Genomic DNA, 43,053 nt, shown 5'->3' on the forward strand with positions numbered 1-43,053 from the left:
AGTTTAGTGTTGACAAACCAGACCTTGAACCTTCAAAGGTTGAGGAACTGGCTAAATCACATTACCGAACAACAGTTAAATTTCTAGGTGACGTTTGTGAGCAAACTCCAGACAGTCGTCGATGGAAAAACACAATCATTGCTGACGGAACAGCTAAACAAGCTTTTACACGAGGAGGAAAACTAATATGAAAAACAAAGTTGAAATCAAAGACGACATGTAAACAGAGCTGGGATCATAAAAAGGAGCTGCCTCAAGTAATTTGAGATAGCTCTTTTTTAACGTTCGTATAATTCGTCAACTTTACAGTTTAGCAATTCAGCAAGTTTATAAGCTTTGTCTAATGGAGGATAAGATCTTCCAGCAATCCAATTAGACAGTTGAGTTGGAGTGACACCGACCTCTTTTGCAATGTATTTCTTCAGATAACCACTTTGTTCTATGAGTTCGTTCAACCTACTTTTCATTATTAACACCTCGATTAAATATTCTCTTTCATATGGACAAATCCTCTCAAAATTTAATTTTGATTACACTCAAAAAATATTTAAAGGACAACTTCTAACAGACAAGTTCCAACAAATAGACTTTATAAAGTACCACATTGAACACCAACTCTCCAGCTTGTTCTGGAATGTACCAGATTAAGTCACAGCAAGGGAAGGACATCTTATTTTGAAATTCTCTTATCCCACAAGTCTTTCCAGAGGAAAGAACAAGGAGTGTGGCTTTTGTTGAAAGGAGGAAGCTAATGATTTTCGAGATTGTCACTACAACAATTTTTGGTGGTCTTGCTCTCAAGGCTCATTTATCAAAAACAGGAGGGACGAACGACTCACAGAAATTGAACAAAATATTCTCTCTTGCTGGTCTGAATGTAAAAGATGGAAAGCAGACCATTACAACACAGCTGCTCAAGAGGAAGGTTCAGGACGGTTACACGGAATACAAATACCGAATACCACTTGGACGTTCATTTGACGATTACAAAACAAAATTCAGAGCTATTGAAGATGGACTCAACAACAAGCGTCAACGAATTAAGTTCAAAGACCTCAAGGAACTAAAATTTGATAAGACACTAATGAACCAATTTAAGGAGCTTCACAAGAAGAAGCTGTCAGCTCGGAAGGAAGTCGAACTATCTTTTGACGGACTTCTTATTGTCCGTGTGTACAACGAACCACTTCCAAAAGAATTTCCGTTTGAGGTTGGTTCTGGTTGGAAAGTTGTTGCTGGTCAAACTCGTGAGAAGAACACACAAGCATTTCTCGACTTTGAAAAATTCCCTCATTTGGCTCTAGGTGGATCAACTCGATACGGAAAGAGTAATTTCCTCAATGCAATCATTGTGAGCTTACTTGAGACTAATCCAGAACACGTTCGTTTTCACTTAATTGACTTGAAGGGCGGAGTGGAACTTTGTGACTATGAGAGATTAAACCAGACTGTTTCCATTGCTTACGAACCAGAAGAAGCTCTTGAAGTTCTCAAGGAAGCTTATGGACAAATGAGGGAGGTTCAACGACAACTCAAGAAACTTGGAAAGAAGAAGGTTCAAGACGCTGGAATAAAGACCAGACATTTCATTGTCGTTGACGAGGTTGGGGAGTTAAATCCTGAGGAAGCTGTAGGAAAAGAAGACTGGAAGCTCAAAGAAGAATGTCAAATGTACATGTCCAAAATTGCACGTCTTGGAGCAGGCTTAGGTTTCCGTCAGATACTAGCAACCCAATATCCAACAGGTGACGTTATTCCTCGTCAATGTAAGCAGAACTCGGACGCTAAAATTTGTTTTCGTGTTCAGAATGGAACAGCTTCAAGAGTTGTACTTGACAGTGACGGTGCGGAACAGCTCCCACAAATAAAAGGGAGAGCAATATTCCAGACAGCTGACAAACGAACTATCATTCAGACTCCAGTCATTACCTCTGAACAAATGACAAGAGTTACCTCTCTACACGACAGCGGAACAAGTAAGAGAAAGGAAGTGTTAGTTGGTGAAAACAAACAAACCACTCAACAAGAGACAAGAACAAATTCTGCTTTCATTAGCAAAACTCGATTTTCTTAACCGTGAGCAACTTCAGAAGCTTCATAGACTTGGTAAGGTTCGCAATGCAAATAAAGTGTTAGCAGAGCTTTATCCTTATCTCTGCAAGTATCGTGAGGAATACTCAACCATTTATTACTTGAACCGACTCGGTAGGGACGTTGTTAATTGTGACAAGGTTCGGAAGAAGGGAAACAAGGTCAACCATGTACTTGCTCGAAATGATTTTTACCTTTTCGCTGGTTGTCCGTCAAATTGGGAGAATGAAATGATAATTGGAGACAGTGTTGGTTATTGTGTTTGTGACTCTTTGTTTAGTTCTAAAGGGAAACATTACGCTTTAGAAGTTGACCTTCAACAGAGCTTGAGCGAGAACAAACTGAAAGCTCAAAAATATCAAGGTCTATTTGAACGGAAAGTATTTGAGAAGCAATATGGTTATTTTCCAACAGTCATTTGGCTCACTCACTCGGAACTCCGTCGAAGGCAACTGAAGGAAATTTCAAAAGGTTTTCCAAGTCTGGTATACACGCTTAGTGACATTAAATAAAGGGAGTTGGTCAGCATGAGAAAGCAAACAATCAAATTCAATGAGTTTGTTTCTGGAGAGTATAAGGTGAAAGAAAAGTCTCGTAAACAGAGAATTGTCCGAAACACTTTGAGAGTCGGTTCTTCTGCAATTCTTCCTCTCGTGACTGGAGGAGCTGTTGGCACTCTTGGTCTAGTCCTTACAACTGGTCAAGTGTTGGCATGTGGAACTTCAACAACTGGAACTCAAGCTGTAACTGTTGGAGCTTCAGCTGTTGTTGGAGAAACAGCTACAAGAACACTTGCTCATGCTCTTGACCCACTAATTGATATTCTCGTTGCTATTTCGCTTCCAGTTGCTTCAGTGGTCATGGTTGGAGGTTGTTTCTTCTTTATGCTTGGTAACAGTGAGAAAGCTTGGAGCATGATTCAGAACGCTGGTTTGGGTTATGTCCTTATTCAACTGTCTCCACTGTTCATTAAAATGCTTGAGCAAGTTGGAAAAGCAATGTAATGAAGAAAAAAGAAAACGACCAGTCCAAAATGGAAAGGTCGTCTTTTCGTTATCTCTTTCGTAACCTCGTAACTGGGCTGTAAAGAGCGTGTTGGTTTTTAATTGTCTCGTCGTCCATTTGGATATATTTCCTCGTTGTCGATATTTCAGAATGACCTACTATTCTTTGAAGCGTAAACACGTCTCCTCCGTTCAAGATATAATTTCGGCAAAACATATGTCTGAACACGTGAGGAGACACTCTTTTCTCGATACCAGCTTTCTTACCATACATTCGGAGTCGCTTTCTGAATGAATTAGGATTGTATTTGGTTCCGCAGTTGGAAAGGAAGACAAATTCATTATCAAAATAGGTCTTGTTTTCTGTCAATAATTCCATGAGTAAACGGACTACTTGGTTCGATAAAGGTAAGATTCTTGGTTTGCGGTTTTTGTTCTTTACAGCTGGTAGAATAATGGACTTTGTTTTGAAATCAATCTCTTTGGTCTCAAGGTCACATACTTCAGAGATTCTCATTCCAGTATCTAACATGAGGAACATAATCACATGGTCACGAAATTGAGCGTACTCCGAAACGTCTGGTATTGATAGGATTCTTTCAATCTCGTCGTCGGTAAGCGGTTCATTGTTATCGTCGTCTACTCTCATGAGCTGAATGTTTTCAACAGGATTCTTATTGATTATTTGCTCTTTGTATAACGCATTAAAGAAAGCTTTGAGAAACCTTATTCTAACGTTAACAGTGAAAGGAGATAGACCATAGACCTGTTTCTTTTCGTTGAAATGGTCTTCTTTTAAATAGACGATATATTCACGAATAATACCAGTTGTAATGTCTTCAACGTTGGTCAGCTCTGGATATTCGCTCGATAACCAATCACGAAACCAATTCATGATAATTCCATACTCATTAAATGTCCGTTCCCTAACTCCTAATGACTTCTTCAATGCAAGGAAATGTTCAAATGCTTGGTTAATGGTATAAGTCAATAATGAAGGTTCTTGGACGACAGCTTTTCCTCTTTTCTTGATAATTGGCTTTCCTTTTCGAGTTTCAGACATAATAAAAATCCCTCTCGTTATTATCTGATACGGATAATGAACGAAAGGGGCTTACAGTCTAGTCTGTTTTCTTGGTTGAAACTGTTGGACTCGACTATGGTCAAAACCTTGATTTAATGCAGTTACGTCCCAAAGAGGATTCGAACCTCCGACCTACAGTTTAGGAAACTGTTGCTCTATCCTGCTGAGCTATTGGGACACTTAAATGACACTTAAATTGGGAACGTTATTTATTATAAATAGTAAATTGCAAAAGGTCAATAATTAAATCGCCTTATTGCATTGGTAAGTCTTTTACTGCCTTTGATTTCTCTCCGGCCTTTTCACGGAATATCAGCCAAACGATTAGACTAAGTGAGATCAGTAACCCCTCCAAAGAAAGAATATAGAAAGGATATGGACCTAAAACGTCTAATAAACTGGCACCATCGGGTTTATGGCTTAAGAACATATAGTTTCCGCCTGTCAGTTTATTAATCAGCATTATAATCGGCATTAATATATTCAAGAAAACAAACAGCTTCACAACAGACCAAATAGTCGGGCGGTATCCCTTTGCCCAAGTGAAATACAAAGGAACCCAAATCTCCATTAAATGAGTATAAAAGAAATGAAAAAAACGAAAATGCGGGAAATCGTAATTTAATAATGGGGTGAAAATTGCCTGGGTGGCACCTAATAATGCCGTAAATAATAAAATCTCATAGATTAATTTTTTTCGAGTCAGCAATAAAATGACCGTTAGGATCATGCTGATGCTGCATAATTCCAATGGGAATGCATGACTTACATCCCAGCTTCCATTCACAGCCATCCAAATATGATAGGTTACTTCTATTGTAATTAATGAAACAGCAATTCCAATTTCAACCCCGCGCCATTTCTCATCCTTCAGTTTATATCTGTAGAGAAAAATTAAAATTGCACCTAGAAATAAGATGCTCATAATAACAAAGTGACTAACTGAAAACATATCAAAATCATAATTTTTATTACTTCGGCCAAACCACTCCATAATTTCACCACCCTTTTTTTCGATTATTATATAAAATTATATGCATCATATCTTCTTTAATAATTCTATACAAACTAAAATATCCCTTTTAATTGGAAGATAATCGCCAAGTGCCTGCTCCACGCAGAATATGATATAATAGTTTGTCGAAGATACTCGAAAGATTAAAACAGTGGAGGTCATTATGGCTGGTTATACGCCGATGATACAGCAATACTTAACCGTTAAGGCAGATTATCAAGATGCCTTTTTATTTTTTCGCTTAGGCGATTTTTATGAAATGTTTTTTGAGGATGCAATTAAAGCATCACAAGAATTAGAGATAACCTTAACAAGCCGCGAAGGTGGTTCAGAAGACAGGATCCCGATGTGCGGTGTTCCCTACCATTCAGCCCCTGGATATATCGAGCAGCTCGTATCAAAAGGGTACAAAGTAGCGATTTGTGAGCAAATGGAAGACGCCAAACTAACAAAAGGCATGGTAAAGCGTGAAGTGGTACAATTGATCACTCCAGGAACGCTCATGGAAGGCAAAGGCTTATCAGATAAAGAGAATAACTATATTGCATCCGTTACATCCTTTGATGACCAAACTTACGGATTTGCCTATAACGATATTTCCACAGGTGAAAGCAGAGTAACCTTGTTATCCAATAACTTTGATGAAGTTTTGAATGAATTGGCCGTATTAGGTGCAAAGGAAGTGGTCGTTGCCAGTAATTTTGATGGCGACCTGCAAAAGAAAATGCGTGAACGCGATGTCCTTGCGATATCGTTTGAAGATAATAGTTCAGTAGATTTAAATTTTGCTCAATTGCTTGAAGGGTTAAATCAGGACAAGCTCAAGCAAACAGTGGCTCGACTGTTTAACTATTTATACCGTTCGCAAAAAAGAAGCCTTGATCATCTCCAGCCGGTAACAACCTATCAAATACATCAATTTATGAAAATTGATTATTTCTCAAAACGGAACCTGGAATTAACGGAAACGATTCGCTCAAAAGGGAAAAAAGGCTCGCTGTTATGGCTGCTGGATGAAACAATGACCGCAATGGGCGGCCGGATGTTAAAGCACTGGATTGATCGTCCATTGATTGTCCAAGACGAGATTGAATACCGCCATAAATTAGTGGAAGTCCTAATGAACCATTATTTTGAGCGTCAGGAACTTCGTGAAAAATTAAAAGAAGTGTACGATTTAGAACGTTTAGCAGGCCGTGTTGCGTTTGGAAATGTGAACGCGCGCGACTTGGTTCAATTAAAACGTTCCTTAATTCAGGTACCTTTTTTAAAACAAATCTTAAACAGCATGCAGAATGAAGAAGTGAATAAAATCGCCGGTCTTCTGGACCCTTGTGAAGAAGTGACCGATTTATTGGAACAGGCAATTGTAGAGAACCCGCCGCTTTCCTTAAAAGAAGGAAATATGATTCGTGACGGCTACAATGGCCAGTTAGATCAGTATCGCGATGCCAGCCGGAACGGGAAAACATGGATTGCTCAGCTTGAGCGTGAGGAGCGCGAGAAAACCGGGATCAAATCGTTGAAGGTAGGGTATAACCGGGTATTTGGCTATTATATTGAAGTGACCCGTGCCAACCTTCATCTCTTAACGGAAGGTCAGTATGAGCGTAAACAAACCCTAACAAATGCGGAACGTTTTATTACGCCTGAATTAAAGGAAAAAGAAGCATTAATTTTACAAGCGGAAGAAAAATGCGGTGAACTCGAGTATGAGTTATTCACGGAAATTCGTGAAATCGTGAAAGAACAAATTCCACGCCTGCAAGCACTGGCGAAAACCGTCAGCGAGCTCGATGTACTCCAGTGCTTCGCCCAAGTGAGTGAAGAGCGCCGCTATGTGAAACCGCAATTTTCAACTGAGCGCCGTGTGGTAATTAAAGATGGTCGTCACCCGGTTGTTGAGAAGGTATTAAACGCCCAGGAATATGTTCCAAATGATTGCTTTATGGACAGCGACCGGGAAGTTCTGTTGATCACGGGGCCAAACATGTCCGGTAAGAGCACGTATATGCGCCAGATTGCTTTGACGGCTATTTTAGCGCAAATCGGATGTTATGTTCCGGCTGATGAAGCGGTACTGCCGATTTTTGACCAAGTGTTTACCCGAATTGGGGCTGCCGATGATTTGATTTCAGGCCAAAGTACCTTTATGGTCGAAATGTTGGAAGCGAAAAATGCGATTGCTAATGCGACGCAAAACAGCTTAATTTTATTTGATGAGATTGGACGCGGAACATCGACGTATGACGGGATGGCCCTTGCACAGGCTATCATTGAATATATTCATAACCGGATTGGGGCGAAGACACTGTTTTCAACCCACTATCATGAATTGACCGTATTGGAAGAAGAACTATTGAAGTTAAAAAACATCCACGTCAGTGCAATTGAGCACAATGGCAAGGTTGTTTTCCTTCATAAAATAAAGGAAGGCCCTGCTGATAAAAGTTACGGAATTCATGTCGCTCAGCTGGCAGAATTGCCTGCTGAATTAATTGAACGGGCCAATGAAATTTTAACAGCACTTGAACAGCCTGATGAGGTTCAGAGCGTTCCAGCAATTGTGGAAGCTAAAGTGGTAGAAAAGCCTGCGCAGTTATCCTTTTTCGATGAACCTCAGGAACCAAAAAGGCCAGAACTATCTTCTAAGGAGAAAAAGGTTTTGGATAAAATTAAAGAATTGGATTTATTAGATGTAACACCGCTTCAAGCGATTAACATGTTGTATGAGCTCCAGAAAAAGCTAAAGTAGGAGGCGAGCGCGGATGGGCAAGATTATCCAGTTAGATGACGCCTTATCAAACAAAATAGCGGCAGGGGAGGTAGTTGAACGTCCTGCCTCTGTCGTGAAGGAATTAGTGGAAAATGCCATTGATGCCGGCAGTACGGTCATCGAAATTGAGGTAGAAGAAGCAGGGCTCGCGAAGATTCGCATTACTGATAATGGGAACGGGATTGAAGAGGATGATGTGCTGATTGCTTTTCAGCGGCATGCCACTTCCAAAATCAAAAATGAAAATGATTTATTCCGGATTCGCACTCTTGGATTTCGCGGCGAAGCCCTGCCAAGTATCGCTTCTGTTTCCAGGCTTGAAATGAAGACCTCGACCGGTGAGGGTGCTGGAAATCTGGTCGTCATTGAAGGCGGCAAGGTAGAAACCTTTGAAAAAGCATCCAGCAGACGCGGCACGGATATTATGATTACCGATTTATTTTTCAATACGCCTGCCCGTTTGAAGTATATGAAAACCATTCACACAGAGCTTGGAAATATCACGGATGTGGTGAACCGGCTGGCTCTATCGCATCCGGAGGTAGCATTTCGCCTGATTCATAATGAGCGGAAGCTGCTGCAGACAAACGGTAACGGCGATGTGCGTCAGGTGTTAGCAGCGATTTACGGAATGAGTATTGCCAAGCAGCTCGTGCCCATTTCCGGTCAGTCGCTTGATTATAAAATTACTGGATTTGCCTCAATGCCAGAAGTGACAAGAGCATCGAGAAACTATATTTCAACCATGATCAATGGCCGGTTTATTAAAAACTATCCATTGGCAAAAGCGATTCAGGAAGGGTATCATACCTTGCTTCCTATTGGCCGGTTCCCGATTGTTCTTCTGAATATCGAAATGGATCCCTTGCTGGTGGATGTGAATGTTCATCCATCGAAAATGGAAGTCCGCATCAGTAAGGAAGCAGAATTGAATGAACTCGTAACTTCTATTATTAGAGAGGCTTTCAAATCGAAGGTATTGATTCCGACTTCCTATACGCCTGTGAAAAAAGAAATGCCAAAATCGGAACAAACTTCGTTGGTTTTGGATGAGGGTACCCCGCTATCGAATACATCATTTGTGAAGAAGGATCCGTTCGTTTATAAAGCGCCTGAAGTAACGGTTGAACGACCTTATTCTTTCGAACAAAAAGAACCGATTCCTGAACCAAAAACCTGGGAGTCAATTAATCCTTTTGGTAATCTACCTGCGGATACGTATGAGGATGTGGATGATTCTAGTTCTGGAACGATTGAAACAAGGATGGAATCACGAGTTGAGCCACAAATTGAGCCCGAGCCTGTTGAAGACGAAAGCAGGGTCCCTCGGTTGTATCCAATCGGACAAATGCATGGAACATATATTTTTGCGCAGAATGAAAACGGGCTGTATATCGTCGATCAGCATGCTGCTCAGGAACGCCTTAAATACGAATACTTCCGCGAAAAAGTAGGGCAGGTACAGTCCGAGCTCCAGGAAATGCTCGTCCCATTAACGTTTGAATATTCAACAGACGAATACCTGAAGATAAATGAATACTCAAGTGAGCTTGAAAAGGTTGGTGTTTTTCTTGAGGGGTTTGGCATGAATAGCTTCATTGTCCGCTCCCACCCGCAATGGTTTCCTAAGGGAGAAGAAAAACAAATCATTGAAGAGATGATTGAACAGTTACTTTTGATGAAAAAAGTGGATATTAAGAAGCTTCGTGAGGAAGCGGCCATTATGATGAGCTGTAAAGCATCAATTAAAGCAAACCGCCATTTACGCAACGATGAGATCCAAGCGCTGCTGGATGATTTACGAAAAGCATCTGATCCGTTTACATGTCCGCATGGAAGACCGATAATTGTTCATTACTCGGTTTATGAAATGGAGAAGATGTTTAAACGGGTAATGTAAATAATGGCTATCTACACTGAAACACAGTAAAGGCACGTAGGGATGAGCTACGTGCCTTTGCTGTGTTGCGGAATTAATCGTTCATTTACCGGTGGAGCCATTTATTTAATGAATGGGGCAATGAATCTATGTTTCATTTACCGGGTAAGCCAGTTTTTGAAGGATTGGGTAAATGAAATGCTGTTTCATTTACCGAGCAAGGAAGTTTTGAAATAAAGCGGGCAATGAAATCCCCTTTCATTTACCGCAAAAGCCTTCATCTGAATCAATCGGGTAATGAACTGTCATTCATATAAAAAAACCGACCTTTTTGCATTTAAAAGGTCGGTTTTTAAAGTTCGTTCAATTATTTGGCTAAAGAGATTCCATTAACGATTCGAGTCAAAGCCTCATTAATTGATATAGCTGGACGGCCAAGAAGTTTTTCGAAATCATTGCTCTCGATTTCTAATGCTCCATCGCGAATCCCTTTTTGGATGCCAACTAGGAATGGAATAAGGAAATCTGGTAAGCCAGCACCTTTCATAATATCGGCATAAGTGGCGTCATCCACCTGTTGAACAGGGATTTCTTTCCCTAAAACAGTGCTAAGGGCAGATACCAGTTCTTCCTGTGACACGGGCTTGCCAGAAAGCTCATAAATGGTATTTTCGTGGCCATCCCCAGCCAATACCGCTGCAGCCGCCTCTGCATAATCCTGCTGAAGTGCCCAGCCAACTTTGCCGGAACCTGCAGATGTCACCCATGGAGCTCCTGCCAAAACACCTTGAATGCTTGGAATTTCATTCTCCAAGTACCAGTTATTGCGTAAGAAGGAGAAAGGAATACCTGTTTTCAAAATCGCTGCTTCAGTCGCAACGTGTGGCGGGGCAAGGAACATCGTGGTTTCACTTGCATTTGCCAGACTAGTATAAGCAATGAATTTTACCCCAGCACGTTCTGCCGCCGCAACTGCATCCGTGTGCTGACGAATTCTAGTTTCATTGTCCCCATCCGCAGAAATAAGTAATAAGCGGTCAATACCTGCAAAAGCTGAATCTAATGTTTCTGGACGATCAAAATCTCCTTGTCGAACTTCGACCCCACGGGCCTGTAACTCAGCTGCTTTCTCAGGATTGCGAACACTTACAGCTAAATGACTCGCTGGTACAGTTTTTAAAAGCGTTTCTACAACCTTTGTTCCCAATTTACCTGTTGCACCTGTAACTAGCATTTTCATAGTCTTTTCCTCCAATGTATGTTTTATTATAAATAAATTGTAATTAAAATGATTACCTGTAACTATAATTGTTACATTTAGCGTACCTGTCAATAAATAAATTTGTTTTCTATTATCAATTGTTGGGTAAAAGTGCTCTACTTGCCCGAAAAGCGTTAGAGGAAGCGAATTGGGTAACGTAGAGAGGGTCTACGTGTCTGAAAAGGTTCCGAGAAAGCAAATTGGGTAACGTAGAAAGGTTCTACGTGCCCCAAAACTACTCGAGAATGGCAACTGGGTAACATAAACTAAAAACGCTGATTATGTAAAAATTTGTTGTTTTCTATCAATAAATAACCAGTAATTAAAGGTGTAAAATTACACTAGTCGTTGTATAATGTTGGTAAGAGGAGGGGGGATAGTCCTTGATCGCATTTAGCCTATTAAGTGCATTTTTACCCATCGTTATCATTATTTTTGTTATCGTTTATGCCGTGAAAAATAAAGAAAAGGGGGAAGAAGCAGTGATACGCCATCTTTATACGTATTTAGTCTTATTTGCTACTCTTATGATGGTCATTGGCGGTGGAATATCGATCTTTATGGCGGCAGCCGATTTAATCAGTCCGCCAAGTTATTACCAGAGCTATGAAGATTTTAAACAGATTAGGGAAGATAATAAAGTGAAGGACGAGAAGGTTTTAACTGAAAAAGAGCTTCGTTCAAGGTACGAACAAACAGTAAAAGATGAAAAAAATCGGGTTAAGGAAAGTGCAAAAAATCAAATCATTAAAAGCCTTGGATTCATCGTTATTCCCCTTCCAATATTCTTATATTTCAATCAGATGAGAAAACGCCAGAGCGAATAAGTAAAACAAGCTGTCGTAACCAATACGACAGCTTGTTCCCATTATTTAACTGCTGCTTGCAGTTTATTTATATACGGTATAGCTTTTCCAGTTCCGATTGCTACCGATTCAAGAGGATTCTCCGCAAGTTGAACAGGAACAACTATTTCTTTACTTAACCATTCTTCCATACCATTCAATAACGCACCGCCGCCGGTAAGAATTACACCGCGGTCAACGATGTCACCGCTTAGTTCAGCTGGGCAGTCCTCCAGTGTGGCACGGATGGCTTCTAAAATATGCAATAATGGTTCCTTTAATGCATTTCGAATTTCATAGGATGAAAGTTTGATAGTTTTTGGTAATCCAGAAACAAGGTCTCGTCCACGAACCTCCATGAAAAGCTCATCGTGATCAATCAAGGCATAACCAATTTCCATCTTAATTTTTTCTGCACTTCTTTCACCAATTAACACATTGTATTCTTTACGTACATATTGAATAATATCCTCATCAAGGCGGTCACCGCCAACTTTAATGGAATGACAAGATACTACGCCGCCAAAGGAAATAATCGCAACTTCAGTATTTCCGCCGCCGATATCCACCACGACATTGGCAACCGGTTCATCAATAGGCATGCCAGCGCCAATTGCGGCAGCAACTGGCTCTTCAATTAAGGTGATCTTTTTAGCGCCTGCATTTTTGACCGCATCATGAATGGCCCTTCTCTCAACGCTAGTAGAACCAGAAGGGATGCAAACGACAACATTGGGCTTACGTAGAGCAAAACCAAGCTTTTTGGAAGCCTTTCGCAATATATTCTTTAACATTTCGGTGGTAATGTCGAAATCGGCAATAACACCATCTCTTAATGGACGAATTGTGACAAATTTCTCTGGAGTCTTTCCGACCATTTCATAGGCTTCCGTGCCTACGGCAACAATATTTTTTGTCGTCGTATCAACCACGACTACAGATGGCTCATTAAGCGCAATCCCTTTATTTTTACTATAAACCAATATATTTGCAGTTCCTAAATCAATACCAATATCATAGTTTGATAAATTTGATAGCATTTTATTCACCTAATTTCCTAGATTTTAAATCCTATTTAAACTCACATGCCAAATTGCGAGCTTTTTTTACAAAATAATCTACGCTTAAGCCTAACATGAATTTGGGGGTGAAAAGCGTTTTGTAAAAGAACCGTTATCGATTTGTAAATTTGGACGAAAAATTCATCAGATTGTAATCAAACTGAAAAAAATAAATTCATTCGACCAAGAACGCATAGAAAAGAAATTTTTTGTATATACTTATTTGATGTTCAACTGCTTTTCATAATTGTGTTACGATGAAGTGGTGGAAGTAAACGAATGAATTCCTTCCATTTAAAAAAGGTATAAGGCAGTGTGAAAATATTGGATTCAAAACAAAAATTATTAGTCATCATCGGACCAACTGCAGTAGGAAAGACCAAGCTGAGTATTGAGATGGCCAAACAGTATAATGGTGAAATTATCAGCGGTGATTCGATGCAGATCTATCGTGGCATGAATATTGGAACGGCTAAAATAACTCAAGATGAAATGGAGGGAATTCCCCACCATTTGATTGATATTAAGGAGCCTGACGAAAATTTTTCCGTTGCTGAATTCCAATCGCTTGTAAGGGCAAAGATAGAAGAGATTGCCAAAATGGGAAAACTCCCAATAATTGCTGGTGGGACTGGGCTGTATATTCAATCTGTCATTTATGATTATCAATTTTCCGATGTATCTGGTGATGAAACATTTCGGCTGCAGTTAGAACAACGAGCAAAAGAAATTGGCAATGAGGCACTTTATAAAGAATTATGTGAAGTGGATCCAGAAAGTGCCGCCCAAATCCATCCCAATAATGTCAGAAGAGTTATCCGCGCCTTGGAAATTTACCATCTTACGGGTAAGACGATGCAAGAATTTCAAAGGACCCAGGAGCCGGATCTATTGTATGATACCGCACTCGTTGGCCTGACAATGGAAAGAGAGAAGCTTTATGAGCGGATAAATGACCGCGTTGATTTAATGGTGGAACAAGGACTTTTAGATGAAGTTAAAAGCCTGTATCAACAAGGCCTTCGGGATTGTCAATCCATTCAGGCCATTGGCTACAAAGAGATTTATGAATACCTGGATGGGAAAGTTTCCCTTGATGATGCGGTTGAAACCTTAAAGCAAAATTCCAGGCGATATGCCAAAAGGCAATTAACTTGGTTTCGCAACAAAATGGATGTAAAATGGTTTGATATGACAGATGTGAACAATTTCACGAAAAAAATAACGGAAATTTCACATTATGTTGAAGGAAAGCTTCAAGTAAAATCGAATACATATTAGTAGAGATAAAAGAGGAGGATATACAAATGAAAACCACAATTAACATTCAGGATCAATTTTTAAACCAGTGCCGTAAAGATAACACACACGTTACGGTATTCCTATTGAACGGATTCCAATTACGAGGCTGCATTAAGGGCTTTGATAACTTTACAGTTCTTTTTGAGTCAGAGGGGAAACAGCAATTAGTATTTAAGCATGCTATTTCAACGTTTGCACCTCAGCGTAATGTGCAGCTTGATCTGGATAATCAATAATCTATTTCGTAAATTTGAGCCCATATTGGAAGGGCTCTTTTTTATTTTTCAACTTTATTTAATGAAATGCCAATGCTTTGAATACACATTAAAATGAAGGATTATGTATTCCTTTTTTATTAAAAGAAAAATTTTTAGTGAAAAATTTGCTAACAAAAACCCTACCATACGTATACTGTCTGCAGAATGAGAGGTGAAAGCTTTGGACCAACGTATGCGAATGAAAAGCAACGGCCAAATAAAAGTTGTTCTCAATTCTCAAAAAAGAGAAACCGTAACGAAAGAATTACCTGACTTTCAAGTTGTTCCAAAGGTCATTCCCCCAGAGCATACGGCCTTAAAAGAAATTGAAGAAGAGCTGGGCGCTTTGGTTGGTATGGAAGAAATGAAACGAATGATAAAGGAAATTTATGCCTGGATTTATGTAAACAAGAAACGCGAGGAAATGGGTTTAAAGGCCAGAAAACAAGCATTGCACATGATGTTTAAAGGGAATCCCGGAACAGGAAAAACAACCGTTGCCAGGTTAATAGGCAAACTGTTTCAAAAAATGAGTGTTTTGTCAAAGGGTCATTTAATTGAGGCGGAACGTGCGGATCTCGTTGGTGAATATATCGGACATACCGCCCAAAAAACACGCGATTTGATTAAAAAGGCTCAAGGCGGCATTTTATTTATTGACGAGGCTTATTCGCTAGGCCGCGGCGGGGAAAAGGATTTTGGCAAAGAGGCCATTGATACACTTGTCAAGCATATGGAGGATAAACAGCATGAGTTTATTCTCATCCTTGCGGGATATTCGCAAGAAATGGACTATTTTCTAACGTTAAATCCCGGTCTCCATTCACGGTTCCCATTGGTCATTGATTTTCCGGATTATAATATTGAGCAGCTGATGGAAATTGCGGGCAGGATGATTGTGGAAAGAGAATACACTTTTAGTCATGAGGCTGAAAAAAAGTTAAAAGACCATTTAATCTGGGTAAAGGCAGTTTTAAGTCCGAGCAGTTTTTCAAATGGCCGATATGTCCGCAATATTATTGAAAAATCGATTCGTGCTCAGGCGATGAGGCTTTTAATGCTGAATAGCTACGACAGGCATGAATTGATGACATTACGTAGCAATGATTTGGTGTTTGAAGAAGATTAAAAAAATCGACGGTCAGACACCGTCGATTTTTTTAATGCGCTCCCAGCCTCCGTATTGGCAGTTTCCAATCGAAGGTGTAGGAAAGAACGCGCAATACAGTTACCAGGATAAATAGTGTATATAATTCCCATGAGCTTGAAGCAATTTTAAGTCCAATAATCACGCCTGCTAGAATCGCCCAAACCGCATAAATCTCTGATCTTAGGACAATTGGTTTTCGACCGGCTAATAAGTCACGAATAATTCCGCCACCGATTCCTGTTAGCACCGCAGCGACAATAACGGCACTTAGCGGATGATTCATATTTGACGCGTATATCGCACCTTGAATGGCAAAGGCGGATAAGCCGATAGCATCAAACAGGTTCCCCCATTTTTGCCAATGCTTAAGGAGATTAGCTGGAAATAAGAACACCGCTGTAATAGATAATAAGGCAATTTGAAAAAATAAGCCCTGCTCCCATAATGCCGAAACGGGTACACCGATCAAAAGGTTTCGAATGGCCCCGCCGCCAAAGGCTGTTACAATTCCTAATATATAAACTCCTAAAATATCATATTCCTCTTCCATTGCCACAATTGCGCCGCTGACCGCAAAGGCAATCGTGCCAATCATACTTAATACTTCCCATGTCATTGTTTCATTTTCCCCTTGTTGTCTTCATAATTATTTCTAACAAATAATAAAATTTTACCACGGAAAAAGAAAAATACAACAAATATTTTTAATAAGGTTGGTATAGGGAAAAATAGAGATTAAAAAGTTTTTTTGTTATGATGAGAGGTAGAACTTTTTGTGAAGGGAAGGATGTTTATTGGAACAAAAAGATACGAAAGAAAAAGCCATTCTGGTCGGCTGTCAAACAATGGCTGATGATGATTTACGTTTTCAATATTCGATGGAAGAGTTAGCATCATTAACAGAAACAGCTCAGGGTGAAGTATTAATGTCTGTTGTGCAAAAAAGAGATCGTCTTCACTCGGCAACCTATATCGGCAAGGGAAAAGTGGAAGAGATTGTCGGTTTAGTGGAAGAGCTAGAAGCAGATATAGTGATATTCAATGACGAGTTATCCCCGAGTCAAAAGCGGAATCTCGGCTCTGAAATAAATGCCAGAATTATCGACCGGACGCAGCTTATATTAGACATTTTTGCTCAACGAGCACGATCCAAAGAAGGAAAACTACAGGTGGAGCTTGCACAGCTTCAATACATACTTCCCCGTTTAGCAGGACAGGGAACCGCGTTATCAAGGCTTGGGGCAGGTATCGGAACTAGAGGACCAGGGGAAACCAAATTAGAATCCGACCGCCGGCACATCCGCCGCCGAATCGATGATATTAAAACGCAGCTCGCTGTCATCGTCCAGCACCGGGACCGATATCGGGAACGGAGAAAGAAAAACAAGGCATTTCAAGTAGCGATTGTCGGCTACACCAATGCTGGAAAATCAACGTTGTTTAATCGTCTGTCTGAAGCGGAGTCGTATGAGGAAAATCAACTATTTGCCACTCTTGATCCAATGACCCGAAAATTAATTTTACCAAGTGGTTTTTTAGCCTTAATTACCGATACGGTTGGATTTATTCAGGATTTGCCTACAGCGCTAATTGCTGCTTTTCGCTCGACACTTGAAGAAGTAAGAGAAGCGGATTTGCTTCTTCATGTTGTGGATATGTCGAATCAGGATTATTTTCATCACGAAAAAACGGTTAATAAGCTGCTCGAGGAACTAGATGTAAAAGATATCCCGCAATTAACGGTATACAATAAAAAAGATATTCAGCATCCGGATTTTGTTCCGACTGCCGACACACCGACGGCTTTTATTAGTGCATTTAATAAAGAAGACCGCCTTGCCCTAAAAGTGAAAATGGAAAAGAACGTCATAGAAATGATGGATGCTTATGAGGTGAAGGTTCCTTCAACAGAAGGAAAGCTTCTTTCACAACTAAAAAATGAGACGATTCTAAAAGAGTTGTCCTTTGATGAAGAAGACCAGTTGTATCGATGCAAGGGCTATACATTAAAAGACCATCAAATAACAGGACAGTTACAGAAATATAAAATGTAGATAGGAGTTACACCATGTTTCAACAGTTAACAAATGGGGAAAAGCTTCAACCGCTTGTCCAAAAAGTGGAACAGCAAATCGCTGGGGTACACAAAAAAATCGACGAAAGAGCGGAAACCAATCAATTTCGCGTTCTAAAAAGCTATCAAAAACACAGGGTAAGTGACTCGCATTTTATCCCGTCAACCGGATATGGGTACGATGATATTGGCAGAGATACTTTGGAATCCATTTACGCGGATGTGTTTGGCGGTGAAGCAGGTCTTGTCCGTCCGCAAATCATTTCCGGAACCCATGCGATATCGATTGCGTTATTTGGAGTCCTTCGCCCTGGTGATGAACTTCTATATATCACAGGTAAACCATATGATACGCTTGAAGAAATCGTAGGGATTCGCGGAAATGGTGTCGGTTCCTTAAAGGAATTTGGCATTTCATATGATAGTGTTTCCTTGACCAATGAAGGCGGGATTGATTGGGATGAAGTGGCCAAGAAAATCAAACCGAACACTAAAATGATTGGGATTCAACGCTCCAAAGGCTATGCGACAAGGCCGTCATACACAGTGGCTGAGATAGGTGAGATGATTTCGTTTGTAAAGGAAGTCAAACAGGACGTCGTGGTGTTTGTTGATAATTGTTACGGCGAATTTGTTGAAGAGTTGGAACCTTGCCATGTTGGGGCAGATCTGATGGCCGGTTCTCTAATTAAAAATCCTGGCGGCGGCATCGTGAAAACGGGAGGATACATTGTTGGCAGGAAGAAGTGGGTCGAGGCATGCTCCTATCGGATGACATCCCCTGGGATTGGAGCAGAAGCAGGGGCTTCTCTTTATAGTCTGCAGGAAATGTACCAGGGGTTCTTTCTGGCCCCTCACGTTGTGGCTCAAGCACTAAAGGGAGCCGTTTTTACAGCTGCCACGCTTGAAAAATTGGGAATGAATTCATCGCCGAAGTGGGATGCGAGCCGGACAGATTTAATTCAATCAGTCCAATTTGATGATCGCGATAAAATGGTCGCATTTTGCCAGGCTATTCAATTTGCCTCCCCGATTAATTCATACGTTACCGCACATCCAAGCTATATGCCTGGGTATGAAGATGATGTGATTATGGCTGCGGGAACCTTCATCCAAGGGGCAAGCATTGAACTGACAGCAGACGGCCCGATCAGACCGCCGTATGTAGCCTATGTTCAGGGCGGTTTAACCTATGCCCATGTAAAAATGGCCGTATGTTTAGCTATTGATCAATTAATCGAAAAAGGATTAATTGAACTAAAGTAGGAAAATATACAGGAAGGACAGACTTTACATGCCGTCCTTTTTACATAAAAAATCCATGTTAGATTTTCTTACATAAGATTGACATATTATCTGACGTCAAATATAATAACAATATGATAGAAAGTAAGGGAGGAGAAATTTGGTGAGTGGAAAGGAAATTCGCCGTTCCATGCCGCTGTTTCCCATCGGAACTGTCATGCAGCTAACAGAGCTGACTGCAAGACAAATCCGTTATTATGAAGAACACCAATTGATTTCTCCAGCAAGAACTGAGGGGAACAGACGGCTATTTAGCTTAAATGATATTGATAGGCTTTTAGAAGTGAAAGATTTAATTGATCAAGGGGTCAATATGGCAGGAATCAAACAGCTTTTCTTGGTCAAACAAGAACAAGCCAATGTTCTTGAGCAGCATGCCGAAAAGGCAAAGCGTGAGTTAACAGATGATCAATTAAGAAAATTGCTGCGAAACGAATTGATTCATTCAAATAGATTAAATCGTTCCTCACTTCGTCAAGGTGATATGTCACGCTTTTTCCATTAAAATTTTTTATGAAAATTTAGGGGGATTGAAAAATGCCAAAGTATTCAAGAGAAGATATTCAACGTCTTGCAAAAGAAGAAAATGTTAAATTTATTCGTCTGCAATTCACTGACATTTTAGGAACAATTAAAAACGTTGAGATTCCTATTAGTCAATTAGAAAAAGCACTTGATAACAAAATGATGTTCGACGGATCTTCAATCGAAGGATTTGTTCGTATTGAAGAGTCTGATATGTATCTATATCCAGATTTAAGCACATGGGTAGTATTCCCTTGGACAGCTGAAAAAGGAAAAGTTGCCCGTTTAATCTGTGATATCTACACTCCAGAAGGAAAACCTTTTGAAGGTGACCCTCGTAATAACTTAAGAAGAGTGTTAAAGGAAATGGAAGACCTTGGTTTCACAAACTTTAACCTTGGACCTGAGCCAGAATTCTTCTTATTCAAATTAGACCAAAAAGGTGAGCCAACACTAGAATTGAACGACCAAGGCGGTTACTTTGACCTTGCTCCAACAGATTTAGGGGAAAACTGCCGTCGCGATATCGTTCTTGAGCTAGAAGAAATGGGCTTTGAAATTGAAGCTTCCCACCACGAAGTGGCACCTGGTCAGCACGAAATCGACTTCAAATATGCGGATGCTTTAACAGCTTGTGACCAAATTCAAACTTTCAAGCTTGTTGTTAAAACAATCGCTCGTAAGCACGGCTTACACGCAACATTCATGCCAAAACCATTATTCGGTGTAAACGGATCTGGAATGCACTGCAACCTTTCTTTATTCAAAGATGGCAAAAATGCATTCTATGAGCCAACTGGCGATCTTGAAATGAGCGACACTGCACGCCAATTCATCGCAGGTATCCTAAAGCACGCTCCTAACTTTACAGCGGTTACTAACCCAACTGTAAACTCTTATAAGCGTCTAGTTCCTGGCTATGAAGCACCATGTTATGTAGCATGGTCTGCAAGAAACCGTTCACCACTAATCCGTATCCCTGCATCTCGCGGACTAAGCACTCGTGTTGAAGTACGTAGCGTAGACCCAGCTGCTAACCCATACCTTGCTATGGCTGTTCTATTAAAAGCAGGTCTTGACGGAATTAAAAATAACTTAACTCCTCCAGCACCAGTAGACCGCAACATTTATGTAATGAGCAGGGAAGAAAGACTAGAAGAAGGCATCATCGATCTGCCTGCAACTCTAGCTCAAGCTTTAGACCAATTAAAATCAGACGAAGTGATTGTAGCTGGTCTTGGCGAGCACATCTTAGAACACTTTGTAGAAGCAAAAGAGATCGAATGGGATATGTTCCGTACCGTCGTTCACCAATGGGAACGCGATCAGTATATGTCAATGTATTAAGATTGGAAAGTCTTGCCGCTTTTATAGCGTCAAGACTTTTTTATTTGATGAAAAAGATAACTTCGTTCGGGAAGTGAGTTTCATTTACTGTGGAAGCACAGATTCTTGGATTTTGGTCAATGAACAGCCATTTCATTTACCCTGGAAGCTCTATTTCATTCACTTTGGGCAATGAAAGGCTCTTTCATTTATCGAAGAGACACATTTTCATGTAAGTCGGTCAATGAACTACTAAATCATTTACCCTCGATGCATTTTTTCCCGCATTGTGGTCAATCAACCGTCGAAACAAAAAAACAAGATCATTCCTTAAACAAAAAAACAAGATCATTCCTTAAACAAAAAAACAGCATCCATAATCCAGATGCTGGTTTGTACCAAATTTTATTTCTCATCACTGTTCTGTTTGATCAATTTAAAACCCGAGAGTGCTGCATCACCAGCAATCCCGGCAACTAGCGAAAAAATAATATTCTCAACATAGGAATTTGGAGCTGTATACAAAACAAGAAGAAGGGCTGCAACTGCACCTAGAAGCATTTCTTCTAGAAAACCGAGATAAAGGAACTTTTTTGTTTTCCGAGGCATAATAATTTTGCCATGCTTACGAACATGTCCAATAATCCCAACCGTCCCACCAATCACTAACGAGAAAATAATGTCAATGAACACTTCTTTCTCACTCTCCTTAAGCCTGAATTTTTTGGACCTAAGGTAAATCTTGGTGTATTACCATTATACTAAACTTGGAAACTCTTGAGCATGGGAAAAAATACTGAATTTTCCAAATACAAGAATCATTTAAATTATTTATCAAAAATTTTCCCAATATCAGTATTGATAAAACAAGAGCCGGCAAATGAAAGCCGACTCTTTATTAATGAATATGTCTATATACTCCGATAACTTTTCCAAGAATAGAAACATTTCGTAAAATGATAGGATCCATGGTTGAATTTTCTGGCTGCAAACGGATGAAATCTTTTTCTTTAAAAAATCTCTTACACGTTGCTTCATCATCTTCTGTCATCGCGACAACAATATCCCCATTATTCGCTGTTTGCTGCTGTTTTACGATTACATAGTCCCCATCAAGAATTCCAGCCTCTATCATACTTTCACCCATGATTTCTAGCATAAATACGTGTTCATCAGCAGGCGCAAGCCTTTCAGGAAGTGGAAAATATTCTTCTACGTTTTCAATAGCAGTAATAGGTAATCCCGCTGTTACCTTACCAACCACTGGAACATTGACAACATTGTTTCTTGGGATATGAGCAAGTTCATCTACTTCCAAAATTTCGATTGCTCTTGGTTTTGTTGGATCCCGTCTAATAAGACCTTTACTTTCTAATCTAGCTAAATGGCCATGTACAGTGGAGCTGGATGCAAGTCCAACCGCTTCGCCAATTTCGCGTACGGATGGAGGATAGCCCTTGCTCTTAACCTCACCTTTTATGAAATCCAGGATATCCTGCTGCCGTTTTGATATTTTTACCATGATAAAATGCACCTCGCCTGGTTAATGTTGTCTTAATTATATCATGTTCGCTCATTTTATACAAACATAAGTTCGAATAAGTGGTTGACAACAAACAAACGTTCGAATTATAATGAAACTATCAAAAGCGAACGTATATTCTATTAAGAGGTGTTTATCATGAAAAAGATTTGGAACCAATACTCATTTGTTATTATTCTAATGTTTATAAGCTGTTCATTTGCCTTAATTTTATCTATTCAGTCAAATGCCAATGAAAAAGATAAATTTATAAAAGTAACTGTTTCTGAAGGGGATTCACTCTGGGAGCTATCCAATCAATATGCCGGCCAGCATTCCCTATCCAATAAAGAGTTTGTCAGCTGGGTGAAGAAGCACAATATAAATGTGGGTGATCAAATTTTCCCTGGCGATAAAATCATGATCCCAGTTAGCAATGAAGCTCTAGATACAACACAATTTGCAAGTGCCATTGAGGAATAAATGGTATGAATGCAATCATATACTGCCGGGTTAGCACAAATAAGGAAACGCAGGAAACCTCTTTACAGCGTCAGGAAGAAGAACTAATTCAACTTGCAAAACAGCATCATTTTGAAATTGATTCAATTATTAAAGAACAGGCAAGCGGATATGACTTTGAAAGAGATGGTATCCTTCATGTTTTGGAACGGATAAAGGATAAAAAAGTACAAGCCCTTCTAATTCAAGATGAAACACGTCTTGGAAGGGGAAACGCCAAAATTGCACTCTTGCACTGTATCTTAAAAGAGGGAATTAAACTTTATAGCATTTCTCATAATGGTGAATTACAGCTTTCAGAGTCGGATTCAATGGTATTGAAAATTGTTAGTATGGTGGAAGAGTACCAACGAAAGCTCCATAATGTAAAAATTAAGCGTGGAATGAGACGGGCTGTCGAACAGGGCTATAACCCCCAAAAAAATTTAAAAAACCTTGGAGAAGCTTCAGGCCGAGAAAAAATCGAAGTTCCAGTTGAGGAAATTGTGAGATTAAGAAAGAACAATTTAACCTTCCATGAAATAGCCGCTGTTTTAAGAGGATTTGGGTATAATATTTCCAAAGCGACCGTTCATCGTAGATACCAGGAATATATGGAATCACAAGATGAGTAGACCTTTTGCCTTGTCAGAAGGTCTTTTTTTTAGTAAAATCAGTTGCTACGTACACAGTTTTTTATGAAAGTTGGTGTTTAAATGCTGTCCAAAGAGAAAATGGCAAGAATCAATGAACTTGCGAGGAAAGCGAAAACAACCGGATTAACGGAATTAGAAGCAAAAGAGCAATCTAAACTAAGAAGTGAGTATCTAGCAACTTTTCGTTCCAACATGCTTGAAACATTAACCAATACAAAGTTCGTTGATCCATTAGGAAACGATGTCACACCAGAAAAACTTAAAGATAGAAAGAAAAATAATCTTCATTAATTCAAGGAATACTATTTTTTGTATTCCTTTTTTATATGCACAAACCATCGTTGTGTCAAAATGAGAAACGAAACGAAAATTAATTTCAATTATTAAGTTTATTGGTTGAATTAATTTCGGTAGCAATATAATATTAAGAATGTATCTAGTATTCAAGTGATGAAGAAAGGATGTAATTCATGTTTAATACTATTGATGATTTATCCGTTACTTCCATTCGTACTCTTTCCATAGATGCGATTGAGAAAGCAAATTCAGGTCATCCGGGAATGCCGATGGGTGCTGCACCTATGACCTATACATTGTGGACTCGCTTCATGAACCATAATCCGAAGAATCCACATTGGTTTAACCGCGATCGTTTTGTATTATCTGCAGGCCACGGTTCTGCGTTGTTATACAGCATGCTTCATTTATCTGGTTACAACTTATCTATGGAAGATTTAAAGCAATTCCGTCAATGGGGAAGTAAAACTCCTGGACACCCAGAATACGGCCACACTGAAGGTGTTGAAGCAACCACTGGACCGCTTGGTCAAGGTATTGCAATGGCAGTCGGAATGGCAATGGCAGAACGTCACGTAGCAAGCGTTTATAATAAAGATAATTTTGAACTTGTGAACCATTTTACATACAGCATCTGTGGTGACGGAGATTTAATGGAAGGTGTTTCTGCTGAAGCTGCTTCCCTTGCAGGTCACTTGAAATTAGGACGCTTAGTTGTACTTTATGATTCAAATGATATTTCACTTGATGGAGACTTAGATAAGTCCTTCTCAGAAAGCGTAAAAGAGCGTTTCTTATCATATGGCTGGCAGTATGTCCGTGTAGAAGATGGCAACAATCTTGAAGAAATTGCAAATGCGCTAGAAGAAGCTAGAAGTGACCTTGACCGTCCAACTATGATTGAAGTTAGAACTGTTATCGGTTATGGTTCTCCAAACCGTGCCGGAACATCTGGCGTTCATGGATCACCACTAGGTGCTGACGAGTTAAAATTAACTAAGGAAGCATACAAGTGGACATTCGAAGAAGATTTCCATGTGCCACAGGAAGTATACGATAACTTCCAAAAGCTAATTGTGGAAACAGGTGAGAAAAAGGAAAAAGAATGGAATGACCTTTTCGCACAATATAAGAATGAATATCCAGAATTGGCTAATCAACTTGAGCAAGCATTAAATCAAGAACTTCCTGAAGGCTGGGACAAGGACATTCCAGTATACAGTGAAGGCAAATCCCTTGCAAGCCGAGCTTCCTCTGGTGAAGTTTTAAATGCAATTGCCAAAAACCTGCCTACTTTTATTGGTGGTTCTGCTGACCTTGCGGGTTCCAATAAAACAATGATCAAGGGAACAAAAGATTATATGCCAGGTTCATATGAAGGCCGTAATTTCTGGTTTGGCGTTCGTGAATTTGCCATGGGTGCTGCTATGAATGGTATTGCTCTTCATGGCGGAGTTCAAGTATTTGGTGGAACATTCTTTGTATTCTCTGATTACCTTCGTCCTGCCATTCGTCTTGCGTCATTAATGGGCTTGCCTGTCACATATGTATTTACTCATGACAGTATTGCGGTTGGGGAAGATGGACCAACACACGAGCCAATCGAACAACTTGCTGCTCTTCGTGCTATGCCAGGCTTGTCAATCATTCGTCCTGCAGATGGAAATGAAACTGCTGCAGCTTGGAAGTTGGCTGTTGAATCTAAAAACACTCCAACAGCACTTGTTTTAACACGTCAAGATCTACCGACATTAAAGGGTACAGACACTAACGCATACGAGGGCGTGTCAAAAGGTGCTTATGTAGTTTCTCCTTCAGAAAGAGAAACTCCAGAAGCATTATTACTTGCTACTGGATCTGAAGTAAGCCTTGCGGTTGAAGCGCAAAAAACTTTAGCAGGCGAAGGTGTTCACGTTTCTGTAGTAAGCATGCCATCATGGGATCGTTTTGAAAAGCAATCCCAAGAATATAAGAACTCTGTACTTCCTAAGAATGTCAAGAAACGTCTTGGAATTGAAGTAGGTGCTTCCTTCGGCTGGCACAAATACACTGGTGATGAAGGCGATGTATTAGCTATCGACAAGTTCGGAGCATCCGCACCAGGTGAAAAGATTATGGAAGAATACGGCTTCACAGTAAGCAATGTAGTTGCCCGCGTGAAAGCACTTTTGAATAAATAAAATAGTTTTTTTAGAGGAGGACGGATTATTTCCGTTCTCTTTTTTTGTATTGTGAAGAATTAACAAGGCACGTTGAAGGTGAAAAGTAATCGCAGCGGTAAATGTGAACCTATTTTAGTTGCGCCATTTGTATGAGTAGTATAATTTTTACAAAAACTTGAACATTTTAAAATAAAAAAGGAAATTTCAAAAATATTACCGAATTCATAAATTTAGTAACAATCGACAAAAATAGTGAAAGTTTTTGCCGCCGTAAGACAAATGTTTCGTTTCTGTTTTTTTATAATAGATAAAAGGGTTGACAGCGAAGGAGAGGTTTGTGTGAGAAAATATCAACTATATTTAATAGAAGATGAATTTGCCGCCCATTACTTCGGAAGAGAGAGGCTGTTTTATCAGCTTTTTCAGGAACATCAAAATGCTAACGGTGAGCTTGAATTTATAACAAAAAAACAAATTGACTATATAACCAAAAAAGTGGAGGTATTAAAAATCCACAATCTGATTCAAAAACAGCTGGGGAGAATTAAAGGATTTAAAGCCGATCATGGTGCATACTATATTGAATTAAGTGGAAAACTAAGTACGGCAAAATTAGAAGTTTTTCAAGATTTAATAACAGTTGAGGCGCAAGGAAGCTATGAGGCAGAGACAGCTTATTTCGAAGTGCTTCGAAAATGTGAAGCTTCCTTTTTGGCGATTGATCTTGAGCATCAGCGCTTCGGCTGGCTAAAGCCGATTAAGGAAAGAAAATTAATCTAATTGCAAGAGGATATTGTTTTATGCCGTTTTATTTAGTACACTGTAGTATGGTAGACAACATGAAGGAGGAAGTTTAATGGGTATGTACATTCTAGTTGGTATACTAGCATTAGTCGCTGGTGTAGCACTAGGATTTTTCATTGCTCGCAGATATATGATGAGCTATTTAAAGAAAAATCCACCAATTAATGAGCAAATGCTTAAAATGATGATGATGCAAATGGGTATGAAGCCTTCTCAGAAGAAGATCAACCAAATGATGGCTGCAATGAACAAGCAGCAATCTAAATAAAACCCATTCGTATCAACGGTTTGAACATAATTTATAAGCAAATATAGGACAAGTTTTCGTACAACATTTTGTTGTTGAGTGAATCTTTCATTATAAATTTGTATTATTTTTGCTTAATCTTTCATCAAACTAATCCGAAACCACTTTTTTATTGGAAACTTAACCAATGGAGGGTGGTTTTTTGTGTTATTAGTTGATGTTTTCAAAGAATATATGTACCATGCCCCGAAGATGATAATAAAAGCCCTCCATTACTGAAGGGCTATTAAATAATTAATTAGTTAGCAAAAGAAGTATGTTTTGTTTTCCATTTCTCCATTGCAATAAATAACCAGAAACTATAAATCCCCAAAGTAATTACACACAAAAACCACCATTTAATCCAATTACCGAATAACCCTATTGCTGATCCAGTAAATTGTAATCTTCTCCCATTAATCACAGTATGCCTAGTTTTCCATCCTAAAATCATAGTAATTGCCCAAGGATAGCAGATTCCCAGAGTACAGACAGTTACAAGCCAACCACAAATTGACCATCCTATGTATTGTAGTAATCCCCCATCGAAATAAGACATTCCTTCCGTTTGTGCATCATAGTTTTGATTTGCATTTACCGTTATTTCACTCATGTATTTTTCCTCTTATTTTTTTAGTCTAGGACAATTATACCATTTTTGCGTTTTGATATTTAAAAAGTTTGATAAATAGATAGAAGGCATAGTTATTAATAACAAAAAACACCGGTGGTCGGTGTTTTTGCTGTGGCTATTTTAACGGTTTATATCTTTGGTAGGTATTCGTCTAATTGATAAAAGGTTCCGGTATATCCTTCCTGAGCCATCTCTTTTGAATCCTCAAAGGTTTTAATCTCATCCGCTGTCGGGGAAACGGGAACCACAGTCATTGTTAGGGTTGTTTTTCCTTCATTCTCGGTGAGCGTAATGGTATTTAGGATTTCAATAGGCCAATTTGCGTCAAAAGGTGCACGTACAGTGTTACCTTCTTCATCAGAAAAGAAACTAGTGTAAACAATTTTCTCTGGTGCAATAATTTCACTGTATACAAATTTTACCCACATTACGTTGCCATCAGCAGGTTTCTGGCTGTAGTGAAAGACACCGCCCGGACGGAAATCTGATTTAGAAACCTCGAATGTCCATCCTTTTGGCCCCCACCAGTTCTTTAGGTGTTCTGATTCAGTTAATGCCTTAAACACAAGTTCCCGTGGAGCATTGAAAGTATGTGTGATTTCGATTTGAGTTGACATGGTGATTCCTCCAATAATTTTAGTTTTCATTCTCTTTATTTTCTCTCTTTTGTAGATCTTGCAAATAACGATCCAAGTTGTCGAATTTTTCTTCCCAAATGTCGCGGTATTTTTTTAGCCATAAATCTAAGGCTTTAAAGGGCTCTGATCTCAGATTGTAGATTCGACGATTCGCTTCTACGGAAAACTCCACCATTCCTGCTTTATACAATACACGGAGATGTTTAGATGCTTGAGGCTGGCGAATATGAAGATGGTCTGCTATTTCACCCACTGTTAATGGGCCCATACGAAGTAATTCAACAATCTGTAACCTATTAGGCTCGGCAAGAGCGCTTAAGATTGTCGTATAATCCATCCCTTATTTTACCTACTCCTTTAAAATAATATTTTTTCTTAATATACCCAAATAGGAATATTCCTGTCAAGGAATACTCGAGACAAGTCTACATCACAAACATTACAGACTTAACTTTGGCTAACGAACTTTTGTGCAATATGATAAGCACACACATAATATACTAGTCTTATTAATTAAACCTATTTCACCTTTTTCTGCTTATATGTTATTAGAAGTCGTGAACCTTCATAAAATTTATTGGAGGTGCTGGAAGTGAAAAAGCATGTAAGTGAAATTGAATGTCTTGTCTGTAATGGAACACATTTTCGAAAAGGTTATTTTGTTGCCAATTACGAAAAATTTGATGAGAAAATTAAGTGGAATGTTAAGACTGACGCAGGGGTGTTGATTTATTTGGAATCTGAAGAGGACAATCCATTAAACAGAATTCCCGAGAAAGTAAACTTATTTTCTTATATTTGTGAAGAATGTGGTTATATCATGAACTTTACCAAAGAAAAACAAGTGGAAAGCAAGAAACTTGAAAGAATTAGAAAACAAAGGCAAACAATGTATGATTGGACTAAATTTAAATAATGAATCAAGAACACTTAGCACACAAATAGTAAGTGTTTTTTATTTTGATCGGTAATATGACTATGAAGAGAGGGATACCTCTCTTTTTTTATTAAAAAATAAGAATCTTTATTATTTTACAAATATTTGATAAAATATAACTTCAGCATGTCGGATGGTCATTTTTATCTACATCCTTTGGGGGCGTTTTAATGAAGGTATTTTTAGAATTAGGATGGTTTTTTAAGCAGGAGAAAAAAGCATACATATCCGGAATATTTCTCTTAATGTTGGTAGCGCTGTTAACATTGGTCCCACCCAAGGTAATCGGCATTATTGCTGACCATATTCACGATGGAACGATGACAAAGGCCCTACTGCTACAGTGGATGCTGGTCCTTGTAGCCACAGGTCTGTCGATGTATGTTCTACGATATTTTTGGAGAATTATGATTTTTGGTTCGTCTGTCAAACTAAGCAAGATCCTACGGGATCGTTTGTTTCAGCATTTTACGAAAATGTCGCCAGCCTTTTATCAAAAAAGCCGGATTGGGGATTTAATGGCACATGCGACAAATGACCTCCAAGCGATTCAACAAACAGCCGGTGCCGGTGTTTTAACGCTGGTTGACTCGCTTTCAACTGGTGGATTTGTCATCATCGCAATGGCGTTTACGATCAGCTGGAAATTAACGCTGATTTGCTTGATTCCCATGCCAATCATGGCGATCTTGACAAATTGGTTTGGAACAATGTTACATAAAAGCTTTCATAAGGCTCAGGAAGCCTTTTCCTCTCTAAACGATAAAACCCAGGAAAGTATTACAGGAATCAAAGTCATTAAAACATTTGGTCAGGAACAAGAAGATATAGAGGATTTCCGCAAACAATCAGAAGATGTTGTACAAAAAAACATCGTTGTGGCAAAAATTGATTCCCTCTACGATCCTACCATTTCGATAATTGTCGGTATTTCCTTCTTCCTATCCATCGTGTTTGGCGCAAAATATGTTCTCAATCACGAGCTAACGATAGGGGAATTAATTTCGTTTACGACCTATTTAGGCTTATTAATTTGGCCGATGCTGGCGTTCGGCTGGTTATTTAACATCGTAGAACGCGGCCGTGCTTCCTATGACAGGGTAGCGACTCTCCTTCGAGAAAAGGTAGAAATCACCGATAAAGAGGAAGCCTTGGACATGATTCCGTGCGGTGATATTCAATACAAACTTGCTGAATTTACTTACCCGGGGGAATCTCGCCCAATCCTAAAAGATATCACTTTTTCTTTAAATAAAGGTGAAACTCTAGGAATTGTCGGAAAAACGGGAGCAGGAAAAACGACCCTGTTAAAGCTGCTGATTCGCGAGTTTGAAGGGTATCATGGGGAAATTCTTTTTGGAGAAAAAGCACTGCAAGACTATAAACTTGCGAAATTACGCAAAGCGATTGGCTATGTTCCACAGGATCATTTCTTATTTTCAGCCACTGTGGCAGAAAATATTGCCTTTACCAATCCATCAGCGGCAAAAGAGGAAATTGAAAAGGCCGCAGCCTTAGCCAATATCCATGAAGATATCCTTCAATTTACAGATGGTTATCAAACGATCGTCGGAGAACGAGGAGTGTCGTTATCCGGTGGACAAAAACAACGAATTTCGATTGCCAGAGCACTTATGATGAATCCAGAAGTTTTGGTCCTTGATGATTCTTTATCAGCGGTAGATGCCAAAACGGAGGAAGCGATCCTTTCGTCACTAAAGCAAAACAGAGAAGGGAAAACAACCATCATTACTTCGCACCGGTTGAGTGCCATCCAACACGCAAATCTGATTCTAGTTCTTGAGGATGGCAGGAATATCGAGAGAGGTACGCATGAAGAGCTCATGGAATTAGACGGATGGTACAAAGAAATGTATTTACACCAGCAGCTAGAAGAGTTGGTTGAGCATGGGGGGCATTAATGTGGAAGAGAAAGTACAACTTTCGGAACGGGAACAAAGAAAAATCTTATTCCGTCTTCTTTCCTATACAAAGCCGCATAAACAAATCATCGGGGTTGCCTTTATCCTACTACTGTTAACAACAATAGGAGATATTGTTCTCCCAATCCTGGTTAAAATTTTTATCGATGATTATTTGACGCCAGGGAAACTAGCATTTAAGCCTTTATTCATTCTGGGGTCCATCTACATGGGAATCCAAATAGTAAAATCGATTCTGCTATTTTTTCAATTAGTGAAGTTTCAAGAGATTGCCCTTTATATAATTCAGCAGCTTCGAATCGATGTATTTTCAAAGGTGCAGGCACTTGGTTTAAAGTATTTCGATAAAACACCTGCTGGAAGTATTGTTTCACGGGTAACGAATGATACGGAAGCCATAAAAGAGATGTTTGTAACGGTCCTTTCTACGTTTATTCAAAGCGGATTCCTGCTGTCAGGAATATTCATTGCGATGTTCATTTTGAATGTAAAACTAGCTTTGTTTTGCGTCATCATCATTCCCATCCTAATCTATGTAATGGCCTTGTACCGAAAATTAAGTGCACGCTATTACCTCGCCATGCGGGAGAGACTAAGCCAATTAAACGCAAAGCTGGCAGAGTCACTTCAGGGAATGTCGATCATTCAAGTGTTTCGCCAGGAAAAACGCCTGCGTAAGGAGTTCGGTGAGATTAACAATCAGCACTACAGTGCCGGAATGAAAAATATAAAAATTGACGGATTGCTGTTAAGGCCGGCCATTGACCTTATTTATACTTTTGCCCTAATCATTGTGTTAAGCTACTTCGGCATCACTTCCTTCCAACACAGCATTGAAATTGGTGTCATCTATGCCTTTATCAATTATTTGGACCGTTTCTTTGAGCCAGTTAATCAAATGATGATGAGGCTCTCCTTATACCAGCAAGCGATTGTAGCTGGTTCTCGTGTATTTAAATTACTTGATGAACAGGAGCTGGCACCCGCTCAGAACGAAGAAAAAGAAATGACCATCGAAAAGGGAAAAATTGAATTTAAAAATTTGAGTTTTTCCTATGACGGTAAGCGGGATGTGTTAAAAAACATTTCCTTTACCGCCAATCCGGGCGAAACAGTCGCCCTCGTTGGTCATACCGGAAGTGGAAAAAGTTCGATTATTAATTTAATGATGCGCTTCTATGAATATGAACAGGGTGAGATCTTGATTGATGGTGAATCGATTCGTCAATATACAAAGCCGGAACTGCGTGAAAAAATGGGGCTTGTCCTCCAGGATCCGTTTTTGTTTTATGGAACAGTCAAGGATAATATCCGCCTTCATAATCAAGACATGACCGATGAGCAGGTAATGGAGGCGGCAAAGTTTGTCCAGGCCCATACCTTCATTGAAAAACTAGATGATGGATTTGACCATAAGGTTGTAGAGAGGGGCGCAACCTTCTCGAGCGGTCAACGACAGCTAATCGCCTTTGCGAGGACGATTGCCGCGAATCCGAAAATTTTGGTATTGGATGAAGCAACCGCCAATATTGATACAGAAACCGAAGAAGCGATTCAAACGGCACTTTCCAAAATGCGAAAGGGCAGAACCACCATTGCGATTGCCCACCGTTTATCTACTATCCAGGATGCTAATCTCATTCTTGTGCTGCATCAGGGAGAAATCGTCGAGCGGGGCACGCATCAAGAACTGCTGGCTCTAGGCGGTTTGTATCACAAAATGTTCCTTCTGCAAAATGGGATAGTGGAAAGATATGAGGATGTAATGAATTTATAGAAAAAAAGCCTGGCGTGCTGCCAGGCTTTTTGCATGATTTAAAAAGAAGAGTGTGATACTTTCTTTATATAGATTCGATTATATTCATTTAATAGATTGTCTAGTTCTTGACTGTAGCGAATAGCAACGGAGGAAGTCAAGCCGTTGGTGATCGCGACTTGTATTAATTCAGCTCGCTTTTTTTCAATTAAGGCTACTAAATCTTGTTTGATCACGGCCGAGTTCCTTTCCGGATAATCTCCAATTTTTTTGGTAGAAATATAATACTAAACTACCAAAAGGCATTGTTTTACTAGTATAACCTATGATGTAAATTATTTCAAAGGAATATGTAAAAAAATATCCATTCAATTTAGACATATCTTTAAAAAAAAGGGAGTATCTTAAATGAAATTAGAATGAGTAGAGTCACAAAATATTCATGATAATCATTATCTTTTAGGTCAAAGTTTTGTTAGAATGAAAGGGTATCGACTATAGTGGGAGTGTTAATATGTCAGACGTAAATATATTTTTAGCTTTAGGTGCGGGATTTTTGAGCTTTATTTCACCATGCTGCCTGCCGCTTTATCCCGCCTTTTTATCGTACATCACTGGAATGTCGGTAGGGGAATTACAAAGTGAAAATGCTTTACTGCAAAAACGAAGCCTGCTTCATACCTTGTTTTTCCTATTAGGATTTTCGATTATTTTTATTGCCATCGGCTTTGGAACATCCTTCCTTGGCAGCTTCTTCTTATCGTATAAAGATCTCATTCGTCAGCTTGGCGGCATTTTTATTGTATTCTTTGGACTTATCATCGTTGGAGTATTTAAACCGGATTTTATGATGAAGGACCGCCGTTTCGAGTTTAAAAATCGTCCTGCGGGTTACTTTGGTTCCACTTTAATCGGGATGGCCTTTGCAGCTGGCTGGACACCTTGTACGGGTCCTATTCTTTCAATTGTCATCTCCCTTGCTGCAACAAACCCTAGTTCAGGAGTTTTATATATGCTGGCCTATTCTCTGGGCTTCGCGATACCGTTTCTAATCCTATCATTCTTTGTCGGACGAATGAAATGGATTAAAAAGAACAGCGGCAAGATTATGAAGATTGGCGGCTATATCATGATTGTTATGGGGATCGTCCTATTCTTTGACTGGATGACCAAAATCATTACCCTCTTCTCCGGACTATTTGGGGGCTTTACTGGATTCTAAAATTTACATTAAATTTTGTTCAATTTTTATATTCTGATGTATAATATGTAAGTAAATTCTTAGATAAGGAAGAGAATCCAATGAACTACGTTGTTGTTTCTTCAATCGGAGCAGTTTTTATGGGCTTTTTTGTCTTATTCATACGAATGAAGGCAGCAAACAAACCCACAAATCTTAAAAAGATTATTCTGCCGCCTTTTTTCATGTCTAGCGGTGCACTTATGTACCTGTCTCCGCAATTTCGGTTAACACCGATGGAAATTTTGGAAGCTGTCATCGTCGGAATTCTTTTTTCCATATTGTTGATTAAAACATCACAATTTGAAATTCGTGACAATGACATTTATTTAAAGAGATCAAAGGCGTTTATATTTATTTTAGTCGGATTATTAGTGGTCCGCGTTGTTTTAAAAACCATTCTAAGCAGTACGATTGATATTGGCCAGCTTAGCGGCATGTTCTTCCTGCTTGCATTCAGCATGATTGTACCATGGCGTGTGGCTATGTATCGGGATTTTAAAAAACTCCATAAGCAATTACATGGATAAACACTGATTCTTCCTGAGTCAGTGTTTTTTTAATGCCCTCCTAATGAATATAAAGTCGAATCGTTTAATAAAAATTATTAAGCTTATTTTTTTGTATACCGCTTTTGCTATTGTCTCGTGTTGGTTTAACAGAATCCTCCGATATCTCATTTGTTTTAAGGATGACTACGTGATTGGGGAGATACCAATGAGAAAATTATCGGTTATTTTTGTTCTGTTACTAGGCCTTGTGTTACCCGCTACCCCAATTGAAGCAGGCGGCAATTCCCAGTTCATTATTATTAATAAAAGGACGAATACGCTTGCCTTTTATGATGGCGGTCATTTGATTAAAACCTTTAAAGTGGCAACGGGAAAAACAAGAGATTTAACGCCAGAAGGAAAATTTAGGATTGTCAACAAGATCATCAATCGGCCCTACTATAAAGAACATATAGCCGGAGGGGATCCCCGAAATCCTTTAGGAAATCGTTGGATGGGGCTTGAAGCCAGAGGTACATATGGCACAACCTACGGGATACATGGCAATAATAATGAAAATTCAATTGGCAAATATGTCAGTCACGGCTGTGTCCGAATGCATAATGAGGAAGTGCGCTGGCTGTTTGACCAGGTCCAAATGTTTACTACCGTGGTCATTACTTATTCGAACAGCAGCTTCGACTCGATTGCTCAAGCGAATGGATATGGTGTGAGCGTTCCTGCTTCTGGTGGTATAGAAAATGAGAATCCTGCACCGATTAATGGCTGGGTAGTGACGAACGGTAAAACCTATTATTATACAAATGGGACGGCAAAAATCGGCTGGCAGTCCATTAATGGCAAATCGTATTTTTTTGATGATAAGGGAGTCATGAAGACAGGTTGGCTGTCTCTTGGCGGCAAGACATACTATCTAGATGAAAAAGGGGTTAGGCAAACTGGCTGGGTAGAAGAAAGCGGCAAAAGATATTACTTTGATCAAACAGGCGTGATGAAAACAGGGTGGTTTGAGGAGAATGGCAAGAGGTTTTATCTTGATCCGAAAACTGGAGAGATGAAAAACGGCTGGCAGTCGTTAGCTGAAAAAAGCTATTATTTTGATCATGACGGAATTTTGAAAACGGGCTGGGTGGAAGTCGAAGGCAAGTGGTATTATCTCAATCAGAGAGGATCAATGGATACAGGATGGTTTAATTTTAACGGCAAATGGTATTATCAAGATACCAATGGTGTAATGAATACGGCAGCAACACCCGTCATGAACCAGTTTAAATTCTATGAAAATACGGAAGCACTAAGGAACGGTTGGGTAACATTTTCAGGAAATAAATATTATCTTGGTAATAATGATGGATTGGTATCCAGCTGGTTGAGCTTTGAAGGTTCAAGGTATTATCTCCATATTAGTCCGGATATGGCTGGAATTCGATAAAATGCAGAATGAATTGTGCCCTGTCAGCTATGCTGTCAGGGCAATTTTTGTGGTCAAAACAAAAACCGTTCACGAATGGAACGGCTTAGAATAAGTGGTCATAGGGAGCAACATCGATTCTATTTTCAAACAGTTTTTTACGCAAAAATTTATGATCTCGTTTGGGTGTTGCCAGTATATAGCCTCTGATGACCAGTTCTTCCGTAATTTTAGCAGCATTTTCTTTTAAAGCCAATTCACCAATTTTACCGGCAATTTTATGCCTCGCCACATCGCGGAAAAGTTCGGGAACCGGACTGACCAAATCTTGGAGAAGGGCTTTCTCCTCGCCACTCCACAAATGACGTGTTTCATTAACATAATGTTCTTCCCAATCCATGACGGATTTGCCATCTTCCTTCGGCATCTTCTTCAAAAACTTTCGAAACATAAAATATCCGCCGATCGCAAACGAGCCAACCAGGAAAACAACCCAGAAAAGGATAAACCATAAAAACCAACCATGAAGCATCTTATTCACCTACAAGAAACTATTTTTCAATTTATTATAGTATGTTTTAAACAATAAAGACAAGTTAACTCCTTTTAAGTACGTGGTATTTAAATTGGTTGGCGATAGGTGTAGGATTAAATGGGTGTCGAAAAAGTGACAAATAAGGCAATTCTATTGTAAAATACAATATACCAATGTATTATAATTACGAATAATAGATTAAGAAATGGGGCTGAATGGGGTACTGGTGTCCTCCACAGTCTTCAAAACTGCCTGAGACCTGCGTGCCAGGTCTGGTGGGTTCGATTCCCACGCAGTCCCGCCATGACAACAATTTCAACGTTATTAATAAAATTTTCCCTCCACAGTCTAAACCGTGAAATTTGACTAGACTGTTGCAGACTGTTAAGTGAAACTGTGGAGGAGAATTACTCTTAGTCACCTATAAAAGTTCATAGGGGGCTATTTTTATGCAAAAGAAAACAGTTCGAAAGTATAAGCGTGGAGACAGCACTGGCAGAAATTCAAAAAAGATATTAGATGCTCTAACACTGGATGAAATGTTTGATAAGTTTATGACATTTAAGAAAACTGAAGCATTAGCACCAAGAACTATTCAAGAGTTATATATACTTTGAATATCTAAAAGAGTTTCTTGGTGATGTTAACTTAAAAAGGAAATTATAAAAGAGCGACTAATTGAGCCACTCGATTCATCAATTTTTAACCAATGGTTGTTCTATGTTCAGCTTAACTTTGAAAAAAATTCGATATACTGTATCTTTTCCTTGATAAATAACTATATTTGATACAAAGTTTGCCTTTAATAATCTTTGCCGACTGTCTAAGAGATAACAAAATTGATTATGTTCATCTTGAAAACAATTTAAAATAGAATAAACTTTTTCAATGCTTTTATACTCCACTTCTCTAAGAACTTCTTGGGTATAGGCATTACAAAATTGCAATATGTACAATAAAAGCACCTCCCAAAATAATTACACTCGTATCATAACTCATTTGGAAAATGTTGTATTGCCATTATTGTGAAAAAAGAATATGACATTTTAGTCACTCATTCCCAAAAAATTTATAGAAGTATTTTGATATTATTCAACAAAAGCACCCTTTAGTTTAAGTGTATTAATTCACAAATACTTAATACTCACCTTACTCGTTGTTTTATTTCTCTAGGACTTAACTTAAGTCAATGAAAAGTTTTGGTCTCCTTATTACAATAAAATTAAAATAAAAAACAAGGAGATTATTATATGGATAATTTTAGAAATGAACAATCGAATCAGCGAAAATATACTCTAATGCAATAAGATTCCTCAAAAAATTTAACTAATTCATTGATTAACGAGTCAAAATCAAGGTATTTGTATTATTGAAAGAATCTTGTATACTATATTTATTAATTGTTTACATAAAAGGAGCTTTTTTTAATGGCAATTAAAATGAAACTAGAGGACATGCTTTGTTTTAATATTTACGCTGCTTCACGTGAAATTACACGTTTATATAGACCGATTTTAAATCAATTTAATATTACGTATCCACAATATCTTGTATTAATTTTATTATGGGAAAAAGAAGTGTGTACCGTTACTGAATTAGGAGAAAGACTATTTCTCGATTCAGCTACATTAACTCCCTTACTAAAAAGACTTGAATCATCTGAGCTCGTTTATCGTAGTCGTTCAGCTGCAGATGAACGAAAAGTAGAAATTGTTTTAACAAGTAAAGGTGCTTTATTACAAGCTGAATTAGATAATGTCTCAAGATCTATTTTTGAAAAAATCTGTCATTCTGAAGATGAATATGTTAATGCATTGGAATTCTCAAAGGATATCTTAAAAAAAGCAAATAAATTAGCAAGATAAATAATTAAATTAGTAACAAAAAACAAATGCCTCGAATATTTTCTCGAGGCTTTTTGTCTTATATTTACCTAATCACTGCATGTTACTTTACTCAAGATCCTTGTCCAAAAATGTTGTTACATGTATAGCAAACATTTATGGATATCGAAATAAAAATCCATGACCCGAGTCTGGGTAGAGAATTAATTGAGCATTTTCAATTCGCTGAGACATGATAAATGAATTCACCGTTGGCGCCATAATATCATTGTCACCATTCATAACAAGTACCGGTTGTTTTATCTCACCTAATCTTTCGTATAAAGAATCTTCTCCACCTAATTTTAATAATGCTTGAGTCTGTGCCTTAAATGACTCTTCTTTGACAAGTGGTGAACGGTCATTTTGTCTAATACGTAGACGTTTAAGATATTCCTTTCCCCTTACTTGACTAGTCTCTGTTGGTTCAAAAAATAGATATAAAAAATCCGTTACCAACAATTACTCATTTACTTTTCTCCTCTGTGATTTATTACACTCTATTAAATTAACTCACTAAGTTCTTTTTTTATCGTAGAAATTTTATCTTTAGGTGCGAACCGTTTTAATACATTTCCATTTCGATCAACTAGGAATTTTGTGAAATTCCATTTAATTTGTTCAGAACCAAGTAATCCTTTTGCCTCTTTCTTTAAGTAGCTATATATTGGTGCTGTATTTGGTCCATTTACTTCAACCTTATCGAAAAGTTGGAATGTTACTCCGTAATTGATTTGGCAAAAGTTTTCGATTTCATCATTTGAGCCCTTTTCTCCACTTCCAAATTGATTACATGGGAACCCTAATATTTCTAATCCTTGGTCTTTGTATTCAAGATATAATTCTTGCAATTCTTTATATTGATCAGTAAATACACATTTACTCGCTGTATTTACGATTAACATCACTTTTCCTTTATACTCTTCCATCGATTTCTCAATACCTCTATTTGTTTTAACATTAAAATTATAAATTGATTGCATTTTATTTCCCCCAATTTGATTTTTATTGTTTTTTTCCTACAAACATAGATTAAACTACTTTTAATTTGTAGTCAATTAAATAGCGCGCTATATAAAATGTTAATTTTAGGGAGTGATATATTGCTGAATGACTAAAACCTATGTAATTGTATTCGATGTCCTTTAATAGCGAAGTATAAATCCTTTAATAAAGGTGGTTGATAGTTCATTTAAATCACCTCAATTAAATTATTAATTGATATATTAAATGCGAAATAAGGGTTATAAATTACTGTAAATTGGTAATTTCTTATTTAACTAATCTGCTTACGTTAGTTTAATAACAAATCTTCGCAATCTTTCTAATTATCCAATATACAATGATATAATATACCTATCAATAAGCTAGGGGGAGTTCTCTTGAACAAAGAGGATGTGTATGGTCCAGAATTGGATTATATCGAGTGTGAGGGATGTGGTTGGGATATTGGATTATGCGTATGTGGTGAGAAAACGAAAATATATTCATTATATAAAAACGGAATCCATTTACACGATTTTACCTCAATAAAAAAATGTGCTGAGTGGCTTGAAAATCTTATCGGAGGGTCTTTGTATCAAGGATTATGTGGTCTGAGAAATGGATGGAAACCGAAAGAACATTCACAACTATACGGTTATGAAATCAAAACAACCTATTCCAAGGACTGATTTTTGAATAATTTTGGAGAAATAATTCAAAGCTTTTTAAAGCCATCTTTTTCAGGTGGCTCTTTTATTTTCCTCAAAATGGGGGAAATAAGTTGGTTCGTAATTTATTTACTTACAATCGTTCCGAGAAACACCCATCTTTACCCACACTGTCAAACGCTGACTTTGTGCAAAAAAAAGAGAGGTCGGATCACCTCTCAATAACTTTCTTAAATACATAAATTGCGATTAATCCAATGGTACCAAAACCGACCTCTATCATAAATTTGAAACCTCTTGACGTATGGCGGACACTTCATGGTCACTCACTCGATTTAATTGAACAAATTGTCCGGCCTGTTGTTCTAATAATGAGATTAAGTTATTATGCAGATCGATGTTATTATCACGCTCTTGATTGAATGCAGCATAGCACTTCACAAATGTTTCTTTGGCTTTAACAAGGTCAGCAAAGAGTTTTTGTTTTTTTTCTCCGTGCGGTTCGTACCCTTTGACAAGGTCTTCAACCTCTTGAGCGGTAAGTTCCACTTTCCATGAGTGCATACCGTGACTTTGTTTTCTTACCAAGGCTTGAACCTCGCTTTTAATTATGCGATTTCATTATCAACTTCCACTTTTGCTTTCATAGTGTCTCGATTAAAATCCTCTTGGTATTGATTTTCCAATGCCCTCGATTGCTCTTGGAGTTCTTTTATTTCCTCTTGTTTTTCCTCGATGTCTATCAAGATATTTTCTTTACGGTCAAGATGCGATAAAAGTTTATCAATGACCTTTTGAGCCTTCTTATCTTTGATTGGTGATAATCGCTCCTTGATAACTGCTGCGGTGTTGTTCCTCTCACGTTTTGTTGCTTTTTCTTTTTCAAATCCTACATGTAGTATGTTCATTTCTTAGAATCCCCTAATTAATAATTTTTTGTTTTGACTTGCTCATATCAAGAACTTTGGAAAACATCCTCGGTTATTACACCGTTGCCTTTTTACAGGTCTTATGTTTAAAAGATGGTTTACAAGATGCTCGATTTATTTCTTTATTTCTTTGAGATAATTTTCCCAATAGGAAACACTTTTCATTCGCTTTTCAAGTTCCCGAGCCTTTGCACGTTCCCTCAATACATTCCCTTGGACATTTACATTTTCTTCGATTTCCTCAAGTATGCGGATTTCTATCAACTTACCATCTTTGTGTTTTTCCATCTAATCTGCACCTCCTCCAAAGTTATTAAACTATTTATTTGTTCCATCATATATGTCCCAACAAAAATGAAAATAGTAACCCCATTTGTGAATAACTTCTTAAATAATTTTTCTTTAATAGCTCTCCTTATATAAGGAAGGGTTATTTTTTTGACGAAAAAGCAGCCAGTGATGATTTATGAACAAATGCGTAACTTCCCTTGAAAATATTCCCATTAAAACAATTTGTGAATTTAAACTGCTCATTACGACACCACAATTGAAGGGACTATTTCTTGGAAATCACTCATCCGAAAAATCCCGTCGTTAAAAAGTGGAAATTCTACCTGAAAATTCCTTATATCTACGTTGTGAATTTCAGTTATTCATTACGATACCAATTTTGAAAGGAACATTTCTTGAAAATCACACATCCCAAAAAATTCGTTCGTGAAAAGGTGTGAAATTCGACCTGAAAATTCCTTATGTCGTAAGAGAGGGGAGGTGACAAAGGTGAGAAATGATTATCTGTACACAATCCAAGGAACTGGAGTAGCCATCAAATACGGAATCGACAAAGCTTTGGAACAACAAACCGAGCAAATTGCTGGGAAACTTCGTACTGCAAATCACAAGCGAGAAAAACCTCTTTGCACTTGGTCGGGAAAAGTTGATCTGGACTGGATTCTTAATAACAATACCCAAGGTTCAACAGGTAGCCTAGCTAGTAAGGAAATGGTCTTTGAACATATTCGTTTACAAGTGAAGTGTTTTTTCAAAAGTGGTGGCAATTCAAATGGCTGCCATGAAGATGTTACCGAGAATATGGCACTGGCTTACGAGTTATGGATTAACCAAGGAATGACTTTAACTGCCATTGGAAATATGCTGAACACTTCACGACAAACAATCACGGACTGGCTTATGAAATTTTTTACATTGATCCATCTAAAACTGACGGTTGGGTTGCGCTGTAAAAGTAAGCTACTAGATAGATTCATAGTTTCAGAGGTGCTTCGACTACGAATAGCTGCACAACGAAAAAAGGCATGGAAACGTGTAAACAAGGATAAAAAGGCGGTTCGACAATATGTCCATATGAATGGTTTGACGGTGGTTTTTAACGGTGGGAGATATGACAAGGGGTTCATTGTAACCAAGGAATACCTGAACCACGCTTTAAGTTCATCATTCAATTGGGAATGCCAGAATGGACAAGCCGAACTGCCCTTGAAAGCTACAAGGGACAAGCAGTTGCCTGTGCCAAGAGCAACTTATCCAAATGGTCCACAGCAATGGCTTCAATCGAATCGGTAAGATGAGAATAGGTATCCATGGTCACTTGAATTTTAGAATGGCCTAAACGAGCACTTACGATTTTCGGATGTACATTTGCCTTTAATAAAATCGTGGCATGCGAATGCCGTAAATCATGAAAACGGATATCTGGCAGTCCTTTTTTCTTATTGCACTCCCATGAAAATAAAAACGGAAAAAGGGCATGAAAAAACAAACCCAGAAAAACCAGTTTTT

Annotated in this window: 51 protein-coding genes and 2 tRNA genes; 32 read left to right on the forward strand and 21 right to left on the reverse strand. The window is 38.6% G+C overall.

Annotation, left to right across the window (positions count from 1 at the left end; all coding sequences use genetic code 11):
* Positions 1-191, forward strand: a 191-nt coding sequence (locus ACIFOT_RS29765; RefSeq protein ID WP_430071838.1) for a hypothetical protein, incomplete at its 5' end; no start/stop codon positions are given.
* Between the two features lie 87 nt (positions 192-278).
* On the opposite strand, the gene ACIFOT_RS29770 is transcribed toward ACIFOT_RS29765, so the two are convergent.
* Positions 279-467, reverse strand: a complete 189-nt coding sequence (locus tag ACIFOT_RS29770) for a helix-turn-helix transcriptional regulator (RefSeq protein WP_430071841.1) — start codon at positions 465-467, stop codon at positions 279-281.
* Between the two features lie 284 nt (positions 468-751).
* Between ACIFOT_RS29770 and ACIFOT_RS29775 the strand changes: the two genes are divergently transcribed.
* Genes ACIFOT_RS29775 through ACIFOT_RS29785 form a run of 3 tightly spaced genes read left to right on the forward strand, consistent with a single transcriptional unit; the run spans position 752 to position 3,095 of the window.
* Entirely contained in the window at positions 752-2,074 is a 1,323-nt protein-coding gene (locus ACIFOT_RS29775; RefSeq protein ID WP_430071843.1) for an FtsK/SpoIIIE domain-containing protein, read from the forward strand.
* Positions 2,001-2,603, forward strand: coding sequence for a replication-relaxation family protein (locus ACIFOT_RS29780; protein WP_430071846.1), 603 nt, complete (start codon positions 2,001-2,003; stop codon positions 2,601-2,603). Before ACIFOT_RS29775 ends, ACIFOT_RS29780 begins: the two co-directional genes overlap by 74 nt.
* Positions 2,604-2,618: 15 nt before the next feature.
* Positions 2,619-3,095 carry a hypothetical protein gene (locus ACIFOT_RS29785; protein ID WP_430071849.1) on the forward strand — a complete coding sequence of 159 codons (477 nt, stop codon included), beginning with the start codon at positions 2,619-2,621 and terminating at the stop codon, positions 3,093-3,095.
* Positions 3,096-3,144: 49 nt separating this feature from the next.
* Here ACIFOT_RS29785 and ACIFOT_RS29790 read toward each other — a convergent pair whose 3' ends face one another.
* The 3 genes from ACIFOT_RS29790 to ACIFOT_RS29800 form a co-directional block, all read right to left on the reverse strand.
* On the reverse strand, positions 3,145-4,158 hold the full coding sequence (locus ACIFOT_RS29790; protein ID WP_430071852.1) for a tyrosine-type recombinase/integrase: 1,014 nt from the start codon (positions 4,156-4,158) through the stop codon (positions 3,145-3,147).
* A gap of 125 nt (positions 4,159-4,283) precedes the next feature.
* Positions 4,284-4,357 (reverse strand) — tRNA-Arg (locus ACIFOT_RS29795).
* Positions 4,358-4,432: 75 nt separating this feature from the next.
* Entirely contained in the window at positions 4,433-5,173 is a 741-nt protein-coding gene (locus ACIFOT_RS29800; protein WP_430071854.1) for a TIGR02206 family membrane protein, read from the reverse strand.
* A 184-nt stretch (positions 5,174-5,357) separates the two neighbouring features.
* Here ACIFOT_RS29800 and mutS point away from each other — a divergent pair, with 184 nt between their 5' ends.
* The 3 genes from mutS to ACIFOT_RS29815 are packed head-to-tail and all read left to right on the forward strand — an operon-like array spanning position 5,358 to position 10,086.
* A complete protein-coding gene (mutS, locus tag ACIFOT_RS29805; RefSeq protein WP_430071857.1) occupies positions 5,358-7,949 on the forward strand; it encodes a DNA mismatch repair protein MutS in 2,592 nt (863 codons plus the stop codon).
* Positions 7,950-7,962: 13 nt separating this feature from the next.
* Positions 7,963-9,870: a DNA mismatch repair endonuclease MutL gene (gene mutL, locus ACIFOT_RS29810; RefSeq protein WP_430071860.1), complete on the forward strand. Its 1,908-nt coding sequence runs from the start codon at positions 7,963-7,965 to the stop codon at positions 9,868-9,870.
* Between the two features lie 51 nt (positions 9,871-9,921).
* Entirely contained in the window at positions 9,922-10,086 is a 165-nt protein-coding gene (locus tag ACIFOT_RS29815) for a hypothetical protein (protein ID WP_430071862.1), read from the forward strand.
* A 130-nt stretch (positions 10,087-10,216) separates the two neighbouring features.
* Here ACIFOT_RS29815 and ACIFOT_RS29820 read toward each other — a convergent pair whose 3' ends face one another.
* Positions 10,217-11,089, reverse strand: coding sequence for an SDR family oxidoreductase (locus tag ACIFOT_RS29820; RefSeq protein ID WP_430071865.1), 873 nt, complete (start codon positions 11,087-11,089; stop codon positions 10,217-10,219).
* Positions 11,090-11,493: 404 nt separating this feature from the next.
* Here ACIFOT_RS29820 and ACIFOT_RS29825 point away from each other — a divergent pair, with 404 nt between their 5' ends.
* Positions 11,494-11,937 carry a hypothetical protein gene (locus ACIFOT_RS29825; RefSeq protein WP_430071868.1) on the forward strand — a complete coding sequence of 148 codons (444 nt, stop codon included), beginning with the start codon at positions 11,494-11,496 and terminating at the stop codon, positions 11,935-11,937.
* Between the two features lie 41 nt (positions 11,938-11,978).
* On the opposite strand, the gene mreBH is transcribed toward ACIFOT_RS29825, so the two are convergent.
* Entirely contained in the window at positions 11,979-12,995 is a 1,017-nt protein-coding gene (gene mreBH / locus ACIFOT_RS29830; RefSeq protein WP_430071872.1) for a rod-share determining protein MreBH, read from the reverse strand.
* 345 nt (positions 12,996-13,340) lie between these two features.
* Between mreBH and miaA the strand changes: the two genes are divergently transcribed.
* The 3 genes from miaA to spoVK all read left to right on the forward strand — a co-directional run bounded on the left by miaA (position 13,341) and on the right by spoVK (position 15,704).
* Positions 13,341-14,297 carry a tRNA (adenosine(37)-N6)-dimethylallyltransferase MiaA gene (gene miaA, locus ACIFOT_RS29835; protein WP_430071875.1) on the forward strand — a complete coding sequence of 319 codons (957 nt, stop codon included), beginning with the start codon at positions 13,341-13,343 and terminating at the stop codon, positions 14,295-14,297.
* A gap of 26 nt (positions 14,298-14,323) precedes the next feature.
* Complete coding sequence (gene hfq / locus ACIFOT_RS29840; RefSeq protein WP_430071878.1) at positions 14,324-14,554, forward strand: RNA chaperone Hfq; 231 nt, start codon at positions 14,324-14,326, stop codon at positions 14,552-14,554.
* A 202-nt stretch (positions 14,555-14,756) separates the two neighbouring features.
* The gene (gene spoVK / locus ACIFOT_RS29845; RefSeq protein WP_430071881.1) at positions 14,757-15,704 is read left to right on the forward strand and encodes a stage V sporulation protein K; all 948 of its coding nucleotides are present in this window, start codon (positions 14,757-14,759) and stop codon (positions 15,702-15,704) included.
* Between the two features lie 31 nt (positions 15,705-15,735).
* Here spoVK and ACIFOT_RS29850 read toward each other — a convergent pair whose 3' ends face one another.
* A complete protein-coding gene (locus ACIFOT_RS29850; RefSeq protein ID WP_430071884.1) occupies positions 15,736-16,341 on the reverse strand; it encodes a trimeric intracellular cation channel family protein in 606 nt (201 codons plus the stop codon).
* Positions 16,342-16,519: 178 nt separating this feature from the next.
* Between ACIFOT_RS29850 and hflX the strand changes: the two genes are divergently transcribed.
* The 4 genes from hflX to glnA all read left to right on the forward strand — a co-directional run bounded on the left by hflX (position 16,520) and on the right by glnA (position 20,976).
* Positions 16,520-17,779 (forward strand): GTPase HflX, encoded by a 1,260-nt coding sequence (gene hflX / locus ACIFOT_RS29855; protein ID WP_430071887.1) that lies wholly within the window; start codon positions 16,520-16,522, stop codon positions 17,777-17,779.
* 14 nt (positions 17,780-17,793) lie between these two features.
* Complete coding sequence (locus ACIFOT_RS29860; RefSeq protein WP_430071890.1) at positions 17,794-19,065, forward strand: aminotransferase class I/II-fold pyridoxal phosphate-dependent enzyme; 1,272 nt, start codon at positions 17,794-17,796, stop codon at positions 19,063-19,065.
* Positions 19,066-19,234: 169 nt separating this feature from the next.
* Positions 19,235-19,609, forward strand: a complete 375-nt coding sequence (locus ACIFOT_RS29865) for a MerR family transcriptional regulator (RefSeq protein ID WP_430071974.1) — start codon at positions 19,235-19,237, stop codon at positions 19,607-19,609.
* A 32-nt stretch (positions 19,610-19,641) separates the two neighbouring features.
* A complete protein-coding gene (gene glnA / locus ACIFOT_RS29870; RefSeq protein WP_223588306.1) occupies positions 19,642-20,976 on the forward strand; it encodes a type I glutamate--ammonia ligase in 1,335 nt (444 codons plus the stop codon).
* Positions 20,977-21,360: 384 nt separating this feature from the next.
* Here glnA and ACIFOT_RS29875 read toward each other — a convergent pair whose 3' ends face one another.
* A complete protein-coding gene (locus ACIFOT_RS29875) occupies positions 21,361-21,648 on the reverse strand; it encodes a DUF4257 domain-containing protein (RefSeq protein ID WP_430071893.1) in 288 nt (95 codons plus the stop codon).
* A gap of 205 nt (positions 21,649-21,853) precedes the next feature.
* Entirely contained in the window at positions 21,854-22,477 is a 624-nt protein-coding gene (gene lexA / locus ACIFOT_RS29880) for a transcriptional repressor LexA (RefSeq protein WP_289982184.1), read from the reverse strand.
* 159 nt (positions 22,478-22,636) lie between these two features.
* On the opposite strand from lexA, the gene yneA reads away from it, so the two are divergent.
* From yneA to ACIFOT_RS29910, 6 genes are all read left to right on the forward strand, one after another.
* Positions 22,637-22,960 carry a cell division suppressor protein YneA gene (gene yneA, locus ACIFOT_RS29885; protein WP_430071896.1) on the forward strand — a complete coding sequence of 108 codons (324 nt, stop codon included), beginning with the start codon at positions 22,637-22,639 and terminating at the stop codon, positions 22,958-22,960.
* A gap of 5 nt (positions 22,961-22,965) precedes the next feature.
* A complete protein-coding gene (locus tag ACIFOT_RS29890) occupies positions 22,966-23,613 on the forward strand; it encodes a YneB family resolvase-like protein (RefSeq protein ID WP_289982182.1) in 648 nt (215 codons plus the stop codon).
* A gap of 81 nt (positions 23,614-23,694) precedes the next feature.
* Positions 23,695-23,925 carry a DUF896 domain-containing protein gene (locus ACIFOT_RS29895; protein WP_430071899.1) on the forward strand — a complete coding sequence of 77 codons (231 nt, stop codon included), beginning with the start codon at positions 23,695-23,697 and terminating at the stop codon, positions 23,923-23,925.
* Positions 23,926-24,104: 179 nt separating this feature from the next.
* Complete coding sequence (gene tkt / locus ACIFOT_RS29900; RefSeq protein WP_430071902.1) at positions 24,105-26,111, forward strand: transketolase; 2,007 nt, start codon at positions 24,105-24,107, stop codon at positions 26,109-26,111.
* Between the two features lie 321 nt (positions 26,112-26,432).
* Positions 26,433-26,873 (forward strand): sporulation inhibitor of replication protein SirA, encoded by a 441-nt coding sequence (sirA, locus tag ACIFOT_RS29905; RefSeq protein ID WP_430071904.1) that lies wholly within the window; start codon positions 26,433-26,435, stop codon positions 26,871-26,873.
* 76 nt (positions 26,874-26,949) lie between these two features.
* The gene (locus ACIFOT_RS29910; RefSeq protein ID WP_430071907.1) at positions 26,950-27,165 is read left to right on the forward strand and encodes a YneF family protein; all 216 of its coding nucleotides are present in this window, start codon (positions 26,950-26,952) and stop codon (positions 27,163-27,165) included.
* 277 nt (positions 27,166-27,442) lie between these two features.
* Here ACIFOT_RS29910 and ACIFOT_RS29915 read toward each other — a convergent pair whose 3' ends face one another.
* The 3 genes from ACIFOT_RS29915 to ACIFOT_RS29925 form a co-directional block, all read right to left on the reverse strand.
* Positions 27,443-27,796, reverse strand: a complete 354-nt coding sequence (locus ACIFOT_RS29915; RefSeq protein WP_430071910.1) for a DUF898 family protein — start codon at positions 27,794-27,796, stop codon at positions 27,443-27,445.
* A gap of 149 nt (positions 27,797-27,945) precedes the next feature.
* Entirely contained in the window at positions 27,946-28,434 is a 489-nt protein-coding gene (locus ACIFOT_RS29920) for an SRPBCC domain-containing protein (RefSeq protein ID WP_430071913.1), read from the reverse strand.
* A gap of 19 nt (positions 28,435-28,453) precedes the next feature.
* Entirely contained in the window at positions 28,454-28,792 is a 339-nt protein-coding gene (locus ACIFOT_RS29925) for an ArsR/SmtB family transcription factor (protein WP_430071916.1), read from the reverse strand.
* Positions 28,793-29,047: 255 nt separating this feature from the next.
* Here ACIFOT_RS29925 and ACIFOT_RS29930 point away from each other — a divergent pair, with 255 nt between their 5' ends.
* The 3 genes from ACIFOT_RS29930 to ACIFOT_RS29940 all read left to right on the forward strand — a co-directional run bounded on the left by ACIFOT_RS29930 (position 29,048) and on the right by ACIFOT_RS29940 (position 33,112).
* A complete protein-coding gene (locus tag ACIFOT_RS29930; RefSeq protein WP_430071919.1) occupies positions 29,048-29,371 on the forward strand; it encodes a hypothetical protein in 324 nt (107 codons plus the stop codon).
* A gap of 191 nt (positions 29,372-29,562) precedes the next feature.
* Positions 29,563-31,314, forward strand: a complete 1,752-nt coding sequence (locus ACIFOT_RS29935; RefSeq protein WP_430071922.1) for an ABC transporter transmembrane domain-containing protein — start codon at positions 29,563-29,565, stop codon at positions 31,312-31,314.
* Position 31,315: 1 nt separating this feature from the next.
* Positions 31,316-33,112, forward strand: a complete 1,797-nt coding sequence (locus ACIFOT_RS29940) for an ABC transporter ATP-binding protein (RefSeq protein WP_430071925.1) — start codon at positions 31,316-31,318, stop codon at positions 33,110-33,112.
* 38 nt (positions 33,113-33,150) lie between these two features.
* Here ACIFOT_RS29940 and ACIFOT_RS29945 read toward each other — a convergent pair whose 3' ends face one another.
* Positions 33,151-33,327 carry a Spo0E family sporulation regulatory protein-aspartic acid phosphatase gene (locus ACIFOT_RS29945; protein WP_430071927.1) on the reverse strand — a complete coding sequence of 59 codons (177 nt, stop codon included), beginning with the start codon at positions 33,325-33,327 and terminating at the stop codon, positions 33,151-33,153.
* A 278-nt stretch (positions 33,328-33,605) separates the two neighbouring features.
* Between ACIFOT_RS29945 and ACIFOT_RS29950 the strand changes: the two genes are divergently transcribed.
* The 3 genes from ACIFOT_RS29950 (at position 33,606) to ACIFOT_RS29960 (ending at position 36,275) form a co-directional block, all read left to right on the forward strand.
* Positions 33,606-34,313 carry a cytochrome c biogenesis CcdA family protein gene (locus tag ACIFOT_RS29950; RefSeq protein WP_430071930.1) on the forward strand — a complete coding sequence of 236 codons (708 nt, stop codon included), beginning with the start codon at positions 33,606-33,608 and terminating at the stop codon, positions 34,311-34,313.
* A gap of 80 nt (positions 34,314-34,393) precedes the next feature.
* A complete protein-coding gene (locus tag ACIFOT_RS29955) occupies positions 34,394-34,861 on the forward strand; it encodes a CcdC family protein (RefSeq protein ID WP_430071933.1) in 468 nt (155 codons plus the stop codon).
* Between the two features lie 187 nt (positions 34,862-35,048).
* Entirely contained in the window at positions 35,049-36,275 is a 1,227-nt protein-coding gene (locus tag ACIFOT_RS29960; RefSeq protein WP_430071935.1) for a L,D-transpeptidase, read from the forward strand.
* 85 nt (positions 36,276-36,360) lie between these two features.
* Here ACIFOT_RS29960 and ACIFOT_RS29965 read toward each other — a convergent pair whose 3' ends face one another.
* Positions 36,361-36,786, reverse strand: a complete 426-nt coding sequence (locus tag ACIFOT_RS29965; protein WP_430071938.1) for a DUF2621 domain-containing protein — start codon at positions 36,784-36,786, stop codon at positions 36,361-36,363.
* 210 nt (positions 36,787-36,996) lie between these two features.
* Here ACIFOT_RS29965 and ACIFOT_RS29970 point away from each other — a divergent pair.
* Together ACIFOT_RS29970 and ACIFOT_RS29975 are read left to right on the forward strand one after the other, a co-directional pair.
* Positions 36,997-37,093 (forward strand) — tRNA-Sec (locus tag ACIFOT_RS29970).
* Between the two features lie 145 nt (positions 37,094-37,238).
* Positions 37,239-37,406 (forward strand): hypothetical protein, encoded by a 168-nt coding sequence (locus tag ACIFOT_RS29975; protein WP_430071941.1) that lies wholly within the window; start codon positions 37,239-37,241, stop codon positions 37,404-37,406.
* Between the two features lie 78 nt (positions 37,407-37,484).
* Here the strand turns inward: ACIFOT_RS29975 and ACIFOT_RS29980 are convergent, their stop codons facing one another.
* A complete protein-coding gene (locus ACIFOT_RS29980) occupies positions 37,485-37,745 on the reverse strand; it encodes a hypothetical protein (protein WP_430071943.1) in 261 nt (86 codons plus the stop codon).
* A gap of 471 nt (positions 37,746-38,216) precedes the next feature.
* Here ACIFOT_RS29980 and ACIFOT_RS29985 point away from each other — a divergent pair, with 471 nt between their 5' ends.
* Complete coding sequence (locus ACIFOT_RS29985) at positions 38,217-38,654, forward strand: MarR family winged helix-turn-helix transcriptional regulator (protein WP_430071946.1); 438 nt, start codon at positions 38,217-38,219, stop codon at positions 38,652-38,654.
* Between the two features lie 135 nt (positions 38,655-38,789).
* Here the strand turns inward: ACIFOT_RS29985 and ACIFOT_RS29990 are convergent, their stop codons facing one another.
* Both ACIFOT_RS29990 and ACIFOT_RS29995 read right to left on the reverse strand, forming a co-directional pair.
* The gene (locus tag ACIFOT_RS29990; protein ID WP_430071949.1) at positions 38,790-39,131 is read right to left on the reverse strand and encodes an alpha/beta fold hydrolase; all 342 of its coding nucleotides are present in this window, start codon (positions 39,129-39,131) and stop codon (positions 38,790-38,792) included.
* Positions 39,132-39,175: 44 nt separating this feature from the next.
* Positions 39,176-39,655 carry a glutathione peroxidase gene (locus tag ACIFOT_RS29995; RefSeq protein WP_430071952.1) on the reverse strand — a complete coding sequence of 160 codons (480 nt, stop codon included), beginning with the start codon at positions 39,653-39,655 and terminating at the stop codon, positions 39,176-39,178.
* 399 nt (positions 39,656-40,054) lie between these two features.
* Between ACIFOT_RS29995 and ACIFOT_RS30000 the strand changes: the two genes are divergently transcribed.
* Entirely contained in the window at positions 40,055-40,345 is a 291-nt protein-coding gene (locus tag ACIFOT_RS30000) for a hypothetical protein (protein ID WP_430071956.1), read from the forward strand.
* A 258-nt stretch (positions 40,346-40,603) separates the two neighbouring features.
* Here ACIFOT_RS30000 and ACIFOT_RS30005 read toward each other — a convergent pair whose 3' ends face one another.
* The 3 genes from ACIFOT_RS30005 to ACIFOT_RS30015 form a co-directional block, all read right to left on the reverse strand.
* Positions 40,604-40,912, reverse strand: a complete 309-nt coding sequence (locus ACIFOT_RS30005; protein WP_430071959.1) for a hypothetical protein — start codon at positions 40,910-40,912, stop codon at positions 40,604-40,606.
* A gap of 20 nt (positions 40,913-40,932) precedes the next feature.
* Positions 40,933-41,232 carry a hypothetical protein gene (locus tag ACIFOT_RS30010; protein ID WP_430071962.1) on the reverse strand — a complete coding sequence of 100 codons (300 nt, stop codon included), beginning with the start codon at positions 41,230-41,232 and terminating at the stop codon, positions 40,933-40,935.
* 135 nt (positions 41,233-41,367) lie between these two features.
* Positions 41,368-41,541: a hypothetical protein gene (locus tag ACIFOT_RS30015; protein WP_430071965.1), complete on the reverse strand. Its 174-nt coding sequence runs from the start codon at positions 41,539-41,541 to the stop codon at positions 41,368-41,370.
* Between the two features lie 492 nt (positions 41,542-42,033).
* Between ACIFOT_RS30015 and ACIFOT_RS30020 the strand changes: the two genes are divergently transcribed.
* Positions 42,034-42,837, forward strand: coding sequence for a hypothetical protein (locus ACIFOT_RS30020; RefSeq protein ID WP_430071968.1), 804 nt, complete (start codon positions 42,034-42,036; stop codon positions 42,835-42,837).
* On the opposite strand, the gene ACIFOT_RS30025 is transcribed toward ACIFOT_RS30020, so the two are convergent.
* Positions 42,758-43,053: tyrosine-type recombinase/integrase (locus tag ACIFOT_RS30025; RefSeq protein WP_430071971.1), on the reverse strand; the 296-nt coding region annotated here is incomplete at its 5' end. The genes ACIFOT_RS30020 and ACIFOT_RS30025 overlap by 80 nt on opposite strands.

This window comes from Neobacillus sp. NRS-1170, from assembly GCF_050468025.1.

Coding starts and splice junctions, on each gene's coding strand:
- mutS (WP_430071857.1), top strand. CDS start 5,358: ATGGCTGGTTATACGCCGATGATACAGCAATACTTAACCGTTAAGGCA.
- mreBH (WP_430071872.1), bottom strand. CDS start 12,995: ATGCTATCAAATTTATCAAACTATGATATTGGTATTGATTTAGGAACT.
- ACIFOT_RS29965 (WP_430071938.1), bottom strand. CDS start 36,786: ATGCTTCATGGTTGGTTTTTATGGTTTATCCTTTTCTGGGTTGTTTTC.
- ACIFOT_RS29950 (WP_430071930.1), top strand. CDS start 33,606: ATGTCAGACGTAAATATATTTTTAGCTTTAGGTGCGGGATTTTTGAGC.
- glnA (WP_223588306.1), top strand. CDS start 19,642: ATGCCAAAGTATTCAAGAGAAGATATTCAACGTCTTGCAAAAGAAGAA.
- tkt (WP_430071902.1), top strand. CDS start 24,105: ATGTTTAATACTATTGATGATTTATCCGTTACTTCCATTCGTACTCTT.
- ACIFOT_RS29910 (WP_430071907.1), top strand. CDS start 26,950: ATGGGTATGTACATTCTAGTTGGTATACTAGCATTAGTCGCTGGTGTA.
- hfq (WP_430071878.1), top strand. CDS start 14,324: ATGAAAACCACAATTAACATTCAGGATCAATTTTTAAACCAGTGCCGT.
- ACIFOT_RS29985 (WP_430071946.1), top strand. CDS start 38,217: ATGGCAATTAAAATGAAACTAGAGGACATGCTTTGTTTTAATATTTAC.
- ACIFOT_RS29775 (WP_430071843.1), top strand. CDS start 752: ATGATTTTCGAGATTGTCACTACAACAATTTTTGGTGGTCTTGCTCTC.
- ACIFOT_RS29925 (WP_430071916.1), bottom strand. CDS start 28,792: ATGGATTATACGACAATCTTAAGCGCTCTTGCCGAGCCTAATAGGTTA.
- ACIFOT_RS29920 (WP_430071913.1), bottom strand. CDS start 28,434: ATGTCAACTCAAATCGAAATCACACATACTTTCAATGCTCCACGGGAA.
- ACIFOT_RS29820 (WP_430071865.1), bottom strand. CDS start 11,089: ATGAAAATGCTAGTTACAGGTGCAACAGGTAAATTGGGAACAAAGGTT.
- ACIFOT_RS29785 (WP_430071849.1), top strand. CDS start 2,619: ATGAGAAAGCAAACAATCAAATTCAATGAGTTTGTTTCTGGAGAGTAT.
- ACIFOT_RS29935 (WP_430071922.1), top strand. CDS start 29,563: ATGAAGGTATTTTTAGAATTAGGATGGTTTTTTAAGCAGGAGAAAAAA.
- mutL (WP_430071860.1), top strand. CDS start 7,963: ATGGGCAAGATTATCCAGTTAGATGACGCCTTATCAAACAAAATAGCG.
- ACIFOT_RS29975 (WP_430071941.1), top strand. CDS start 37,239: ATGCAAAAGAAAACAGTTCGAAAGTATAAGCGTGGAGACAGCACTGGC.
- lexA (WP_289982184.1), bottom strand. CDS start 22,477: ATGGTAAAAATATCAAAACGGCAGCAGGATATCCTGGATTTCATAAAA.
- ACIFOT_RS29955 (WP_430071933.1), top strand. CDS start 34,394: ATGAACTACGTTGTTGTTTCTTCAATCGGAGCAGTTTTTATGGGCTTT.
- ACIFOT_RS29770 (WP_430071841.1), bottom strand. CDS start 467: ATGAAAAGTAGGTTGAACGAACTCATAGAACAAAGTGGTTATCTGAAG.
- ACIFOT_RS29895 (WP_430071899.1), top strand. CDS start 23,695: ATGCTGTCCAAAGAGAAAATGGCAAGAATCAATGAACTTGCGAGGAAA.
- ACIFOT_RS29995 (WP_430071952.1), bottom strand. CDS start 39,655: ATGCAATCAATTTATAATTTTAATGTTAAAACAAATAGAGGTATTGAG.
- ACIFOT_RS29960 (WP_430071935.1), top strand. CDS start 35,049: ATGAGAAAATTATCGGTTATTTTTGTTCTGTTACTAGGCCTTGTGTTA.
- ACIFOT_RS29915 (WP_430071910.1), bottom strand. CDS start 27,796: ATGAGTGAAATAACGGTAAATGCAAATCAAAACTATGATGCACAAACG.
- yneA (WP_430071896.1), top strand. CDS start 22,637: ATGAAAAAGATTTGGAACCAATACTCATTTGTTATTATTCTAATGTTT.
- ACIFOT_RS29850 (WP_430071884.1), bottom strand. CDS start 16,341: ATGACATGGGAAGTATTAAGTATGATTGGCACGATTGCCTTTGCGGTC.
- ACIFOT_RS29800 (WP_430071854.1), bottom strand. CDS start 5,173: ATGGAGTGGTTTGGCCGAAGTAATAAAAATTATGATTTTGATATGTTT.
- ACIFOT_RS29890 (WP_289982182.1), top strand. CDS start 22,966: ATGAATGCAATCATATACTGCCGGGTTAGCACAAATAAGGAAACGCAG.
- ACIFOT_RS30010 (WP_430071962.1), bottom strand. CDS start 41,232: ATGAACATACTACATGTAGGATTTGAAAAAGAAAAAGCAACAAAACGT.
- ACIFOT_RS29865 (WP_430071974.1), top strand. CDS start 19,235: ATGCCGCTGTTTCCCATCGGAACTGTCATGCAGCTAACAGAGCTGACT.
- ACIFOT_RS29790 (WP_430071852.1), bottom strand. CDS start 4,158: ATGTCTGAAACTCGAAAAGGAAAGCCAATTATCAAGAAAAGAGGAAAA.
- ACIFOT_RS30015 (WP_430071965.1), bottom strand. CDS start 41,541: ATGGAAAAACACAAAGATGGTAAGTTGATAGAAATCCGCATACTTGAG.
- ACIFOT_RS29860 (WP_430071890.1), top strand. CDS start 17,794: ATGTTTCAACAGTTAACAAATGGGGAAAAGCTTCAACCGCTTGTCCAA.